Origin of the sequence: Leptospira borgpetersenii serovar Javanica, assembly GCF_003046425.1 — a bacterium.
Lineage (GTDB): Bacteria > Spirochaetota > Leptospiria > Leptospirales > Leptospiraceae > Leptospira > Leptospira borgpetersenii.
In genome coordinates, this window is record NZ_QAJG01000003.1 from 37,501 (window position 1) to 95,171 (window position 57,671).

The 57,671-nt window shown below is 40.0% G+C and carries 46 protein-coding genes (2 of these 46 only partly in view); 24 read left to right on the forward strand and 22 right to left on the reverse strand.

Going from position 1 to position 57,671, the window contains the following annotated elements; all coding sequences use genetic code 11:
* The 4 genes in view from mraY to CLV95_RS03005 are tightly spaced (at most 2 nt apart) and all read left to right on the forward strand, a layout consistent with a single transcriptional unit that may run on beyond the window.
* Window positions 1-299: the 3' end of a phospho-N-acetylmuramoyl-pentapeptide-transferase gene (gene mraY / locus CLV95_RS02990; RefSeq protein ID WP_002723034.1), read on the forward strand. Its footprint begins 814 nt before the window's first position; only the last 299 of its 1,113 coding nucleotides appear in the window; its start codon lies beyond the left edge, outside the window; the stop codon is at window positions 297-299.
* Window positions 296-1,450, forward strand: a complete 1,155-nt coding sequence (locus CLV95_RS02995; RefSeq protein WP_002723024.1) for an FtsW/RodA/SpoVE family cell cycle protein — start codon at window positions 296-298, stop codon at window positions 1,448-1,450. Before mraY ends, CLV95_RS02995 begins: the two co-directional genes overlap by 4 nt.
* On the forward strand, window positions 1,447-2,523 hold the full coding sequence (locus tag CLV95_RS03000) for a UDP-N-acetylglucosamine--N-acetylmuramyl-(pentapeptide) pyrophosphoryl-undecaprenol N-acetylglucosamine transferase (RefSeq protein WP_002735604.1): 1,077 nt from the start codon (window positions 1,447-1,449) through the stop codon (window positions 2,521-2,523). The genes CLV95_RS02995 and CLV95_RS03000 overlap by 4 nt, the downstream gene beginning before the upstream one ends.
* Window positions 2,524-2,525: 2 nt before the next feature.
* The gene (locus CLV95_RS03005; RefSeq protein ID WP_010706030.1) at window positions 2,526-4,109 is read left to right on the forward strand and encodes a UDP-N-acetylmuramate--L-alanine ligase; all 1,584 of its coding nucleotides are present in this window, start codon (window positions 2,526-2,528) and stop codon (window positions 4,107-4,109) included.
* A gap of 67 nt (window positions 4,110-4,176) precedes the next feature.
* Here the strand turns inward: CLV95_RS03005 and CLV95_RS03010 are convergent, their stop codons facing one another.
* Complete coding sequence (locus CLV95_RS03010; protein ID WP_002729683.1) at window positions 4,177-5,187, reverse strand: thioredoxin fold domain-containing protein; 1,011 nt, start codon at window positions 5,185-5,187, stop codon at window positions 4,177-4,179.
* Window positions 5,188-5,393: 206 nt separating this feature from the next.
* On the opposite strand from CLV95_RS03010, the gene hisE reads away from it, so the two are divergent.
* Both hisE and CLV95_RS03020 read left to right on the forward strand, forming a co-directional pair.
* The gene (gene hisE, locus CLV95_RS03015; protein ID WP_002723023.1) at window positions 5,394-5,672 is read left to right on the forward strand and encodes a phosphoribosyl-ATP diphosphatase; all 279 of its coding nucleotides are present in this window, start codon (window positions 5,394-5,396) and stop codon (window positions 5,670-5,672) included.
* 4 nt (window positions 5,673-5,676) lie between these two features.
* Entirely contained in the window at window positions 5,677-7,485 is a 1,809-nt protein-coding gene (locus CLV95_RS03020; RefSeq protein ID WP_002723012.1) for a hypothetical protein, read from the forward strand.
* Window positions 7,486-7,492: 7 nt separating this feature from the next.
* Here CLV95_RS03020 and CLV95_RS03025 read toward each other — a convergent pair whose 3' ends face one another.
* A complete protein-coding gene (locus tag CLV95_RS03025; protein ID WP_026053950.1) occupies window positions 7,493-7,975 on the reverse strand; it encodes an LIC_10730 family protein in 483 nt (160 codons plus the stop codon).
* Window positions 7,976-8,142: 167 nt separating this feature from the next.
* On the opposite strand from CLV95_RS03025, the gene CLV95_RS03030 reads away from it, so the two are divergent.
* On the forward strand, window positions 8,143-9,354 hold the full coding sequence (locus CLV95_RS03030; RefSeq protein WP_002735527.1) for a serine hydrolase domain-containing protein: 1,212 nt from the start codon (window positions 8,143-8,145) through the stop codon (window positions 9,352-9,354).
* A gap of 55 nt (window positions 9,355-9,409) precedes the next feature.
* Here the strand turns inward: CLV95_RS03030 and CLV95_RS03035 are convergent, their stop codons facing one another.
* Window positions 9,410-10,120, reverse strand: a complete 711-nt coding sequence (locus CLV95_RS03035) for a DJ-1/PfpI family protein (protein ID WP_016749464.1) — start codon at window positions 10,118-10,120, stop codon at window positions 9,410-9,412.
* Window positions 10,121-10,219: 99 nt separating this feature from the next.
* Here CLV95_RS03035 and CLV95_RS03040 point away from each other — a divergent pair, with 99 nt between their 5' ends.
* On the forward strand, window positions 10,220-10,909 hold the full coding sequence (locus CLV95_RS03040; protein WP_107694862.1) for an HAD-IA family hydrolase: 690 nt from the start codon (window positions 10,220-10,222) through the stop codon (window positions 10,907-10,909).
* 613 nt (window positions 10,910-11,522) lie between these two features.
* Window positions 11,523-12,527 (forward strand): hypothetical protein, encoded by a 1,005-nt coding sequence (locus CLV95_RS03045; protein ID WP_002724707.1) that lies wholly within the window; start codon window positions 11,523-11,525, stop codon window positions 12,525-12,527.
* Between the two features lie 103 nt (window positions 12,528-12,630).
* Here the strand turns inward: CLV95_RS03045 and CLV95_RS03050 are convergent, their stop codons facing one another.
* The gene (locus CLV95_RS03050; RefSeq protein ID WP_002735628.1) at window positions 12,631-14,157 is read right to left on the reverse strand and encodes an HDOD domain-containing protein; all 1,527 of its coding nucleotides are present in this window, start codon (window positions 14,155-14,157) and stop codon (window positions 12,631-12,633) included.
* 632 nt (window positions 14,158-14,789) lie between these two features.
* Between CLV95_RS03050 and CLV95_RS03055 the strand changes: the two genes are divergently transcribed.
* Entirely contained in the window at window positions 14,790-16,271 is a 1,482-nt protein-coding gene (locus CLV95_RS03055) for an aldehyde dehydrogenase family protein (protein ID WP_002724697.1), read from the forward strand.
* Between the two features lie 433 nt (window positions 16,272-16,704).
* On the opposite strand, the gene CLV95_RS03060 is transcribed toward CLV95_RS03055, so the two are convergent.
* From CLV95_RS03060 to lon, 3 genes are all read right to left on the reverse strand, one after another.
* Window positions 16,705-17,187: a Dps family protein gene (locus CLV95_RS03060; protein ID WP_002724705.1), complete on the reverse strand. Its 483-nt coding sequence runs from the start codon at window positions 17,185-17,187 to the stop codon at window positions 16,705-16,707.
* A 1,118-nt stretch (window positions 17,188-18,305) separates the two neighbouring features.
* Window positions 18,306-19,430, reverse strand: a complete 1,125-nt coding sequence (locus CLV95_RS03065) for a DegT/DnrJ/EryC1/StrS aminotransferase family protein (protein ID WP_002724694.1) — start codon at window positions 19,428-19,430, stop codon at window positions 18,306-18,308.
* A gap of 71 nt (window positions 19,431-19,501) precedes the next feature.
* Window positions 19,502-21,979: an endopeptidase La gene (gene lon / locus CLV95_RS03070; RefSeq protein WP_002724703.1), complete on the reverse strand. Its 2,478-nt coding sequence runs from the start codon at window positions 21,977-21,979 to the stop codon at window positions 19,502-19,504.
* A 400-nt stretch (window positions 21,980-22,379) separates the two neighbouring features.
* On the opposite strand from lon, the gene CLV95_RS03075 reads away from it, so the two are divergent.
* The 7 genes from CLV95_RS03075 (at window position 22,380) to CLV95_RS03105 (ending at window position 31,637) form a co-directional block, all read left to right on the forward strand.
* Window positions 22,380-23,798, forward strand: a complete 1,419-nt coding sequence (locus CLV95_RS03075) for an Lcl C-terminal domain-containing protein (RefSeq protein ID WP_002735590.1) — start codon at window positions 22,380-22,382, stop codon at window positions 23,796-23,798.
* 386 nt (window positions 23,799-24,184) lie between these two features.
* Window positions 24,185-24,289 (forward strand): hypothetical protein, encoded by a 105-nt coding sequence (locus CLV95_RS20010; protein WP_230456572.1) that lies wholly within the window; start codon window positions 24,185-24,187, stop codon window positions 24,287-24,289.
* A gap of 1,221 nt (window positions 24,290-25,510) precedes the next feature.
* A complete protein-coding gene (locus CLV95_RS03085) occupies window positions 25,511-26,704 on the forward strand; it encodes a M23 family metallopeptidase (protein ID WP_002735538.1) in 1,194 nt (397 codons plus the stop codon).
* 282 nt (window positions 26,705-26,986) lie between these two features.
* Window positions 26,987-27,163, forward strand: coding sequence for a hypothetical protein (locus CLV95_RS18720; RefSeq protein ID WP_002735518.1), 177 nt, complete (start codon window positions 26,987-26,989; stop codon window positions 27,161-27,163).
* A 493-nt stretch (window positions 27,164-27,656) separates the two neighbouring features.
* A complete protein-coding gene (locus CLV95_RS03095) occupies window positions 27,657-28,031 on the forward strand; it encodes an MAPEG family protein (RefSeq protein WP_308442737.1) in 375 nt (124 codons plus the stop codon).
* A 349-nt stretch (window positions 28,032-28,380) separates the two neighbouring features.
* Window positions 28,381-29,097, forward strand: coding sequence for a phosphate signaling complex PhoU family protein (locus CLV95_RS03100; RefSeq protein ID WP_002735526.1), 717 nt, complete (start codon window positions 28,381-28,383; stop codon window positions 29,095-29,097).
* A gap of 299 nt (window positions 29,098-29,396) precedes the next feature.
* A complete protein-coding gene (locus CLV95_RS03105; RefSeq protein ID WP_002735638.1) occupies window positions 29,397-31,637 on the forward strand; it encodes a WGR domain-containing protein in 2,241 nt (746 codons plus the stop codon).
* A gap of 286 nt (window positions 31,638-31,923) precedes the next feature.
* On the opposite strand, the gene CLV95_RS03110 is transcribed toward CLV95_RS03105, so the two are convergent.
* The 4 genes from CLV95_RS03110 to CLV95_RS03125 form a co-directional block, all read right to left on the reverse strand.
* Window positions 31,924-32,733 carry a prohibitin family protein gene (locus CLV95_RS03110; RefSeq protein ID WP_002735614.1) on the reverse strand — a complete coding sequence of 270 codons (810 nt, stop codon included), beginning with the start codon at window positions 32,731-32,733 and terminating at the stop codon, window positions 31,924-31,926.
* A gap of 362 nt (window positions 32,734-33,095) precedes the next feature.
* Window positions 33,096-33,521, reverse strand: coding sequence for an FxLYD domain-containing protein (locus CLV95_RS03115; RefSeq protein ID WP_002726639.1), 426 nt, complete (start codon window positions 33,519-33,521; stop codon window positions 33,096-33,098).
* Between the two features lie 339 nt (window positions 33,522-33,860).
* Window positions 33,861-34,535, reverse strand: a complete 675-nt coding sequence (locus CLV95_RS03120) for a hypothetical protein (protein WP_002726659.1) — start codon at window positions 34,533-34,535, stop codon at window positions 33,861-33,863.
* Entirely contained in the window at window positions 34,532-35,239 is a 708-nt protein-coding gene (locus CLV95_RS03125; RefSeq protein WP_002726593.1) for an alpha/beta hydrolase, read from the reverse strand. The genes CLV95_RS03120 and CLV95_RS03125 overlap by 4 nt, the downstream gene beginning before the upstream one ends.
* Before the next feature lie 161 nt (window positions 35,240-35,400).
* Between CLV95_RS03125 and CLV95_RS03130 the strand changes: the two genes are divergently transcribed.
* The 4 genes from CLV95_RS03130 (at window position 35,401) to CLV95_RS19210 (ending at window position 39,268) form a co-directional block, all read left to right on the forward strand.
* Complete coding sequence (locus CLV95_RS03130; RefSeq protein WP_002735533.1) at window positions 35,401-36,168, forward strand: beta-ketoacyl-ACP reductase; 768 nt, start codon at window positions 35,401-35,403, stop codon at window positions 36,166-36,168.
* Window positions 36,169-36,878: 710 nt separating this feature from the next.
* Window positions 36,879-37,094, forward strand: coding sequence for a hypothetical protein (locus tag CLV95_RS19715; RefSeq protein WP_002726623.1), 216 nt, complete (start codon window positions 36,879-36,881; stop codon window positions 37,092-37,094).
* Window positions 37,095-37,145: 51 nt separating this feature from the next.
* Window positions 37,146-38,303 (forward strand): WG repeat-containing protein, encoded by a 1,158-nt coding sequence (locus CLV95_RS19205; RefSeq protein ID WP_002735580.1) that lies wholly within the window; start codon window positions 37,146-37,148, stop codon window positions 38,301-38,303.
* A gap of 50 nt (window positions 38,304-38,353) precedes the next feature.
* Window positions 38,354-39,268 carry a hypothetical protein gene (locus CLV95_RS19210; RefSeq protein WP_002735617.1) on the forward strand — a complete coding sequence of 305 codons (915 nt, stop codon included), beginning with the start codon at window positions 38,354-38,356 and terminating at the stop codon, window positions 39,266-39,268.
* A gap of 66 nt (window positions 39,269-39,334) precedes the next feature.
* On the opposite strand, the gene CLV95_RS03145 is transcribed toward CLV95_RS19210, so the two are convergent.
* The 3 genes from CLV95_RS03145 to CLV95_RS03160 form a co-directional block, all read right to left on the reverse strand.
* Complete coding sequence (locus CLV95_RS03145) at window positions 39,335-40,036, reverse strand: class I SAM-dependent methyltransferase (protein WP_002726632.1); 702 nt, start codon at window positions 40,034-40,036, stop codon at window positions 39,335-39,337.
* Between the two features lie 26 nt (window positions 40,037-40,062).
* Complete coding sequence (locus tag CLV95_RS03150) at window positions 40,063-41,052, reverse strand: ABC transporter permease (RefSeq protein WP_002726617.1); 990 nt, start codon at window positions 41,050-41,052, stop codon at window positions 40,063-40,065.
* Window positions 41,053-41,912: 860 nt separating this feature from the next.
* The gene (locus CLV95_RS03160; RefSeq protein ID WP_016749454.1) at window positions 41,913-42,110 is read right to left on the reverse strand and encodes a hypothetical protein; all 198 of its coding nucleotides are present in this window, start codon (window positions 42,108-42,110) and stop codon (window positions 41,913-41,915) included.
* Window positions 42,111-42,400: 290 nt separating this feature from the next.
* On the opposite strand from CLV95_RS03160, the gene lpxD reads away from it, so the two are divergent.
* Both lpxD and CLV95_RS03170 read left to right on the forward strand, forming a co-directional pair.
* Complete coding sequence (gene lpxD / locus CLV95_RS03165; protein WP_002726605.1) at window positions 42,401-43,417, forward strand: UDP-3-O-(3-hydroxymyristoyl)glucosamine N-acyltransferase; 1,017 nt, start codon at window positions 42,401-42,403, stop codon at window positions 43,415-43,417.
* Window positions 43,418-43,799: 382 nt separating this feature from the next.
* Window positions 43,800-44,708 (forward strand): DMT family transporter, encoded by a 909-nt coding sequence (locus CLV95_RS03170; protein ID WP_016749453.1) that lies wholly within the window; start codon window positions 43,800-43,802, stop codon window positions 44,706-44,708.
* Window positions 44,709-45,693: 985 nt separating this feature from the next.
* Here CLV95_RS03170 and CLV95_RS03175 read toward each other — a convergent pair.
* Complete coding sequence (locus CLV95_RS03175; protein WP_016749451.1) at window positions 45,694-45,915, reverse strand: hypothetical protein; 222 nt, start codon at window positions 45,913-45,915, stop codon at window positions 45,694-45,696.
* Between the two features lie 745 nt (window positions 45,916-46,660).
* On the opposite strand from CLV95_RS03175, the gene CLV95_RS03185 reads away from it, so the two are divergent.
* On the forward strand, window positions 46,661-47,272 hold the full coding sequence (locus CLV95_RS03185; protein WP_002735625.1) for a hypothetical protein: 612 nt from the start codon (window positions 46,661-46,663) through the stop codon (window positions 47,270-47,272).
* 349 nt (window positions 47,273-47,621) lie between these two features.
* On the opposite strand, the gene CLV95_RS03190 is transcribed toward CLV95_RS03185, so the two are convergent.
* From CLV95_RS03190 to grpE, 7 genes are all read right to left on the reverse strand, one after another.
* Window positions 47,622-49,760, reverse strand: coding sequence for an adenylate/guanylate cyclase domain-containing protein (locus CLV95_RS03190; protein WP_002735536.1), 2,139 nt, complete (start codon window positions 49,758-49,760; stop codon window positions 47,622-47,624).
* Between the two features lie 1,869 nt (window positions 49,761-51,629).
* Complete coding sequence (locus tag CLV95_RS03205; protein WP_002723288.1) at window positions 51,630-51,917, reverse strand: hypothetical protein; 288 nt, start codon at window positions 51,915-51,917, stop codon at window positions 51,630-51,632.
* A gap of 66 nt (window positions 51,918-51,983) precedes the next feature.
* Complete coding sequence (locus CLV95_RS03210; RefSeq protein ID WP_002723273.1) at window positions 51,984-52,532, reverse strand: YqgE/AlgH family protein; 549 nt, start codon at window positions 52,530-52,532, stop codon at window positions 51,984-51,986.
* Between the two features lie 23 nt (window positions 52,533-52,555).
* Window positions 52,556-53,524: a Gfo/Idh/MocA family protein gene (locus CLV95_RS03215; RefSeq protein WP_002723284.1), complete on the reverse strand. Its 969-nt coding sequence runs from the start codon at window positions 53,522-53,524 to the stop codon at window positions 52,556-52,558.
* A gap of 300 nt (window positions 53,525-53,824) precedes the next feature.
* Window positions 53,825-54,940: a molecular chaperone DnaJ gene (gene dnaJ, locus CLV95_RS03220; RefSeq protein ID WP_002723290.1), complete on the reverse strand. Its 1,116-nt coding sequence runs from the start codon at window positions 54,938-54,940 to the stop codon at window positions 53,825-53,827.
* A 447-nt stretch (window positions 54,941-55,387) separates the two neighbouring features.
* The gene (gene dnaK / locus CLV95_RS03225; protein ID WP_002735597.1) at window positions 55,388-57,325 is read right to left on the reverse strand and encodes a molecular chaperone DnaK; all 1,938 of its coding nucleotides are present in this window, start codon (window positions 57,323-57,325) and stop codon (window positions 55,388-55,390) included.
* 34 nt (window positions 57,326-57,359) lie between these two features.
* Window positions 57,360-57,671 carry the final stretch of a nucleotide exchange factor GrpE gene (grpE, locus tag CLV95_RS03230; protein ID WP_002723296.1) on the reverse strand. It continues 342 nt past the right edge of the window, so the window shows 312 of its 654 coding nt (coding positions 343-654); the start codon falls outside the window, past its right edge; the stop codon is at window positions 57,360-57,362.

Genomic DNA, 57,671 nt, shown 5'->3' on the forward strand with positions numbered 1-57,671 from the left:
AGGTGTTTATGGGTGATACAGGTTCCTTATTTTTAGGCGCAACACTCGGGATGATCGTGATCCTTTTGAAAAAGGAAATTCTTCTTTTGATTTTGGGAGCGATTTTCGTCGGCGAGGCCCTTTCCGTGATCCTTCAAGTCGGTTCGTTTAAACTGACCGGAAAAAGAATTTTTAAGATGGCCCCCCTACATCATCACTTCGAGTTAGGAGGGGTCAAGGAAACCAAAATCGTGATCCGTTTCTGGATCATAGCTGTTATTCTCGCCATCATCTCGCTTTCGACTTTGAAAATTCAATGATCGGATTTATCGCAAAAAAATGGAGAGAAATCTGGCTTCCGGGAAAAAATTCTCTGGATGTTCTTCTGATCGTAACGATTTTTATCCTTCTTTTTTTCGGACTTTGCGTTATGTATTCTTCCTCGAGCATCTCCGCTTGGAGAGAGTTTAAAGATTCGGAATATTTTTTAAAAAAACAGGCTATCTGGATCTGCATCGGCTTGGTTTTCTTCTTTTTCTTTTCCGTGTTTCCTTATCACAAACTTGAAAAACTCGCCCTAGTAGGTATGATCGCCGCGATCGGTCTTTTGATTTTGGTGTTTATACCCGGAGTTGGAAAATCCGTTTCCACTTATTACGGAAGAAATTTCCATAGATGGATCGCGATCGGCCCGTATCAATTACAACCTTCGGAGGTCGCAAAAATCGCGGTTCTGATTTATCTCTCTTCCCTATTTCAAAAGTTGAAGTTGGAATCCGCTCCCGACTACAAAAAACTTCTGATCCCCGCCCTATTTCTTTTGACGGTAATCGTTTTGATCCTAATCGAACCTGCTTTTGGAACCACTCTCGAAATCCTATTTGTGATTTTGGGTTTTATCTTTTTATTCGGAGTTCCGTTTAGAAATCTGCTCGCCATGGGAATCGTTTCTCTTCCTCTGATCTATATTTTAATCGATCGTGTCGGCTATCGAAAGAAGAGAGTAGAGGTTTGGCTCGATCCGTATCGTTATCGTTTCGATGAGGGACACCAGCTCGTAACATCGTTCCGCGCTTTTTTAGACGGGGGTTGGTTTGGAAATAAATTAGCGTCCGGTTACGCACACAGATATCTAACATACAGTCATACCGACTTCGTACTCGCGACGTTCGTCGAAGATTTCGGTTTTTTTGGGTTTCTGACTTTTATTTTTCTGATCCTTCTTTTGTTATTCCGAAGTTTTTATCTCGTCCAAAAAGTCAAAGATCCGTTCGGATTTTACTTAGGAGCGGGAATTCTGATTATCTTAGGCACTCAGTTCATCATCAATATGTTCGTCGTTACGGGAATTTTTCCGATTACGGGGATCAGTTTGCCGTTCGTGAGTTACGGAGGATCGTCAATTCTCATCGTACTGATTTCTCTTGGAATTCTTGTCAATATTACGCGAAAGGAAAACCTGGGATTATGAGATCGATCGTAATCGCGGCCGGCGGAACCGGGGGACATATTTCCCCGGGGGTGGCTCTGGCGGAAGTATTAACCGACTTGAAAGAAAAGATAGGATACGAAAACTTATATTTATATTCCTTGATCCGCAATCAAAACAATCCGGATTTAGAACAAGCTCCTTGTCCGGTTCTGTGGCATAACCTTCCACCACTTTCGAGTAACATTTTTCTATTTCCTTTTCGTTATACAATTCAGATTTTAAAAACGTTTCTTTTATTCAAAAAATTGAATGTAGACGTAGTAATCGGAATGGGAGGTTATTCCACCGTATCTTCCATACTTTACGGGATCCTTTTTAAAAAGAAAATCTATCTTTGCGAACAAAACACCGTCCCCGGAAACGTGAGCCGATTGTTCTTTCGATTTGCGAACAAAGCCGCTTTTAGTTTTCCGCCGAAAAATTCCGCGATCCCCTGTAATTATCAAGTTCTCGGAAATCCGCTCAGAAAAAAAACGCTCCCTAAAATGTCTTTGAAGTTCTCCGAAAAATACGACACCAAAAAGAAAACACAATTCAACGTGCTTGTGATGGGCGGAAGTCAAGGAGCGAGACAGATCAACAATATCGTCATTGCATTGATGGGACACGAGGAAATCAACACTCAGTTTCGATTTCGAGTATTAACCGGTTCCGCGTTATACGAGGAAGTTTCCAAAAAAACGAAAAAAGATGCCGAACTTATTTCTTATTCCGACAACATGAAAGAACACTACGAATGGGCAAACTTCGTGATCGCCCGCGCGGGTTCGGGCGTCCTTTCCGAGTGTGCAGCGTTCGCATTACCTATGATTTTGATTCCTTATCCGTACGCAAAAGATGATCACCAAATGGCAAACGCAAGATATTTAGAACTCAACGGGGCCGCAATCGTAATCGATCAAAAGGACGAGGACGAATCCCATCTTTTCAAAGTTTTAGATCAAATTGCAAATAACGTAAATCTGTTAAACGACATGTCTATCAGTTCTCTTCAGTGCTCCCACGTGGATGCTTCCAAAGACACGGTGAAATATTTTTTCTCTCTCGATTGATGATGAGTTTAAACAGATTGTCCTTTCAAAAACCGTTCTTTCTAGGAATCGGCGGTTCCGGCATGTCCTCTCTCGCATTTTTACTTTTGAGTAAGGGGCTTAAAGTCGGAGGCTACGACGGAAAACATTCAGCGGTCGTGGAAAAACTGGTTTTAAACGGCGCAACCGTGCTACATAAATCCGACGTTTTAGAAGTGGAGAATTACGATCTCGCGGTTTATTCTTCCGCGATCCGGTTGGAGTCTCATCCTTTGGTGAAAAAATTCAAAGACAAGGGAATTCCTTTAGTGCATCGGTCGGAACTACTTCATCAGGTCATGTCGGAAAAAAAACAAATTTCCGTCGCGGGTTCCCACGGTAAAACGACGACGAGCGCTATGATCGCATTCCTGCTGGAAAAATGCGGGATGTCACCGTCTATCATGGTTGGAGGAGAAGTCGCGTTTTTGGACGGTAAAGGCGGTTCCTGGGGAAAAGGAGAATGGGGGATCTTCGAATCGGACGAATCGGACGGAACATTCAACAATCATAATGCGGAAATCCGGGTTCTTACCAATGTGGATGAAGATCATTTGGATCATTATCTGACTCGGGAGAATCTCCTGAGCGCTTTTGCACGTTACATGGAGCGTACCTCTTGGAAATTGATCCTGAATTTAGACGACATCGGAATCCGGGATTCTCTCGCGCTGATCCAAGACCATTCTAAAATATTAGGATTTTGTAAAGTTTTTGTTTCCGGCGAAATCGCAAAGAACCCTTCACACAATTCAAATGTTGAAGGAACTCGCACAACGGATTCAAGTTCTTCAGGAAACAGAGTAATTTCATCTAACTTAGAAAAAAAAACGTCACAGATCGGGGAAAAAAGCATTTCGCAATACTCAAAAGGGAAAGTTTCAAAAACTGAAACGTTCGATGCTCAAGACGATACGACAAACGACGTCTTACGGGATATCGATTCTTCTAAAATCATATATTACACGATCGAGTCCGGCAATCTTAGTTTTCGATTTCAAGAAAAGGAATATTCCTTTTTCCTTAAATATCCGGGCGAACACTATTTAAAAAACGCTTTGGCTGCAATTCTGGCCTGTTCCGAGGCGGGTGCGCCCGTTACGGAACTCGTTTCTCAAATTTCGGAATACTCCGGTGTCAGCAGAAGACTCGAATATTTAGGTAGCAAAAACGGTATCGAGGTCTATGACGATTACGGACACCATCCCACGGAAATCAAGGCGGTGATTCAGTCCATGGAAGGTCTGAAAAAAAACGGAAGGGCGATCATTCTTTTTCAACCCCATCGATATACTCGGACGCAAAATCTTTATAAGGAATTCGCCGAAAGTCTGGATACCGGAGAATCGGTGTATCTTTTACCGATCTACCCCGCAGGAGAAGATCCGATCGAGGGCGTGGGAACAGAACTCATTTTGGATTCTATGAAAGTTTCCGCAAAAATTCTCCCCAAAGAAATTTCTGAAGGAATTTTCATATTGAAAAATTCTCTGAAACCTGGAGACAAACTCATCACTTTAGGAGCCGGTAACGTAAGAGATTGGGGGCTCGCCTTCTTAAAAGATTAATTACATAAAGGAACTCGTATATAATCGACACGAGCTATGTACAATTAAAATAGAATATTAAAATATCTTAATTCAATGAATCGATCCTAAATTGAAGATCCCTTTTTTCTTCCGGGTCAACTGTTAGTTCTAGAACCTTTTTGTAATCGGCCTTTGCTTCTTCTTTTCGATTCAATTCTTCGTATGCGTTTGCTCGAAAGAAAAGGATCGAAGATAGATCCCCGTTCGGATATCTGGAAATATACGAATTGAAAGTGGCAATTGCGAACTTAAAATTTCCGACTTCTAAATAAGAAATTCCCAAATTAAACAATGCGTCGTGTTTTTTATCCGTATTCTTTGTATCGTTTGCATCGATTACTTTCCGAAAAAATTGAATGGCCTTTGTATATTCTTTCGCTTCGAAATAATAAACTCCCACTTGAAAGTTGGTCTTAATCCCGTTTGGATCTTTGGCTAATTTTTCAAGATATTCTTTCTCTAAGTTTCTATGAGCGTATGCGTTTTTCAAATATTTGAGAATCATTTTGGAATCCGGCATCCCGGTAATTTTATCGATGAGACTTCCATTCTGATCCAAAAAAAGAATCGAGGGATAGCCTTTGATTCCGTATTTACGTTTTAAATTCGGAAAGGTATCACCGTCTAAAGAAAGTGTAACGAACTTAGAAAGTTCTAGTTGAACTTCTTTTTTAGGATAGATCTCATTTTTCAAAATCTTGCAGTAACCACACCAATCCGCATAAACATCGATAAAAATCGGTTTTCCGTTGATTTTTGCTTTTTCAAAAGCGGTCTTGACGGATTTTTCCCATTGAATTTCAGCCGAAATCGGCAAACAGAAAATTACACAAAACAAAACGGAAGTTGAAAAAGATAAAAATCGAACATACCTAAGAGAAAATGTTGTGTTAAATTTAAAAAGCCGCAACTTCGACTTTACCCATAAATTATTTGAATCCGAAAATAGATCCTGTCGTAAATACGAAAGCTCCCTGTGATAATTCGGCCCTATCCTCACTTTGGATGAAGGGGAGGGAAAATTCGAGAGGTTTTTCTTTATCATAAAATCATACATTTACAAATAAAAGTCACTCCCTTGTGGGAACTCCACGTTTGAATGACTGATCGGAGATGTAAAGTTCTAGTAAGTTTTTCACCCCCGATCATAAGATTCTTTTGTAAATTCCTTAGCCAGCGTTTTCTTTCGGAAGAACTCAAAAAATACGGTTGTCGGAGAATCGGAGTCCGGGAAAATTAGAGGCAGATTTTGTAAAGGAAACTATGGAATTTTTATTACAGTTAGAAAACATTCTGAAAAAAAGAAAACAAGACCTTCCCGATAAATCTTATACCGCGGATTTGTTTCGAGGTGGAGTGGATCGAATTCTCAAAAAAGTAGGAGAAGAAGCCGGAGAGGTAATCATTGCCGCTAAAAATTCCGATAAAAAGGAACTCACTCACGAAGCGGCTGATCTGCTTTTTCATTTACAAGTGTTGCTCGTAGAACAAGAACTTTCTCTACAGGATGTCGTAGAAGAACTTCGCAAACGACACTCTTAAAACGATGGATCTTCCAGAAGCCGTCCTTCCCAAAAAAATTTCCAGCAGAATTATCCTCTTTTTTTTATTTCTTCTTTACACGGTTCTTTTTTATCATAGCGCCTGGTTGAGCGACGATTCATTCATCACATTTCGAGTTGTGGATAACTTTCTAAACGGATTCGGTCTTCGATGGAATCCTTGGGAAAGGGTTCAGGTCTATACTCATCCGCTTTGGCTTTTTTTGTTGGTTCCGACCCAATGGATCGTTCAAGACATTTCGGCTTCGGCTTATATTTTATCTTATGCCTGCGGGATCCTTTTTTTATCAGTTTATTGTCTCACTCTTTTGAAATTTCGATACGGTCTCGGATTGATCTTCATCTCTTTGTTAACGTTTTTCTCTTCTAGAATATTCATAGATTATAATACTTCAGGTTTGGAAAATCCTCTTTCATTTCTGCTCCTTCTCCTTTTCGAAATCAAGTTCTATTCGTTGTATTTAAACGGAAAACCAAACAACACAACTGCTGATTCTCTCGAAATCGGACTTTTAGCCGGACTCTTACTTTTAACCCGCTTAGACTTGATTCTTTTTTTAGTAGTGCCCTCGTTTATCCTTTTGGTAAAAATTTTCAGAGACCAAAGAATTCAATTTTTAAAATATTCCTTTTTAGGAATATTTATTTGGTTGCTTTATTTTGGTTTTTCACTCGTCTACTTTGGCTCACCGTTCCCGAATACGTTCTATGCCAAGACGAACGTATTACCGTCCTTTCCGGAACAAATCTCAGTCGGCTGGGACTATCTCAGAATCAGCTTAAAATGGGATCTGATCGCTCTTTTTATTTTCGGAATGCATATCTTTTGGATAATTTCAGGGCCGATTCTCCGACGATTTACAAAAACGAAATGGGCGCTATCCGAAAAAGACAAAGGAATTCTGTTCTTCGGTTTCGCTTCGATAGCCTTGGTGTTTTTGTATCTTCTCTGGATCGGAGGAGACTTTATGGCCGGGAGATTTTTAGGTACCTGTTTGATCGTTTCCGTTTTTTCCCAATCCCTTTTTTTAGCCCTTCATTTTGAAGGCTCAAAATTGAATATTCAAAAATTCTTATTCATTTCGAGTATAATCGTTTCGGTTTATTTTTTCGCGTATTCCGCCTCGCCTCTACGTTACATCTTTCAGAGATCCCCGATTCGAGTGGAAAAAGGCATCGTAGACGAAAGAGCTTCGTACCAAGATAATACCTCTTTAAAATATTGGTTTGAGGGAATCACTCCCGACACTCATCCTTGGGCACAATATGCAAAAAAAATCGCGCTGAACAACCCTAAGACGAACTTCCGACAGGTTCAGATTACAACTAATGTAGGATTGCCGGGATTTTACGGCGGACCCGGAATTCACTGGATCGATCTTTTGGGAATCACCGATCCATTTTTAGCGAGATTACCCGGCAAGGGTTTTCCCGGTCATTACATTCGTCTTTTGCCTCAAGGTTATAAGAAATATATCGAAGAAACCACCGTTTCGCTTTCAAATCCGGAACTGGATCGCTTTTTCTACGAAATCCGATTGTTAAGCGAAGAAGATATTTGGACGAAAGAGCGTTGGAAAGTTATCGTCGATTTTACGTTTTTCGGTGCAGGAAATTTCAAAACCAGATTCCCAAAGGGTTTTTTTTATCCATTTGATCTAGATACGTACCGTACCACTTTGTACGGACTTCCTTTTAAGAATTGGAAAGACGAAGATTTGAAATCGATGTTATCCCAGGAATATTTTGGGATCCGGCCGACAAAAACATTCAAGAACAGAAATATACTTTGACACTCTTTTAACGAAATTGCGACCCGGGATCTGTCGGAGCTGTACTCGTTTCACCGGAAAGAATGCGGCTGGGAAGTTTACAGAATTGATTACATCGATCCATACACTGTCGTTGTTTCGCGCTTCTATAGCCTATGATTGGCAAAAAGATAGACGTAAAAGGATACCATTCTTCCATACAATTTCCCTGACACTTGGCAAGAAGTTGAGTACAAGCATACTCGTAAGAAAATTTGGATTCTTGATTATGAACGAGTTCAAAACCTTCCGGAGAAAATCCGGCCCGTTTTCCTTCCTTGATAAGCCGCGCTCGTTCCGCTTGTGTAAGATTGGCATCCTCGGCTCGGGGAAAGGCATCGGGAGACGGAACTTTTTTCACGTTTTTTTGATTCGGTTGATCCCAATCAACTCGAACCAAACAACCCATGGTTAAAATCAAAATGCAAAATAAGCATATTAGAAAAAAACGTAAAATGAGTTTTGAATTCATCATAAAAACACTAAGTAAATTTTCACAAAAAGCTACTCAAATCCGATTAAAAAATACTTTTAGAACCAGTTCAACTTGTAAAAATTATAGGAAATAAATTTCAAAAATCGGAAACTCAAAAGAAAAAGGATCGATTTGAATCTCTTACGAAAAAGAGTAAGGTTCGTATGAGAATTTTCCTTTTTCTAATTTGGGTCGGATGGATCCTTTCCTGTGCCTCCACCGGACGCGAGGGAGAAGTAATATTAGGAAACCCCTCTCGTTTTTTAGCGCCGAAACAACTCAATAGAACTCCTTTCGAGGGATTTTCGATCGCCCTTCCGGAAGATGTAGGTTTGGATTCAATTCCCCTACTTCGTTTATCAAAATCCATCCGTGAAGAAGGACTCGAAGTCCGTTCTCTTCTGATCGTAAAAGACGGAAAATTGATTATGGAACGTTATGCGAGAGATATTACCCGCAATCATAATCACAGTGTTTATTCGGTTACAAAAACCGTTACATCCACTCTACTTGGAATTTTAAATTTCGAAGGAATTCTAAAAACAGTGAACGAGCCGGTGATGAATTCCCTTCTTTCCCTCGGAAACCTACCTTTTCCTTTACTCGAAGGCAAAGAGTCTCTTCGACTCAGAGACGTTCTTCATATGTCGTCCGGAATGCGCTGGTCCGAGTTTCCGGAACGAGAGGATATTCGAACCGCGGAAGATCCCCTCATAATCGCATTATTACCCGAAGTGAAAGATAAACCGGGAACAAAATTCGACTACAGCAACGGAGATTCTCAACTTGCCGCAGCGGTTTTGGAAAACAAAGCAGGTATGACACTGCTTCATTTTGCGGAAAATACTTTATTCTCTTGGCTTGATTTTAAAGGTTATGAATGGTACACATCCCCTTCGGGAAGACAGACCGCCGGTTTCGGTCTGAGACTAAGACCGATTGATATGGTGAAGTTCGGAATCCTCTACTTGAACAACGGAAATTATCAACGTAAGAAAATCCTCAAACTCGATTGGATCAAACAAGCAATCAAACCGGGAATCTCACAAAATTACGGTTATCAATTGTGGATGCACCAATTCGAAGGGAAAAAAACGTTTATGGCAAACGGAAAAGGAAGTCAATTCGTGTACGTAATCCCTCATAGAAGAATGGTGATCGTGACCACCGCCGCAATTTGGGACAAGCCGATTCATTTTCTTTTGGACAAAATCCTTGCAAGTGTAAAGGAATCCTTGGATTCGAAGCAAAAGAAAAAAAGTCCGGAAAAAGAAGCCGAGTTCTTAAAGGAAATTCACGAAGCATCGCTCACGGCCGGAAATCCGGCGCTTTGGAAGGATCTGGACGAGCCTCATCTAATTCATCATAAAAAATGAATATTCCAAAACTCTGTTTCTCTAAGATGAAAGGTAGGATCATAGTTTTCTAAAACTACAAACCGGATTTCGACGTTTTTTTGTTGAATGCTAAAACCCGAATAGCCGCCGCCTTTCTACGATTTTGAGCGGTTTCCCGACTGAGTTTCACTTTCTCCACCAAATGAGAAGTGGCGGTCGTCGGATGCCCCGAAGTAAAAGGAGGAGCCGGATTGTATTCGATCATAAGTTGAATTTCTTCAGCAAGTTCGGTCCCGAAAAGTTCGGCGGTTAAAAAAAGGGCAAAGTCGATTCCCGCAGTAACCCCGCCACCGGTGATCCGATTACGATCTTTGACAAAACGTTCGCCGGAAATTTGAACCGGAAACAACTTTAAAACATCTAAGGAAAGCCAATGAGTCGTCGCCTTATATCCGTCGAGAAGGCCGGCTGCAGCAAGTATCAAAGAACCTGTACAAACCGAAGTGATAAATTTAGAATTTTCCGTTTTTGTTTTGAGAAAATTTAAAACTTCAAATTCCTCCATAAGAAGAGTAGTTCCGGCGCCTCCTGGTACAAGTAGAATGTCGAAATCGGGACAATTCGAAAAATCATAGTCGGAAATCCATGTCATTCCCGATTCCGCCACAATCGGTTCCTTCGATCGAGCGAATAGGAATATTCTTACGTTTGGAATTCTTGAAAAAACTTCATAAGGTCCCGTAAAATCAAGTTGTGTGACACCCGAAAAGATAAAAATCCCGATGGAAAGATTAGAACCTGACATAAATTTTGAGCGTAAATATTTTAATGCGACTTTCAAGACATTTTTGATTTTAGAATTCCTTGATGCAAAAACTTCGGGGGGGGGGAAAAAAGTAAGCACGTGGGTTATGATAAATATTTATTCTTGGACGTAGGAGATACGATCCTTCATCCGAAAAAGTCGGCCGGCGAAACCTATCTTGACATCCTCGTAGAAGCGGGGTTTAAAAGGGAAAAAAACGCACAAGAAATCTACAGGAAGGCATTCTCCGAATCATGGCATAAGATGCACGAGAATTCTCCGCCTGAACATAAAGATAAATATCAATTTCATCCGGGAAAAACTCAAGGTTGGTGGAAGGAATTACTCTCAGATTTTTTAGAAAGAATTCCGGACCGCGTTCCACTTGAAAAAGCGTTTCCGATCATCTATAATAAATTTGCGGACCCGGAACTTTGGATCGTAGACCCGGGGTTTTGGAAACTCAAGGATTATTGTAAAAATGAAAATTGGGGACTCGGAGTAATTTCAAATTGGGATCACAGACTTAGAGCACTTTTGGAAGCAAAAGAAATATTAGAATATTTTAATCCTCTAATAGTTAGCGCCGAATTCGGATATGAAAAACCCTCTCCAAAGATTTTCAAAGAGGCAATGCGTTTGGTGGGACTTTCCGGAGATTGTCTGGTTTATTGCGGAGACAAATACGAATTGGATATCGTAGTTCCGAGATCTTTAGATTGGAGATCCTATTTAAAAAACAAAAAAGGAGATTTGGAATCCCTTTCGGAATTGATTCGACTTTTATAGAAGCGGAGCGAATTCTTTCCCATCTTTAGATCTTGTCCTTAAGCCCTTTCAACAAACAACAGAGAGTCGTGAAGGGCTCACAACGTAGTTGTGAAATCAACGCGATCTTTATAAAGAACCCGTACAAGTTGAGTCGTAATAAGGAAGATTAAAAACGCAGGTTTTTCAATTGTACGGACAAGAGTAAGGCTTTTTACTTGCAAAAAGTATGATTTCCCGATAGAGAAAAACTATCGGAATTTTCCTGTCAAACACGGGTGAAAACCGCGCTTGTTTCATGGAGGATTTGTCGGAATTCCGACGGATCTATCCTCGTATCCAAGTAGTTGCTGGGTTCGACTATGATAGAAAGCGTTTGCTTCGAGCTCAGAGAACAAGGCACCTTAAATTCCATCAAACGCCAAAAAGTGAGACGTTCGAATTTCACAAAACGGAAGGATTCCCCACGGATTCCGTTTATAATATACATCTATTGAAATTTGAAATCGAATCAACTCAATCTTCAAAAAATATAAAAACTCGATAGAAAATAAGATTCAAAAATGAGAATTATACTTGAGAAAGAGAGACAATCCCGTAAAAGAGTCGGAATTCTTTTGATTCAAGGAAAACTATGGGCGGAATCTCATCCAATTTCAATCACCCGCGATTCAAAGCGGACGATCCGACAGGACACTATGAAAGTTGGTTTGTCAGAGCGAATCATCCTAACACGTGTCAGGCGGTATGGATTCGTTATACGATTTTTTCACCGAAAAATCATCCCGAAAAAGCAATCGGAGAACTTTGGGCCATTTATTTCGACGGAAAAAAAAATACTCATTTCATATCCAAGTCGGAATTCCCGATCGAAAAATGTAAGTTTCAGTCCATACCATTCTCCGTTAAGATCGGAGATTCTGAACTTTCGGATTCGTATCTTTTAGGAAAAGCGGGAAATAACAAAGACTCTGAAAAATTTTTCTGGGATCTAAAAATTTCAGGCGGCAGTCCTACACTTTTTCTTTTTCCCGAAAATTTGTATGAAAGAAATTTTCCAAAAGCGAAGGTGTTGGTTGGAAATCCTAGAGTGAAAGTTTCCGGAAGTTTAAAACTCGGTTCTCAAGAGATTCAAGTTCAAGATTGGATCGGAAGCCACAATCATAACTGGGGATCCAAACATACCGACCAATATGCTTGGGGACAAGTTGTCGGTTTCGAAGAAGAGGCGGATTCTTTCTTGGAACTTGCCACCGCAAAGTTAAAGATCGGCCCCATATGGACTCCGTCAATTACCCCGATCGTATTTCGGTTTAAAGGTAAGGATTATAAACTCAATCATCCGTTCTTAAGTTTCGGTAGGGCGAAATATCACTACTTCGATTGGAATTTTGCGGCGAACTCAAGTGAGATCCAAATTAGAGGAAGAATCCATGCGGAACCTCGAGACTTTGCCTGTCTTCAATATCGGAATCCGCCCGGTGGCTGGAAATATTGTCTGAACAGCAAGATCGCCAACGCAGAACTTTTTGTGAAACGAAAGAAAGACCTTGTATATGCGAAACTGACTTCGAACCGTAAAACGGCTTTTGAAATTCTCACTGACGATTTTTCCCATGGAATGCAACCAGAAGTTTAAAAATGAAACCCAAAACTTTTTGGGTTTATCTTCCATTTCGGTAGGATGTGAGAAAGACTCTATAAAGATTTTCTTAAAATTCAAATTTTATAATTCACTAATATTATCCGGTTCTTGATAAGAAACTTTCCAAAGCCCTGGTTCTAAAGGAGTGAAAATCTCCTGCACTTTCGAATTTACAAAACTGAAGAACCTTTTCGGGGATCTCGCCGTACTTAGCCTCTTCGTTGTTGATCTTAACCATCATATCCGCAAGATAGATCGGATAAATATAAGGAATGTATTCCTCTTCGACGGTCAGAGGTCTATGATGAAATTCCATCGCTTTTGTATATAAATCCGGAAAATTCCATTTTTCAGAGATCAGCGCACCGACTTTCGTATGAGTAATTCCTAATGTGGCCTCTTCCATCGATACGGCGGACGCAATCTCTTTAGATGCGGATATTTTACCGATATTCTTCATCGTTCTTTCTTCCAAGGAAATAAGAATAATTTCTCCTATGTCGTGCAACAAAGCGGCGGACATAAGATTACTGACAGCATCCTTGGGAAGTTCGGTCTTTGATGCGATCAACTTACAGTAGAAAGCGCATTGATTGGATTTTTCCCAGATCGAAAGAAACGCAGGAAACTTGTCTTCGAGAATCTGTTTGGTTCCGAGAGAAAACAGAAGTTGGTTGAGTTCTTTGAGGCCGATCAGTTGAATCGCCCTGTCCAAAGTTTCCACTTTGTTCGTACGAATAAAAGCGGCTGAATTTGCAAGTTTGAGAATATTCGCGGAGAGAGCTACGTCCTTTTTGATGATTTCCGCAATCTGAGCGATGGAAGAATTAGGCTTTTCTATCATCGTTTGGATGTCTTGGATTAATCTTGGAAATGTCGGAAGTCCGTCGATGTTCTTAAGGATATCCCGTGTTTGCTGAAGTTGAAGATTTTCTTTCGTGACGTTCAAAGGGATATCAATAATTACGCTCGTGTTATCCCCTTGACTTTCGATCTTGTAAGACGTCTCGGAAAGACCGTCGTTCTTCAACATCATCAAGGACATCACAAGTCCAAGTCCCGCCCCTTCGGTTTCGTCTCCGGCTTCCAGGAAGGCTTCGGCGAGATCGTTATAGAGTTTCGCCTTTCCGATTCTTTGATTGATTCTCTCCACCTCAGTCGGACTGAGTTTCACGTTATTCATCACTCGGATCCGAATCATATCATTGTTATAAACGAAAGATACCAAAACTACGAAGTTGTTTTTAAAAAGAAGTTCCTCGTATTTTTCCTTGTTGTCCAAATAGTCCTTTTTAAATCCTAAAATTTTTTGTTTGTAAATTTCAGGATTATGAATATCCGCTTTTAATTCCCGGAAATAAATCCGTTTGACGTTTGCTTTGATCGAGTTGGCGATCGTTTCCTTAAGAGTCGTAAAAACGGAGTCTCTTACGTAAATGATGTCGAGTTGAAGCAGATAACGGTCCAAGGTTCTACTGATGATAGAGTCCACGTCTTCGGTGAGATTATGAAATCGATAATGAACAGGAGAGTTTTCTAGAACAGGATGATCCAAATCTTTAAGGTTGCTATAAAGTCCTAAATCGCTATGATGATGAAGTTCTAAAGTTTCGTTTTGACTCATATTCGATGATTCTTCCGTTTACGTTCCGTTGCTGTCAAGTGATCTGAGCTTTCAAGAAAAAATTCCGATCCGTTCCATTTTAAAAGCTCATTCCAAAAACCCATATCCATTCCGATAAACGTCCGCTATTATGATAATCTTTTCGGTATTGAATTTCCGACGATTTCAAAGAAAAGAAACGACAAAAAATTCTTCCTTCATGAATTTCGGCTATCGGCAAAATTGATTTATGTTCCTTATCTCTAAAAGTAGGTCGAAACTTTCATCTGTTCGTTTCATTTTCCCCGTAAAATAAAAACGTTAACCATTCTTTTACAGTTCTTGTCGCATTATAAAATTCGTATATAATGTCCCAATTTTCCCTTTTATATGATCCAAAAACCAACGGCGATTTTTTCAAAGATTCGGAAGCCTCAGAAAATTGCGTCGAATTATCTTTTTTTGAAGAAAATCCAACATTCCAACTTTTGAAATAAACTTACAACTCGTCCCAAAATCTGCTCAAGAACGAGATTCGGGGCTTTATAAAAAGAATTGCTTTCCGACTCCACAATGGTAGAATAAGCCCGCCTGACTTTGACCGGGTCCATCCCCGAAAATGAATTTCTGAACCATATGAGGAGCTTATTTCGATGCCAACTATACAAGAATCTCCGGTAAAATCACCGTATTCTAATCTTACTCCCACTCTTCCGACCGTAGACAAGACGGAGATCGAACGAGTGTTTCATCTCCAAAAAAAACATTTCCATAAAGTAATGAAATTGACCACGGCGAGTCAGCGCATTCAGAGATTGAAAAAACTGAAAGAAGCGATTTTTAAATATACTCCCGAAATCGAAAAAGCGGTAAACGCCGATTTCCGTAAGAATGAAAGAGAGGTGGACATCACGGAAATTATGCCTTCGATTTCGGAAATCAATGATGCGATCAAACACGTTCGTAGATGGATGAAACCGGTAAAAGCCAAAACTCCGGTGACCCTTTTCGGTGCCAAAAGCCAGATCCTTTACGAACCTCGCGGAGTCGTTTTAATTATCGGACCTTGGAATTATCCGTTTTATCTTACCTTTGCTCCCCTCGCAGCTGCAATCGCCGCGGGCAATACGGTCCTAATCAAACCTTCCGAATTTACTCCGGTTACCTCCAATTTAATTCAAAAGATTATAACCGAAGTGTTCCCAAAAGAGGAAGTCGCCGTTTTCGAAGGAGATTATCAAGTTTCCGGTGCGCTTATGGAACTTCCTTTGGATCATATCTTTTTTACGGGAAGCACTCAAGTAGGGAAAATCGTGATGACCGCGGCAGCCAAACATCTTACTAGCGTTACACTCGAGTTAGGTGGAAAATCTCCTGCGATCATCGACAAAAGCGCGGATATTAAAAAGGCCGCTAAAAAAATCGTTTGGGGAAAAGTATTGAATGCGGGACAAACCTGTGTCGCTCCCGACTATCTGCTCATTCCCGACGACCTCATCAAACCTTTCGTGGAAGAGGCAAAATCGGTTATAAAAGAATTTTACGGTAAAGACGGAAAAGCCCTTAAGGAGAATCCGGACTTCTGTAGAATCGTAAACGATCGTAACTTCAATAGAGTTTCCGGCTATATACACGAAGCCGTAGAAAAAGGTGCTAAGATCGAAATGGGAGGCGAAACGGACGCTTCTCAAAATTATATCGAACCCACTCTCCTCAGTAATGTACCAGAAAATTCGAATATTATGGAAGATGAAATCTTCGGGCCCGTTCTTCCTATGATCCCTTATACGAACCTGGACGAGGCGATTAAAAAGATTAACTCCAAACCGAAACCACTGGCTCTATATATTTTCGGTAAAAAGGAACGTCCAATCAAAAAGATTCTGAAAGAGACTTCTTCCGGAGGAGTCGCGGTCAACGACGTGATTCTTCACCTCGTAAATCCGCATCTTCCTTTTGGAGGAGTCAATCATTCCGGCCACGGAAGTTACCACGGTTATTTCGGATTCAAGGCGTTTTCTCACGAACGTTCTGTTCTACGTCAAGCCGCTTTGAGTTCGATCGGGTTGATGTATCCGCCTTATACGAATTTTGTGAAACGGCTTGTTACCCTAACGAAGAAATTCCTCGTTTGACATCGCGAGGCAATATTGATATTCGTAGAAGTGTTTAGAAATCAGGGCTTTCAGTATTCGTGAATAACATTGAGCCCTTTTGATTCCTCATTTCATTCATCAAGCAGTTTGATTTTCGTGAACCTAATTTTAGGACTTTACAACACATACATCAACCCCATGTATATGGGGAATAGTTCATAACTAACTAGAAAGAATTGGTCGAACGGTTTCAACACCACGTGTGAGAAAAAAGGCAAGGTTAGGACCTATCCCAAAGTCCTAACGCCTAAAACGTGGAAACAACTACATTTTGTTACAAAGATTGTAACCGATTCTTTTAAGGATCTAGGACAGGCTTTCTAAAGTCCTTTAAGCTCAAAAATCCGTAAGTCTTTTTTAAGCGGAACGGCCACCTTACGCCCGTTCCGCTTAAAAAATTAGGCCTCAAATTTCATGTGTTCTCGACGATCAGCAAACTACGAAGCATCCAGGCGGTTTTTTCATGAACCTCCAATCGTTGAGTAAGAAGATCCAGGGTCACTTCGTCCCCTCCTTCGTCTGCGGCAGGAAGAAGGGAACGTGCCGTTCTAATCACGGTCTCGTGTCCGCTTACCAAATGGCGAATCATATCTTCCGCGTGAGGAACTCCTCCTTCTTCATGAATCGAAGTCAATTTACCTAATTGGTGGGACGAACTCGGGGCGTAAAAACCCAACGAACGGATCCTTTCCGCGATTAGATCGATGGAAAGCCAAAGTTCGTTGTATTGAGTTTGAAACATCAGATGAAGAGTATTAAATTGCGGGCCGGTTACGTTCCAGTGATAACTATGCGTTTTAAAGTATAAAATGTAAGTATCGGCCAGAAGTTTTTGCAGTCCTGCATTGATGGTTTCTCTATTTTTTTCGGATATTCCGATATCTATGTCTTTCATATTTAGACCCCCCGTTTTATAATAGACTGAAAACATAAAAGAACAAGAAAAAACTTACAGCTTGTTCCAAAACCTCGCACCCATTTTGAAAAGGATTTATTCTGAGTCGTTTTCCGAAGAACTTATGCTATCAAAAAAACTCGAAGTCCATCCAAAATAAAATAGGCAAGCTAATTACAGAATAGTAATAGAATCAATACAGGAGTTACTGCATTTTTAATGGTAGTATAATCGGCGGGATTCTCACCGGATCCGAAAAAGGTTGGTATTTTGTTAACCTTAAAAAATGTGCGAAATTTTAATTCTTAAAAGAACGTTGGGCGCATGGTCGGACAGGTATTTTTTCGACAAACAAGAAAATTACTTTGAAGTCGTCCGACCACCAGGCTCTCAGCTTCGGTCCATTCGAATTTACCGATCATCGACCATCAATACTTAAGTGGAATGGGCCCCGCTTCGATCCTTTGCGCGGGGATTTTTCCGAAAAAATAGAAACCGAATTCGTAATTTCCAAATGGCGTCCATAAAAAATTAAAGGACAGCAAAAGTATTACAACCGCCTACTGATCTCTATAAAATTAAGTACCGTTAATTTTATCACAAAACACTGATTCCATGCAAAATATTAGGTACTTTATTATATAGTTATGAGTAATAACCAACAGACCTTCCGTAAATTAAAAGAATCAGGTAAACTATGTTCAATGAAAAAAAACAAAAATAGATGACCTAAAGAATTAAAAAGATTTTCCAAAAGGGATGACCTCGATCAGAGTATTACAGGAAACGGGAAATCAAAAATACTACGTTTCGATATCATTGGGAAAGACGGAACAATACATCGAAAACAGAATTTAGAACTCTTGAATGTTGTAAAACTGTGAAAAGACGATTTAAAAATCTATAAATTCTCCATAATCTGTGGGCACAACTATACTTAGAACTTGTCTCAAAACCTTAGGAATGTAAAAGCTACTACAATTTTAAACGACGGGAGAAAACCGCCAATGCGACGGTTTCTGTGGGAACTCCCACGTTTTTTAAAAACTTGCCAGATCGTTTAAAGATATTTTTCTTCAGACTCAAAATGCAAAAGAACAATGGATCACCGCTCAAATTTACTTCTTTTTAGAATTATACACACGAATCGCAGAGAAAATTTCTTCCAACTCCTCTTCTTTCATATAGGGGAACAAAGGATAGTTGAGAACCGAAGCGCAAATTTTTCCAGTCGTGTGTCTATCTCCGAATTTTTCTTTGATATAAGGTTTTGCTCCCGGTTGATCACTCATAGCGCCGGGATAAATATTGCCGAAACCGATCTCTTTTTCTTTTAGAACTTCTTGAATCACAGAACGTTCTTCCGGAGCGGCAAGAGTCACATTACAATATCCGTTCTCTTCGTAATCTTTAGGCGGATGAATTACTTGGACCCCAAGGTTCGGGAGTATTTCATAATATTTTTGTGCTATTTTTCTACGCGAAACAATTCTGGCTTCAAGATGTTTCAAGTTAATATTAAGAAAGGCGGCTTGTAAAGTATCCAATCTAGAATTCCAACCCACGTCTCCGTATGCGTAATGAGAAATCCTTCCATGATTGGCAAGCATTCTCACCTTGTTCGCGAGTTTTTCGTCGTTCGTAAAGACCGCACCTCCATCACCGGCGCCGCCTAAAACTTTAGCCGGATAAAAGGAAGTAGTTGCAATCAACGCGCCTTTGTAGATAGACGTCCCTTTGTATTTAACACCGTAACACTGAGCGCCGTCTTCCAATAAGGGAATTTCTTTCGATCTACAAAGCTTACGAAAATCCTCAAGACGGGCGGAACCCCAACCGTAAAGGTGAACGATTATCGCCGCCTTAGGTTTGACCTTTTCCAACGCTTTCTCAAACACGGTAAAGTCCATCTGAAGATCATTCGGATCGGTATCGACAGTGTAAGGATCGGCTCCTACGTTTACGACCGATTCAAATGTCGCCCAAAAGGTGGAATCAGGAAGTAAAACAGCGTCTCCTTTTCCGACTCCTAACGCACGAAGCGCCAATTGAAGAGCATCCGTTCCGTTCGCGCAAGCCACGGAATACTTAGTTTCCGCTTGAGACGCGAGATTTCTTTCTAAAAGAGAAACTTCTTCTCCACCGATAAAACTTGCATTCTTACTGAGAATTTTGACCTTTTCTTCCCATTCTTCCAACAACCCCGACTCAAACCTTTTGATATCGATAAATGGAACGCCCATTCGGCTCTCCTGAATTCTAAATTTGTATATAATAACATTCTAAAATATGTCACTCTTTTCGAGTCGACCCTCTACTTCGAAGAAGTCGTTCTTTTTTTGGATACCGTCTTTTTTTTCGGAGCCGTTTTTCCTGCCGAAGTTGTGATTAACTTTAAGTTCTCCTTAAAAGAAGGATTTACTTTCAGAAGAATCTTTTCGTCGAACACCATCGCGGCAACTTCCTCATAGCGACTGACCGGAAAAAAAGACATTCCTTTTTTTACATAGTCCGGAATTTCCTCCAGATGCTGGAGATTGTCTTTTGGATAAATGATTTTATAAATTCCGACTCTTTTTGCCGCTACGATCTTTTCACGTAAGCCCCCAATTGCAAGAACTTCCCCCGTAAGAGTGAGTTCCCCGGTCATCCCGTAGCCCGCCTTCACTTTTGTATTCAAGGCAAGGGAAAGGATCGCGGTCGCCATTGTGATTCCCGCAGAAGGACCGTCTTTCGGAGTCGCCCCATCCGGAACGTGCAAATGTATCATCCGATCTTTGAACAATTCGTCCTTACTTAAAAAATTCTTAATATAACTCAAAGCGATGTTCGAGGATTCCTCCATCGTTTTTCCGATCATCCCGGTAAGAAGAATTCCTCCCTTTCCTTTTACAAAAAGAGCTTCTATAAGAAGTGTCGCTCCTCCGACAGAAGTCCACGCAAGACCGAGCGCGGTACCAGGAACCGAGGTACGAATCATTCTTTCGTTTGTAAACTTTGGCACTCCTAAAAACGTTTCAAGATCTTTTTCTAGAATAACTTTCGGGAAGGGCTCCTTCTTTACGATTTTCATCGCAATCTTACGAACGAGCTTATCAGTAACCTTTTCCAAACCGCGAACTCCGGATTCTCTCGAATAAGAATCGATCAAAGAAACCACCGCTTTTTTATCGAACTCAATTCCGTAAGAAGTTACCCCGTTTTTCGCAAGAACCTTTTTCCAAAGGTATCTCTGAAAGATTTGCACTTTTTCGTCCGTAATATAACCCGAAAGATTAATAATTTCCATCCGATCCAAAAGAATCCTGGAGATGGAATCCAACGTATTGGCGGTCGCTATAAAAAACACATTCGAAATATCGAATGGAAGATCCAGATAATGATCCCTAAAATTCTTATTTTGTTCCGGATCCAAAACTTCCAAAAAAGCGGAAGCCGGATCCCCTTGAATGCCTGTTGCAAGTTTATCGATCTCGTCAAGCAAGATAACACAATCTTTTTCCTTTGTGATCCTAAGAGCGGAAATAATTTTACCGGGCATAGAACCGATGTAGGTTCTTCGATGACCCTTAATTTCGGCCTCGTCCCTCATTCCTCCGACGGAGAATCGAAAAAATTTTCTTCCCATAGCTTCGGCAATGGACCTCGCAATCGAAGTTTTCCCTACACCCGGAGGGCCGACTAATAAAAGAATCGTTCCTTTTTCATCGCTTTTCAATTTTTTGACAGCGAGGAACTCCAAGATCCTATCCTTCACGTCCTCAAGTTTATAATGATCTCTGTCCAAGGTTTTTTTAGCCTTGTCCAAATCGATTTCTCTTGCAGGTGCAGGCTCCCAAGGAAGGGATTCTAGAATATCCAAGTAATTTCGGATAACGTTATAATCTCCGGTATTCGGATCCGCATAAGAGAACTTATCCAATTCTCTGCTTACCTCCTCGATGACCTCGGTATCCGCACCGATGGATTTCAGTCGTTCCAGAAATTTTTCGTATTTTTTTTCGAACTTATCATCCTTGATACCGAGTTCGTTCTGTATCGCCTTGAGTTGTTCTCGTAAAAAGAATTGTCTTTGTTGTTTGTCGATTTTGTCTTGGATTTGATCGGAAATTTCCCTTTGAATGGATACGAGTTCGATCTCTTTCTTTAAAAAGAGAAGAACCTTTTCGATTCTCTCCTTAAGAATATTAGATTCGATGACGGATTGATATTCTTCTTTTTCCAGGTTAAGAATAGAACAGACAAAGTCCGCCATCTTCCCAGGCTCATTTACGTTCAACATGGTAAGTTTCATTTCTTCCGTAAATAGCGGATTGTTTTGTGCAAGTTCTCTCGTCATGACAAGTAAGGTTCTCATCATTGCTTTGATCGTGTTTTTCGGCGCTCCAGGTTCCTCCTCCGGATAGGAGACCTTGGCAATCAACGGATCTTTACTGTTATAGGAATCGATTTTAAAACGACAAATCGTATTGATGAGAATATTGACCGCATCATCAGGTAAATGTACTTTTTTTAAAATTTTAGCGACGACGCCGAACTGATAGATGTTTTCGGAAGTTTCCTTTTCGTTTTCCTCGTCCTTCAAAAGAACGAGCCCCAAAAAAGAATTTCCCTTGAGAGATTGCTCCACGGCCTTTGCGAACTTACCGTTAGGAACAATTAAAGGTGTGATGATACCCGGGAATACCGGTCGAGATTTAATCGGAACTAAAAAAAGTTCCGACGGTAAAATCAAGTCCAATGGAACAATTGAATTCTCTTCAATACCCGATAAATCCTCTAAAGGCTCCAAAAGACCTCCTTAAATCTGAAAACATTCCGGAGAACCGGATTTTGTCCAGGTTCTTATACCGGAAGAGATTCTCAAATCAAATCCGATCCATTTTGTGCCTAAAAAATCTCGAAAGCCCGAAGAACTTCCCTTCGAATCGATCTTTCAACAAGTATTGGAAACAAAATTTTTCTTCAAGTACGCGTCTTTTCATCCCTCTCATTTTTTAAATGGATCGAAAAATATTATTTGTATTTTTGAATGATGACTCTGAATATCAAATTCATTAAAACTGCCATCGATTTCTTCTCGTATACAAAAAAATAGCTCATTTTCTATCATCGTTTAGCTTATAACTTGATAAGACTTATTTTATTAAACCAATTATAGTTTTTATAGCGAAGGAAAAACGACCTTTTTTATGAATCAAACTTTTGGTTTACTTTGGATGTTCGCGTCAATTTTGTTTTTTGCATCTTGTTCCCAAGCCGAAAGGATCAGTATCGATGCTTCTTCAACAACAGGGCTTCTTTTCCAAGGAGGAATCGCCTTGGGACCGAATAACCAGAGTCAGGGTAATCTCGAAAGTTCCGAACCGAAAGAAATTAGTTCCTTTCATTTTCAAGCCTCCAATCATTTTTTTACGACCGACTTTGTCGGGGAAATTTCCGGGACTTTAATTACGGTCCAAGTTCCGTTCGGAGCAATTCATCGTCTAAAGGCGACTTTTATAAGTACCGGAGCGAATGTCGAAGTGAATGGCCTTCCCCAAATAAGCAGTCAAACTGTGAACGATTTTTCGTCTCCGGTGATATATAGAGTGATTGCAACCGACAAAAGCATTAAAGATTATACTGTTCAGGTTATTCCTGTATTTCGTCTAACGGATGCGGGGCAAACTAATTGTTATTTTACCTTCTGTAATGATGATCCCGGCCAGGACGCGGACTATTCAACCGGAGTTCCCAGAGCCTTTCAGTCTAACGTCGTTTTGTCTGATTATACCGCTCAACCGGTAACGATCGATGGACAAACGGGGCTTACCTGGAAATACTGCGCCGTCGGTCAAAATAACGCCGTTTGTTCGGCGCATAACTATAGTTACACACAATCGGATGCGATAACCTATTGTAATAATCTGAATCAGATAAACGCAGGACTTGGATATGCCGGAATTCGCGATTGGAGACTGCCGGAAATCGAAGAACTGATGACTCTCAGCACACATAAAACCCCAAGTACGGCGTACATTGATCTTACGGAGTTTCCGCTTGGGGACGGAGAATTCTGGTCGAACACAACCAATATGTCATATACTACCGAAGCCTGGGGATTTGATTTCACTTACGGATCGAACAACTCCGCAAATAAGTCGTCGAGAAATATGTTTGTTCGTTGTGTATCCGGTGGTACGATACCTATCCGCAATTTTTCCGATTTCAATAATGGAACCGTAAAAGATAATCTTACGGGCTTGGTTTGGCAAAAATGTTCCGCAGGACAAATCTGGTCGCCCACATCCCCCTTATGTAATGCAGGAAATATAACCTCCCATAATTTCGTTTCGGCTTTAACTACATGCAAAAACTTGAATTTATCCGGTCGCACCTGGAGGCTTCCCAATGTGCACGAGCTGAGAAGTTTATTGGATTTTTCTTCGACAACGAGCACAAAAATCAATTCGACCTTTTTTCCGAATACTCCCGCAGTATCACAATACGCTACGAGCAATTCCATCCCGGCTTCACAGATTTTTAGAGTGAATTTTACGGATGCGGTGATTAACACCGCCAACTTAAGTGCTTCCAACTACGTACGTTGCGTCAGTGATGGTCTCTGATTCCATTTTACTCCAAACAAATTGTAGGCCGAATTTGTATTTGATCCCCTTGAATTTATTCTTAGAGTCTGTCTCAAAACTTTAAAAGAAATCAGTATAGTCTTTCGGCAAGTCGGTAATAAAATAGCAAAAGTCCTACAGATTACGTCCCTCACCCTTTGGAGTTTTACGAACCCTACATCTTGAAGTCTTTTTGCGTTTTTATAGAAAGAAATTTTCCTGCACTTTTGTTTTGACGGTTTTCCTCAAACCAATTCCAGCTTCCGTTTTTATACGTTATATTCCTTTTTACAGCAAATCGCACAACCAGAATCGTTTCAAGAGGAGGATCGATTCAGGCAAAATGACCTATTGCCGATGCACACGATAAGGTTTGGTTCGGGGAATTGGAAATCTGGGGAAAATCAACCCGACGGATCTGGAAAGAAAACATCCAAGTTATGATCGAAGTCCTTGGACATGTTTCAATACATCCATCAAGGAAAACATAGATCTAAGGAACCTGATTCAGAAATGGAGATTGTCCCCCATAAGTTTAAAATTTATAGATCGAAGGATAAATCTATTCCGTTTTTTTAGGACATTCAATTCATCTAATTCCGATATACATAATATTATGTTAAACAATTTCTCTCTTTCTGAACAAGATCGTTCCCAATCCTTTCAAAATATTCGGTCCTCTTTCTTTGGTTCCGAAATTCGTTTTCACGACGATCTGTTTCGCGAGATACTAGATTTTGAAGGTTCCTTCGATTTTTCTCTTACAAACCGAATCGTTTTTGTGAACAAAAATACAAAACCAGATCATATCTTTAAAAATAACTCTAAGCTGACATAATATGTAAAATTACTATATAAATTTTTAGCCTTTTCCCCACATGCGTGGGGTTGAACCGTTGGGGATTTCTTTTTCATCACCGAAGCGTTCCTTTTCCCCACATGCGTGGGGTTGAACCGAGTAGAATCAAAAACCATCCTTTCATCGTTTACTTTTCCCCACATGCATAACCTTACCCACAAGTTGAAGAGGACTTTAGAATCAGAAGGATCCAAACGCACATTTTTGAAGTGTTCCGACAAGAATGAGGTTTTTTACTTGCAAAAAGTATGATTTTCCGATAGTGCGAAGTCCTCCAAGCCTTTCCTCCTCCCAAAATTAGGGAAAACTCATGCAACGCTCTCTATAAATCACTTGCAGGTGTAAGTTTTACGGTGGATTTGTCGGAATTCCGACAGATTTATATTAGAGTTGTTGAAAAATTAATTCTCTGTCCGTTTCTGCTTCGTTGAAATGGATGTTTGAAGCGGTTTTGTTAATCCGAATCATGGAATTTTTCAACAACTCTATTGAGATCCAAATACTTGTGGGTAAGGTTATGCAAAATCGGCGTGGGGTTGAACCGAAGTTACAGAGAATAAAACCATTTTCGTTCAATTGAGAATTTTTACAACGTAGAATCAATGAATGCAACTTTAAGTTTTTAATATTCCTGTTTTGGAAAAATTTCATTTTTTCAAAGGTGAATGATAAACTAAGAAATTACGATCGGAGTATAAAGAATATAACTTAAAGGTCCGTTGTTTCATCTCAAAACGAAGTTTCAAAACGGAATAAACTTTTCAACAGTCAAAAAGTTCGAAAAAGAGAACAGGTGCACCGAAGATAATGATGATTTACTAATTTATAGCGCATCGAAAATAATGAAATTGATATGCGAAATCTTATTGTCGTTTTAATTTTTACCGTATTTACTTCTTACGGTTTATTTGCGGAAACCTTCGATTTAAAAGGCGAATGTAAACCCAAAGAATGGATCTGTATTTTTACCCGCGGCGAAGAGAACAAAGTAGAATTTTACGTTCAAAACCGAACACCTTCGGGAGAATATCCTTTTATCATCCATTTTAATTTCACGACTTTGAATAACTTCGAGTCCGACGTTCTTCTACCATATCGTTTTATTTCCAAAGGCAGTTCGGAACCGAAAAAAATTCTCACAATCAGTCCGATCGACGTTCACAAAGAACGCTCTTACAACTCAAACGTCTATGTAAGAGCGGGGGATGACGGTTCCAAAGCGAGAAACCTTCCGTATCGTTTACCTTTTGAATCCTCTGCTAGGGTCGGGCAAGGATACAACGGGAAGTTCACACATACGGGAATATTCACTTATGCGCTTGATTTTACACTTTCAGAAGGAAGCCCCGTTCTCGCCGCAAGAGAAGGACTTGTGATCGCAATACAAGACAAATATCAATCTGGAGGAACGACCCCCTTCTACAAAGACAAAGCAAACTTCATCCAGATTCTACATAAAGATGGAAGCATAGCGGAATACGCTCATTTAAAACACAAAGGAGTTTCAGTTCAAATCGGACAAATCGTCCAAACGGGAGAAAGAATCGGCTTTTCCGGAAATACAGGCTTTAGTAGCGCTCCACATTTACATTTTCACGTTTTAAGACACAAGAAAGATCTTCAAACCTTAGAATCGGTTTCCATTTCTTTCGAAACCGACGAAGGAGTGTTAGACGAACTTAAAGAAGGTGTGGTTTATTGGAATCCTTCGAACGCCTTGCCCGCAGGCAAAATTTTCTTTGAAGAAGATTTTAAAATTTGCTCTGAATTTATTCAAAAAAAACTTTCCGAATGCGAAGAAAAATTCAATCCACAAAAACGACCGATTCTCGCACTCGAAGTGAGAAAGCCGGGAAAATATGATCTGAAAGTCGAAGTATGCAATCCGGATTCGATCTGCAAAAGAATCGATTGGATTCTTCAACCCGAGTGGAAATCTTCCGTTTCCTACTTCGATTGGAGTTTGTTTCCCGGACAACCCGGCAAATATAAAATTCAAGTCATCAACGACATCGAAATCATCAAAACCTGGGTCGTTGAACGTTAGTCAACGTGAATTCGTGAAGTCAGCCTTTACAAACAAAGACCGGGTCCCAGTCAATAAATTGCAAAAAAACGTAATGAGATGTTTCGTATTGAGACAAAATGACGCCCCCGCCGGGCTTGAAAAACGAGGATTAGATGCGAGCATTAATCACAAGACAAGAAAACCAACAGAAGGATCTAAGAGCGTTCTCCTTCAGTCGTCTGTTTTCTGAACTGACGAACTTCGCTTCGCTCGTTCTAGACAGAGTACAGAAACGGGGAGATAATATATCACGAATTTAGAATGCAGTTTGCGGAAACAAAAAAGAGAACTGCATTAGCAAAACGAACTGCTTTTCGAAGAAAAGCCTTCTATCCTCTGAACGTAGGAGTTCCTACATCCGAGGGTTTGGGACAAGTTTTTAGTTACAATTTATCAGAGAACGCGATCTATCGAGCGACCATAGAAGCGAGATGCTGAGTTTCTTCGAGCGACCTGCAGAGCGACCCGTAGGAAGCGATGCATTGAGTTTTTCAGAGCGCTTGATTTTAATTCTCCTACGCTTCAATCGTTTTCGCATTGGTTATGCCGAACTCACGTTAGTTAGGATACATTAATCTGCGGTTAAAAAATTCCATGAACCGGCAAACTATGAGAAACACAATCTTGAACATCTCTATATTACCGACTACAATTGTGTTATATTAAAAAAATAGAATAGGAACCTTCAAAATCAACGACTATCCCGACTCAAATCGATCCATATTTAAGGGTAACTTTGAAAAATCGAAGGTATGATTGAAATTCTGAAACAATCTCGCAAAGATAACATTCGAAATAAATGTAAAAAGGATTCTTAAATCCGACTTGCTTTTCAATGCCGAGTCGATTCTATTCTCCGAAATAACAATTCGTGGAGAATGGAATGCATCCGGCAATCATCGCATTATTAGGTTTTGTATCTTGGACACTCGTGCTCGGACTTTGGTTAGTGAGCATACGATCATTCAAAGTATTGATGGGAACAAACAAATCGGATGAATTTCCCGCAGGAATCAAACATGGAAGCGAATTCTATTGGAGGCTCAACCGAGCTCATCTCAATTGTATAGAAAATCTACCTCTTTTCGGAGTCTTAGTTTTAGTTGGCGCTTTCACCGGAGTTTTAGACGAAACATTCGGACTTGTATCGCAGATCGTTTTAGGTGCGAGAATTTTTCAGACTCTCGCTCATCTCAGTTCAGGCTCAGTGTTTGCAATCAATACCCAGTTCACCGGTTTTATCGTACAATACGGAAGTTTTACATACCTTCTTTGGCACATTCTTCACAACACTGGAATCGCTTGATCGGCTTAAACTCCCATATGAATGAGTTTCCAAAATTTTATGTCTAATAAACAAGAAAGAGCGCCTCAAAATTCGTGTTTACCCAATTGTGCAAGGATCAAGTTGTATTAAACCGACACGAAAAAAATCGGATTTTAAACTCTGTTTCTTTTTTTGGAACCGGCAATCATATTTAACGTGAATTCGATATAAAAAAGTTTGGGCGAATCTGGCCTTTGCAAGGAACAAAATTCCGGTTATCAAACCTCAAAGAGGCAAGATTTTCTAAAAAGAAAATTTACTTGACCAAACATATTTTTTAAGAAGGATTCTTTTTACTCAAAGCTTTGTCCGTCTGATTCTTAATCTTATGTTTTCTAAATTTGACTTTCTTCGTAAAAATCTCTACAGTATGGCGGAACTATGCCTCGAGCAAGTGCTCCTTTTAGACGACGCTTTAGAAAAAGACGACAGCGAACTTGCAAAAAAGCTAATTGATCGAGACGATTTAATCGACAATCTTGAAAAACAAAACGACAATCTTTCTCAGAATGCAATTTTGGAAGCTGTAGCCAACCGTAATTCTATGGGAATGGATCAGGTGGATGGAGAAGTCGTTTTAAAACGTGACCCTCTTCGATTCGCGCTCTCGGCGATTCGGATCACTAGAAATTTGGAAAGAATGGGAGATCAAATCGTAAACTGTGCCAAATGTTTTCGAAGAGGTCTAATCCCAAAACGATTTTTCTGCGAGGAAGAAATTCTCAACAGACTTTTATCCAGAGTCATTACGATCGTCGGAATGGCCGTTGAATCCTTAGTCGAAGAAAAAAATCGATTCTATGGAAGCGTTCACACTGTGGAAGAAGAGATCAATAACCTCTGTCAATCCGCCTTTTTAAAGTTCGTTATGGATCCAAGATTAGATAAAAATCAATTTGCTGACGTATACAGACTTATCCTTTGTTTGGAAAGAACCGGAGACTATGCAGTCAATATGGCGGAAGAATTGGTTCGTTTAAACACGGGAATGGATATCAGACACGTTTCCGATCCGGTTCAGGCAATTGCAGAGACCATAAATTGACCGTTCTTCTTACCGACAATCGTTTTGAATATTCTATAAGACCCCGTCGAGCGCCAATAGAAGCGAGACGTTGAGTTGCCCGAGCGCCAATAGAAGCGAAACACTTTAGTTACTTTCTGATAAAGCAGAAAACTAAAGTGCGCTCACTCCTATGTATCTTGTATCAAGCCCTTCCGCAGGTTTTGGGACCCGTTGTAAATATAATTCACTGTTTTTTAATATATAAACTGATATGAAAATTTCAGTAAAATCCGTTATAGTGTCCGGACTATTCTTATCAAAACACGTTTGGTTCAAGTATGAAAAAACATTTCATTCATTCGGAGAATGGCTCTGAAATCTTTTGGCAAATCGAAATCTCCGGTCTTTCTTTGATTCTTTCTTTCGGAAAAATCGGCAACACAATCGGAAAACGTTCGATTCGTAATTTCAAAACGGGAGAAGAATGTTTTAAAGAATTTCAAAAACTCATCGATCAAAAATCCATACTTGGATTCAAAGAATCCGATCGTGTTCCTTCTTTCAAAGCCCTAAGCGGTAACGCCGATTATCTCACAACCTGGAACGCAGTCCTGGAAGCGCCCGATCGAAAAAAGGCGCTTCGTTCTCATTTCGAAATTCTTACCGAAACCGAAGAATGCGCCGCAGTCCTGGATCAAATCGTTTCCAAAATCGAAGAGATTTACATCGAAAACGACCAATTCGTTTTTACGCTTCCTTGGCACTATGACGAGGAAACCAAGGTGCATATTCGCTGGAACGCTCCTTACATCGGTAGAATCCATTCTTCCGTTCCGCACTCGATGGCGAAGTTCGTTACAAACTTCAACGGGGTTTCTTTCCATCACGACAACGACGACTTGGCCATCACATGGGTGTTAGGCGTTGAGCCCAAAGATAAGGAAAAGTCCGCTCTTGTCGTGGGAGACGGAGGTTGGGAAAAAGAAATTCTGGAAAAAGGAGACGATTGGTGGATCGTTCCCGCTCCTCTCGAAATTTTGGAACAGTGTTTCGGCGACATTCAGTGTTTCGGCGGAGCCTTTGATAATGGCCAACAGATCTGGTATGTATTTCATCCATTCATAAAAAACAAATTCGGAGAACTTGCCGTCACGACGATCGATCACGAATCCTGTGAACTGGAACCGACGCTCGTCGGTTTCGGGATAGGAGGTTTTATTCTCCGCGAAATCGCCAATTGGATTTTAGGCGCCCGCAAATACGACTCCGGACAAGAGTTGACGCTTTCCGGCTCCCCGGTTGTTACGCAAGCGTTTCAGGAATTTTTGGCTCATAAAGCCGTTGCAATTTCGAAGAATCATCCCGAGATCGCCAAACGTCTGTTAGAGTTCGATTGGCATTCGTTGTCCTCGTCAATCCACGGAACAATTTCAAATTGGGTCGGTTCCTTGGCGAAAAAAGAATGGGACGATGAAAAAATTCTCGTGATCGATTCCTATTGGGACGACGCGGGAGAAGTGATTTTTCTCGGGTTGGATTGGCATTCCGGAGTCGACTACGAGGACGCGATTTCGGAAGGCGCCAACGAAATCGAATACATTCTCGATTTTACTTCGTTTTACAAGTCTGTGTTGGGAAAAAATCGGAACGAAGAGTTAGACGGTAGCGAAGTTGTGAAAATCTTAGAAGACGACTACTCAATCACTCGGGACATTCTCGCTTATCTTTCGATTCAAAACTTAGTCTCGGTTGCAAACGGAGAGGACTTTCAAAAACTTCCTTTGGACGAAAAAGGAATTTATATCGCGTATTCTCATTATCACGACGAGGAAGCCGAAGTCGCTTATCATCCCGCCGAAGGAATCAAAAAAGAATTTTTTAAAAGTTTATTCTCTACGGAAGGTAAGAATAAAAAGGAAAGAGAGGTTCCCGAAGAAGAACAGGAACTGATCGACGATATCGTCGGCGACGTCATGGAGAATTATCCTTGGATCTGGAAAGATACGATAGAAAAAAGTATGAATCGTCTTGCGGAGAATTTTCAAGAAAACAAAGAACGTTATCAAAGAGAATTCAACAAAATCCTGGAATACAAAGAGAAAGTAGACGAGGAAGAAAAAACGGCCTTGAGTGATCTTGGAATGCAAATGAGTTCCGCAGCTCTCAATCGATTCTTAAGGGAAAATAAACCTGATGCCGCCAAATGGGTGCTTCAGTGTTATAGCAATATCTACCGCTCTTTGGAAATTAATGGGAATTCCACCCTCACAGGAAATGAAACGGGGAATTCGTATAACACAGCCGAATACTTTGCGGGCGACATCATCGTATTCATCACCAAATACGGCGACGGCAAATATCTTTCTTTGCTCGAAGATCTTTTACCTTCGGACATTCAGGATGCAAGACTCGCGTTCAATCTTGCCTGTTTGAATTCTTTGGAAAAAAACAAGGAGAACGTTCTGCGTTATACGAAATTGGCACTGAGTTTGGGGAAACCGAAAAAGGATTTTGAAGACAGCGACTTCGACAATTTTAAAGATGATCCCGAATTTCACTCTTTGGTTGTGTTACATTAAAATTTAGAAGTTTTTGAGGCGAGTTTTTGTTTTATAGATAAAACTGATAAAGAGAATCCCGTCCAGCCCCAGTTTTTTCTTACATAGAATTCATATAATTGATGTATAAACCATTGGAGTTGTTGAAAATTAATTCTTTATCTGTTTTTATTTTCCGGAAACGATCGATTGAAGCAGTTTTGTGAATCGTCATTATGAGATTTTTCAACAATTCTATCGGATTGTGCACTTTATTATGTAGTTCCGAGTATATCCTGTCGGACAAATCCGCATAACCCTGATACTATTATTCTTTCGGATTCACGACGATTGGAAGATTATCCTTACCCTGTGGCACAAAGATCAGCTTGGAATTCGGACTTTCGAACGATTTGTATTGAAGATATCTCGTGGTTAACTTATCGTTGATAATCACTTGCGACTTCGCTTGCGCCTCAGCTCGAATCAACTGCGCTTCCGCATCGGCTCGCGCCCTTTTTTTAGCGATCTCAATATTCTTTTCGGCGATTTCCAGTTCGTATTTTTGCTGCTCAAGTTCCTGTTGTTTGGTCAACTTAGTTTCGATTGCATGTAGCATATTGGAAGAATATTCTATATCGTCCAAGATCACGTCGAATACTTCGATATGTTTTCCTTTCGTTCTTTCGATCACTGCGGTTTTTATATCTCTGGCTAGAACGGCGCTGTTTTTAGAAATCTGAATCATCTGATGATGAGAAACCACATTTCGGATCGAAGCCCTAAACTCCGGTTGTACAATACTTCTGTAATATTCAGGACCGACCTCTATATGAAGTTGATATACTTCCTCCCGAATCGGTCTCATGATGATAATCGCTTGTACGTCTATCTTCAAATCATCATTGGTCAGAACGTCGACTTTTTCCTTATAAGCGTTCCATTGCGTAGAATAAGTATAAATATCGTTCCAAGGAAGCAACCAATAGAATCCGTTCAACACGGGCTCTTTATGCAATCCTACGTCCGAAAATCCGAAAGGTTTCCAAAAAAGTCCGATTTCTCCGGCTCGAACCGTCGAACCGCAATATAAAGTCGGTAACAATGTTAAAACAAACCAAAATCTCTTTCCATTCATAGTCTTTGTCTTCCTTAGCCGTTCGGACTGAGCACGAATTTGTCGTATCGTTTTAAGTCTACAGTTTTCACCGACGAATACCAAAAATCGTATTTTACCAGATCAAAAATCCGATTTTTTTATTTTAGAGTTTTTCTCATACCATATCATTAAAAATCCTTTTAAAAGTTCTCCATTTTGTTTTAAAATTATACCGAAAAGTTTAAAACCTCGTATTATAAAACTCTAAACGATTCCCGGTAAAATTCGCATCGGGGTTCCTTTTTAGATTTCGGATAATATCAGAAACTATCTCAAAAACATTTTATCTTTATTGAAAATACTAATCCCGATCCTTCTAGGACGTTTTTAGATGATTTCCACTAATTTTCTCCTTCGAACTCAATCGTAAAACGTTTGATCCGTTTCGGATCCACGTATTTCACACTCGCATAAAAATCTCTCTTGTGTCCCGACGGAAAACCTTGTACCGCGAACTGACAAGTTTCCAGCAGAATATCATCTTTATCATAAAAGTTCATCGTAAAAAAAGCTTCGGCATGATCTTTTCCGGATAGATTTTCGATCTGTCCATTGATTTCAAGATAGGTGAATTGATCCTGCAATCCTACGTTGTAATATTTGTATTTTCCGTCAATGGTCGGTTCTCCGTTGGATCTGCCCCAAATCAAAACGGGAATCGAAAAAAAGAAAAAGAATACATAAGGCGCTACTTCGATTATGATTCTTGTTGAATCTTGAAGAAGCTCTTTGCCGAGAAAAACGGCGATACGAAATTGAACGCTCATAGAATACTCGGTTAGAAAGCATATCACTCAATTCAAAAAACGGAAACAATTTTCCTATATTTTTAAAACTTACGGGCACACGCAAAACTTGCCAGGCATCGTAGCCGTCTCTATGCAAAACGAAAATCGGGATAAACTCTGATCTTCAGATCCAAGGACTTGTAGATAAGGTTATGTTGTAAATCGATCGACAAAAAGAATGCCCGAACGGGAATCGTACATAACAAACACAATGAAAATCGAAGTTAGGCGACACTTGCCATTATTATAAAATTTAAATTAGGCTTTCGCAGGAATTCGTTTTTGTTAAGTTCCATTTTCCAGAATTATATTACGGATTCAACCGTTCTCCGGAACCTCGTCGAGATAACTTTTTAATTCTTCTTTAAGTCCGGGCGGTAATTGAAGCCCGGAACTTTCGATTCTTTCGTTGTATTTGCTGAACGAAAATCTATGTCTGGATGTCCTTAGATAATCTTCCAATGCCTCGGAGCCCCAGTCGAGTATATCCCGAATGAATTCCTCGTTCTCTTCGAGTTTCTCGCAGTAAGGAATGAACAAAGGACGATTGACCGGTCTTCCGATCGTTCTATAAAACATCAGTCGTTTGAGAAGATCGCTGTCTTTTAGATTCTCCTTTTGCTCTATCGCCTTTTCTACCATTCTCAGATTGATACAATCCAAGAACTCGACTTTTAAATTCTCGTCGTTTAGACGCTTGCGCAGAGAAGTTTTGATTTCTTCGGTTTCGTATAGAAAATTAGGGCAATATTCGGGGCATTCGACTTCCTTATGAAGATCGCAAAAATGAAGAAGAATACAATCTATATCGGACGCGGTTTCCACGATTCCGAAATTGATCGAACCCAAAATTTCGACTCCGGTATGAAAACCTTTTTCCCCCAGATCTTTCAGAACAATTCGGAAAGCCTGCATTCTTTTCAGAGCTTCCTTCGTATCGTAATTTCGATATTTATTCTTTAAAGCGATGTATTTCTCTATGAGTTTCGTCATCCGGTAATGTTCCTGAGATACAGGTTCATTCCTCTAAGTACGATTTCTGGAATTTCATGTCCACCCTGAAAAGCGATCATCTCCCCTTTCCATTTGGCTTCGATCAACAGCCGCTCCAATTTTTTTGCGGCGGGATATCCGAGAACTGGATCCATTCTTCCATGGCTCTGAAAGAATTTGTATTCCTTCTTTTTTTCGGCGAGTCTTTTCCAATCCGTTTCACTAATGAGAGTTCCCGATAAAATCACAAGTCCCGCAGGAGCGACTTCGGAATGAAGAGTGATATCGGTCGCAAGCATCGCACCTTGACTAAAACCTCCTAAGATGATCTTATTCATAGGAATTCCGAGACTTTGGATCATATCCATTGCTTTCTCTCGAGCGCTTTCTAATCCCGCCGGATAACGATCGGAAAAATCACGATACCCCCCTGTCATCATCGCTTTTTGCAAAGCCTCCATATCAATCGGAAACCAAGCCCTTCCATTATAACCAGGCATTACAGGAACCTCCAAAACTCCATTTGGAAACAACCAATTTGTTCCGTCCGGAAGATCCAAATACGCGCTGAGAGGAGAAAGATCGTATGCGTTTGCCCCGTAACCGTGAAAAAGAACTACCGTATATGCTTCGGGATTTCCAGGTAAATGGACGGCTTCGATCGGACCGATCATTTCTAAAGGACGATTATAAGAAGATTGCATGTTTCAATTCTCCAAAAACGAAATAAAAGAATATTCATTGAAACGAATCTATATTCCCGATTCTAAAAGGCAAAGGAAATTCGAAAGAAAGTTTTTACTTGGCAATTCTATTTCTCTTACGGAAATGGAAAGCCAATTAGAAACTCGACACGAGGGAAATCATGTCTAAACAATTCGAAGGGAAAGTAGCGCTCGTCACCGGAGCTGCGTCTCCGCGCGGTCTCGGAAGAGCAATCGCAAATACAATCGCAAAAGAAGGAGGCGACATAGTTGTAGTCGACTTAAACAAAGAACATATCGAACAAGCTGCCGCCGACATCACCAAAGAATTCGGAGTAAAAACTTTAGGACTTTCCTGTAACGTAACCAAACCGGACGATTGCGACTCCGTCATTTCGGGTGTTAAAGAGAAATTCGGCAAACTTGATTTCCTCGTAAACAACGCGGGAGTTCTCAAGGATAACCTTTTTATGAGAATGTCCGAACAAGAATTCGATTTTGTTTTAGACGTAAACTTGAAAGGGGTTTTTCTAATGACTAAGTACGCTTCCAAACTTCTTCTCAAAGCGGAGTCGGGAAGAATCGTTAATATCTCTTCCGTTTCCGGACTTACCGGACAACCGGGACAAGCAAATTATTCCTCCTCCAAAGCCGGAGTGATCGCTCTTACAAAAGTTGCTGCGAGAGAATTTGCAGGAAGAAACGTTCTCGTAAACGCCGTTTGCCCCGGTTACGTTCAAACCGATATGACGGCTTCTTTGCCTGAAGAGGTTCAAAAAAAATTAACCGACCCTATGTTTATTCCTCTTCGAAGGCCGGGCACTCAACAAGAGATTGCAAACGCCGTGAAATTCTTTTTAAGCGATCAATCCAATTATATTACAGGTACATATTTGAGGGTGGACGGAGGTGCCGCGATCGGAATGTAATCGATCGTAGTTTTGTAAAGAATGGACGACGCACAATCGTCGTCCTCGAAAACATATCGTTCGTCTTTTAAATTTTATATCCTCTTTTTCTAGTTTATCTTCCGATTTCGTAAAACATTCGATCGTTTGCTCTTCCTATTAATGGATCTGTTGAATCATTCTACGATTGTAAGAGATTTTTTTCGTTCCTATTCGATAAAATTCTTCGTTTTCCGTCTTACTCGTCTCTGCAAATCCGTATATTGCCTTTCAGCGAGGTACAACGATGAGATCTGAAAAAAATCAAAAATGAACGTTAGCTGTCATTTAGGCGAAAATCGTCCTCATCTCTTTCCTAATTACAAGTTGTAAAAATAAAGGCGGAAACGACAACGCTTGAAATCCACTGCTGTTAGGGCTTATAACCGCCGGAACGGTGCAAATCAAATTGGAGTTCAGACTTTCCGACCAGAATACGTCAGTCGGCGAATTTTCAAACAGTTCTCAAAGTATGATCGCTATCAGTGTTTTGGCGACTCCGCCTGGATTGATTTCACTTCCAGAAATTTTTTGCTGACTTCAAACTCTGTAAATTTTGCCACAGATCCGAATTATACAAACAGAAATCGTCCGATCAACGCACTTGTAAACGGTCCGACAGGAGTTAAGGACTGAAGTTTAAAACTCTTCACGAAATCGACCTGTTATCGGCTAACGATCCTTATATTCTCATGGTCGATTTTAAATTTTCCGGAAACCCAAAAAAGGAAAACGTCCTTAGGATTGATCTGGTTTACTTTATCAAAAAGGTGAAACTGCAAGATTCTATCCCGGTTTCGGGACAAGTTCTAAGTCTATCAAAGAACCGTAAGTTGAGATTAAGGAATCTTTTGCAACCATGTCCGGCTTTTCGGGAAATCTTCCCTATCCTGAATTCTTTCTTGTAAGATAAATCTCTTGTGGAATGATATAAATTTAAATTTCGATAGAAAATAATTATGAAAGACCGAGCACCTCTATTTTGCGTCCGTAAGTGGTCCAAAGATAAAAAAAACTTTAAACTGGGATATATCGACGCTCAAGGACAATGGGTGATCGAACCAGAATATGATCGGGCCGAGGGCTTTCAAGAAGGTGTTGCGATAGTTGTAAAAGATGGAAAAAAGTTTTTAATCAACGCGCGGAACGAAAAGATCTTCGATGTTTCGGATAACGTAAACTTGTTCTCCTTTAGCAAGGGATTGGCGGTCGCGTATAGCGAAGTAAAGCCGCGTCGATTTCAATACGGATATATGAATTTATCGGGAGAATTAATCATACCTTTAGAATATGAAAGGGCCGAACCTTTCCGCGAAGGACGCGGTGTAGTACAATCCAGCGAAACTAAAAAATGGGGGGCCGTAGATTCATCCGGAAAACTTGCGATCCCACATAAATTTTTAAATGGAATTTACTTTCGGGACGGGATGGCGGTGACCGCGGAAGATTCCAGCGGAATGGGAGTGATCGATAGAAACGGTGCGTATATGGTTTCGCCTAAGTTCGAATCGATCGGTAGATTTAGTGAAGGTCTTGCTCGAGCAGTCGATAAGAAAACTCGAAAGTACGGATTCATCAACTCAAAGGGTGAATATGAGATCGAACCTACGATCTCTTATGCGAATGAATTTTCGAACGGATTTGCGGCAATGCACGATAAACAATCGAAGTGGGGTTATATCGATAAATCCGGAAACATAACGATTCCAACAAAATTTAATTCGACTGGAGATTTTTCCGAAGAGATAGCCGACGTGTTGACTCATAAATGGGGCTATATAAACAAATTGGGAGATTGGATCATTCAACCCGCTTTTACAAGGGCTTATCCCTTTTTAAACGGTATCGCAGATGTTGAAATCAAAAAGAAACACGGACTGATCAATCCTAAGGGTGAATTTATACTCGAGCCGATTTACAATCATATAGACAACACTCTTCCTACGCTGCTAAGAGTTACCTTATCTACCAATCCAAAGTCACCGAGTTTCGAGCAGTATTTCACAAGAAACGGAAAACTCGTCTGGAGTGAATTTGAATCCGTTCCGATGACTTCCCCATCGCCAAAGCGAAAAAAAATGACATCGTTATTCCGAAGGATCTTCTCGCCGACATAAAAGAAAGGACGCATAAAATCGTTTCGGATTTTTCTCAAAGCGACGAAACGGTGCGCAAATCGATTTCCCAGCTAACACAAATTTCATGGGAAGAAGTTTTTATTAAAACCGTGGATCAGTTGGATACAAATTGGAAAGAGTTAGGGACGGACCTCTCCGGAGAACTGAGCGGAGCGCTTTTCTTCTGGGATGATACGCAAGGAAATGTCGGTCTCTCTGTGTGCTTTGCGATCGATAACAACGATCCGGACGATTTACTCAACGAATTCGACGGAGGCGAAAGTGCGGTCGATTTCGATTTCGTTTTTTCCAAGGTTGTTCCCGCGTGCAAAGAATCGGAACGGATTCAATCATCGCTTAAAAATGAACTGCTCGACGTTCTTTTTGAAAAAGCAGTCGCATATTCTCTAACACGAACGGATTTTTTAAAGATCAAAAAAATGGATCCACTTTATATCTATCGAGCCTATGCGCACAACGAACCGCCAACGATCCTGTTCAAAGTCGGGAAAAACAAACCCGAAATTCTCGACGCGAAAGGATTCATTCAGCGGAGAATATTGAAAGATCATCCGTACTTTTCTCAAATCTTCGGCAAAGAAGAATGGGCCGAACAGTATCAAGACAAGTTCAATGAAATATCACAGGACGATCTGGCGGAAACATTAAATCATTTTTTATTCACTTATTGGAAAGAAGAATCAAAACCGGAATATATCAAAGCGATCGCCGAACTTCTACCGATTGCATCGAAGACGGTTCGATCCAATCGTTTGAGGCTTGTGCTTGCCGGATATTTTTCGATTGATAAAAAGCCCGAACTCGCACTACAACATTTGCGGGAACTCAAAGAGGAAGAACATTTAAGCACTCATTTTTTATGGGCGAGAGAATATTTTTCCTCACTTGAAGAAAATCCGGAATTCAAAGAAATCGTACAACGGGTTAAGGCAATGGGACGTTAGAAAAGACGATGTTCATATTGCTCTCCCTTGAATTGACAAAATCACAATCTCTCAAAATCGAAACGGTCATGGCGTCTCCATTTTTTCTCCCAAAACTCCGGTCACAATTCCTCCATACCAACGAAAGAATTTTAACTTCGAAAAAACCTTACGATAAAATTCTTCTTCGGAAAAAATACTTCCGAAATCGGAAATCGAATCCATTAAATATTTTTTCCGTACAAACGGATACGAAAACAATCTAGCCATCCAAGGCAGAAAAAACAGAAAATAAAATTTCCAGAAGACGGAAACAAATCCGACCGGTTTGGATAACTCCATAAAAACGAAAGTACCGGATGGTTTTAAAATTCGATACACCTCGTCTATCAGAAGAATTCGTTGCTCGGGTCTTAGCGTTTTGAGTCCGAAACTACAAGTCACAAAATCGCAATGACTGGATGGAATCGAAGAAGCAAGCGCGTTTTCGGTAACGTAAAAGATATGTTCTTCCCCGAAACGATCGCGCGCGACTTGAATCATTCCCCCGGAAACGTCGACACCTATGATCCTTTTACAACGAAAATTCTTTCTTAAAATTCCGATATTGTTTCCGTTTCCGCACATCAGATCGCAAACGATTCCGTCGTTTGTGGGATCCAAAATTTTCAGGAAACGTTTTCTCGCACGATTTGCGAATCCGAACGTGAGAATTTCCATAAAACCGTAACTTTTTGAAAATAGATCGAAGAACTTTCTCTGATTTTCGAAGTTTCCGGATAATATCATATTTTTAATATATTCTTAAATTAAGATTAATCGTTTTCAAAATGCGAATGAGTTCGTTCGGATTCTACTTTTTTCTTGACGTTGTTCAGAACGTGGCGATGCATTTCATCCATCAGATAATTTTCCCATAATTCCCAATAAAATTTAGGCCCCAGGTTATTTACATATTTCGTAGTCGCTACAAGTTTGGTTTTGTTTTCGGAAATCTCAATCAAACGAAACTCGCCGGACCGGGCCCAGATCTTTCCTCGAATGTGTTTCGGCTCGACCTCTCCGTAGAAGGAAGTTTCTTTCATGGTGACCTGGGGCTCCGGAAAGGAAAACGCGATCCGATTCCGATCCTCGAAAAAATCCACTCGAGCAGAAGTTTCCCCGTTCGTATAAACACAATGCAATATTCTATTTTTATCATATTTTAGAATTTCCATAAAAATCGGATAGGAAACTCCGTTGTGTAGAAAAAAATTCTCCGCTTCCCCGAACTTGAAGGGGGAACTGATCTTGTCCCAAATTTCTTTTTTGGAAGCGTCGATTTCCACCCAAGTTTCCACATTATGCAAATCCAATTCCCGATCGTTTTGATCGTAGACATATGCGGATATGTTAAAGAATAAAATCGTAAGTATCAGCAGATATTTGGACCAAACTCTTAGACAAATCACTGAGCCGAACGCAGTCCCTAAGAATAGAAAAAAGTAAACAACAGGAAGAGCCATAAGCACACAGATCAATCCTTCCTTTGCGTAGAATAAAAAAACTAAAATGGAGATAACCGTTAGTATGAGCGTGGTTTTAAATATATAAGAGAAAGTTCGAGTGACCTCTTTTGTGAAAAAAGAAACTAAAAATCCGCTCAATATCCCCAATGAAAACGGATACGCCACAAAAAGAACGAATCCGTATTGCTCATTCAAGGCCCAAAACGGAGCGGAAATTAAAAAGAATAGAAGTGCGGCCGTGATCAGACAAGTTATAATGATTTTTTTCGTTTTAGAAATTTGATTTTCCGATTCCATACATTTTCCTCGATTGATCCCGGTCTTTGAAAAATACGAAGTTTTCCAAAACTAAAAATGAATTTAAACGGACGTCATTTTCCATCAATAGTATTTCCGAACGTGTTCAAAAATATTATTTTTTTTCGATGGAGTGATAATTTTCAATTTCTAATCCGTTCAAACCCCTTGAAAAGCAATTCTAAACGATATAAGATCGAGGAAGGATAACCGAAGAATAGAATTCTTTTCGGATTTGTTTCGAGAGCCGACAGAACCCGTCTCAAAATTTCGCAAGCGATCCGTGAGCTTATTCGGCGCAAATGCTCCGTCGATTTTGGTTTTAAATTCCACTTCAACTGGAAGCGCAACTTCTACCCTACGCCTCCGTGAAACGGAAGTCATAACTTGCAAAAAATAGAATATACAAAAATTAAACCAAGTCGAGCTCGCTTAATTCGATACACACTCGTATCCTCCCTCCTAGATTCCGATTCCCTTATCGACCCATCTCCCTATCATTATGGTTTTCTCGCATAAAATGCAAATTTGCAAAAAGACGTTTACTACGGTTTTTGTTAAGAACTATCTCAGAAATACTTTATCTTTGCTTAAAACGCCAATTCGATCATCTAAAATATTCTTGAGTAGTTTCTAATAACTCCGGGAATTCCACACCGCATTTGCGACAAAATCTTCGAAATTGCGGAAACTTCCCTGCATTTCATTTACAAAAAAATTTTAAACTGTATAAGTTCCCACATTCTTTTTTTCCCTAAAAAAGAAATACATTTCACGAAGACGATTCGATTTTCCTTTTATAGTTCCGACTGGAATCGATCCATGATTCATAATCTCCGGAGGTTTAAACACACTTGAAGTTATATCATAAATTTTGAATGTAATAATGTAATTTTTGCGGAAACGATTTTTCCGAGAACCGAAACCTTGCTTTGATTTAAACTTGCACTTAGAGCGGATCTCAGAATGTAAGAACTACGAAGATTTTCAATCGCAGAAGACAATTGAAAGGACAACGGAATGCTCGGAGCAAGAGCTCGGCATTGACTCCGTTTCATCTTTCGTTTTATTTTTATGGAAAAACAAACAATTTTTCACTATATAGCCATCCACAAGCATATTCTTTCTAAATTTTGAATATACGGACTATACTCTGAATATTTTAAATTCTTTTCCTTACAAAAATTGAAACAGGTTTCAAGAAAAATTTTCGGTTTTATAGAATCAATCTTTTATAAAGAACCACCACAATTAAAATAACGAACCGTGTCCGTTTTTCATCGTTTAACAAATCTTAAATATAAAAAACGAGTTGAGTCCTTTTTTTATATGAGAAAAATTTGATCTTATGAAAGCCAAAGATTTAGCAAAAACGCTCGGAGTAGTACTTAAGGGCAACGGAGAACTGGACGTCAACGGAGTCGGAGACATTGAAAACCGTTCGAACGTTTTACCGGATCGAATTTATTACTTCGAAGCAAAAAAATATTTTAGTTCTAATCCGAAAGCGAAGCAGGTTCAATTGGCGCTGACCATTCCTTCTTTGGCCGATGAGTTTACCTCGGCATTGATCGTACCGGAACATGAAGCAAGACTGAAATTTATCAAGTTACTTTCTCTCTTTGAAAAGAAACCAAGACTCCCCACTACTTTGATCTCAGACAAAGCGAGTATTCATGAAAGTGCTCGATTAGGAAAAAATGTTACGATCATGGACTTTGTCGTAATCCAGGAAAATGTGGAAATTGGAGACAATTGCCAAATTTATCCGAACGTCATCGTGGAAAGCGGGGCTAAGATCGGAGAAAACACGGTATTGAAATCGGGAGTTGTGATTGGTTACAATTGTATTCTTGGAAAACATAACCTCATTCATTCGAATACCGTAATCGGAGCGGACGGTTTCGGTTTTTATGATCAGGGAGGAGTACGTTATAAAATTCCTCAAATCGGAAATTCCGTGATCGGAGACTATGTGGAAATGGGCGCTTGTTGTACTGTGGACCGTGCGACGATCGAAACTACAACTGTCGGAAATCATACGAAATTCGACGATCATGTTCATATCGCTCATAATTGTAGAGTCGGAAACTATGTCTATATTGCCGGTGGCGCAGGTCTTGCCGGTTCTGTTACTCTGGAAGATGGAGTTATCATAGGAGGTCGTGCGGCGATCATGGGAGGAATCACGATGAAAAAAGGATCGATTCTGATGGGAATGTCCGGTCTTGGTGAAGATACTGCCGAGAAAGCCGCTTACTTCGGTTTTCCCGCAAAGCCCGCCTTGGAAATGCATAGAATTCACTTCTCCCTGTCTAAACTTCCCGAACTTGTGAGAGAACATAGGAATCGTTCTAAGAACTAAGAGCCATCAAACGACCCATGGAAATGAAGATAATCAAGTTTACAACACCGCTTTTGCGGTGTTGTTTTTGGTTTTTACACCGTAGCTATTTTAGAGACTAAAAACACGACAAAAGTTTCCGAAACAAGTAGTCGCAGCAGACTTGCATTTTAGAGAATTACAATTCAAATGATTAATATTTCTCTAAAATATTATTTTGCAATTCTGTCATCCGAACGTAGCAGCTTCTACAGATTATGCCGTATTGACAATTTTTCCCATCGTTCCAAATCGTAGTAGTTCCTACATTTTGAGATTAGAAACGGGCTCTCTATTACTTTAATCGGAGTAAAGGTTGAATCCGTTTTTCAATTTCTGAAATTGGTAAAAGAGAGCTATTACTATGTTATCGGATACTAGTGCAAAATTTTACGTCCTCCTTGTAATTGCCATGATTTCCTGGGGTTTTGCCTGGCCTTCCGCAAAGCTCATCGTGGGAACTCAACATCCGAACGTGATTATCTTCTGGAGATTTTTAGCGACCGCACTCTCTCTTCTCCCAGTCGTTTTCTGGAGAAAAGGATTTTTCCGTTTACCGAATTATAAAGTTTTATTTCAGATCACAATTGGTGGAATTCTCTATACCATCTACAATCAGTTCTTTCTTCTAGGTTTGAAAAATGGACTTGCAGGAGCAGTCGGAGTTCTCGTAACCACAATGAACCCGATTTTTACGTACGTGTTCGTACATTCCTTCCAAAAGAAGTTGCCTTCCGCTCGGGAAGGAATCGGACTTTTATTAGGTCTAGTCGGAGGTTGTATTCTACTTAGGCTTTGGGAATTCGATTTGAATTCTTTATTCCGATCCGGGAATATTTTTTTTCTTCTTTGTGCGGTTAGTTGGGCCTTCTTAAGCATGAATAGTCACAGTACGGGACAGACAATTTCCCCGCTTGTGTATAGCTTTTATGTTTTTGCAATCGGAACAATCCTAGATTTATTTCTCGCGTTTCCTTACGGAGTGGAAAATGCTTTGAGTTCCGGGCCTTATTTTTGGTTTCATATTTTTTATCTCTCCGTGATCTCTACAACTTTCGGAACCACGGTTTACTTTTTTGCCTCCACCAAATTAGGTTCGAAAGTTGCGAGTTCGTTTATCTTTTTAGTTCCAGTCACAGCTCTTTTGGGAAGTTGGATTTTTCTAGATGAATCTCCGAATCTTACAACTATGATCGGAGGCACTTTTGCCGTACTTGCAGTTTTTCTTTTGAATCGAAATCAAAATGATGAAAATAAAAAGAGTGGAATTTGAAATTCCAATCAGAAATTAGGATCTTTGTAAAAAAACAGTTTTCAAAAATAAACTTTCAGACCTCTTTCCATTCGAGTAAATCGTAGTCACAAAGTAAAAAATGATTATCGAAAAATACGTCATTCCAATTTAAATTCCCGAAAAAACGCTGGCTTAACGTTAGTTCAATGCAAATAACGTGAATTCGATATAAGGTTCAACTGGGACAGAACCTTGCAGCTTGATCTTTCTGACAAAGTAGAAAACTAAAACGCGTTCGCTTCCTAAGTGGCGCTCGGGTAACTAAAGCATTTCGCTTCTATTGGCGCTCGACGGAATTTAGGGACGCGCTGTAAGAAAGTTCGGGCAAATCGCTCATAAATTTCATAATTGAAACACTTTCGTAGAAAGCGTTTCAATTGGATTTTTCAAACTCAATGCCGCACTCTACCATAACGTTACCCACAAATTAAGAAGGCTTTTGGGATCATAAGGATCAAAAACTGATATTTTTCAAGTGTTCCGACAAGAATGAGGCTTTTTACTTGCAAGAAGTATGATTTTGTGGTAAAGAAAACCTCCCGAGTCTTCCCACCGCCTCTCCCCTCCACCCAAAATCAGGGTGGGGCGTAAATTTCACAGAGGATTTGTAGTAATTCCGACAGATTTATCTTCAGATCCAAGTATTTGTGGGTAAGGTTATGGCACTCTACGGGTCGCAGCATAGTAATCGTTTTCGTATTGGTTATACCGAATTCACGTTATTTACAGCTTATCCTGAATTCGAATTCTTTAATGCCAGCCCCTCTTCTTGCAAATATATCGTGGAATAACTGACAGATATTTACGACGGAACCTTTTCCCAATTTTCTTTTCGTCGGGAAAAGATTCGAGACGATTTTACAATCGATAGAGCATAGTTCGTATCCTTGAGAATGAATTCCGTAATGAATACCAAGAATGCTTTGAGATTTATAATTGTTCAAGAGGAGCTACTTGCTTATTTTTAACCCCAACGGCTTTTGTAATAATAAACTCCAGACGGAGCAATTCCAAAACCTTCCGGATGTTCGACCACGAACCTGGACTCTTTCAAATCCTCCAGATGGGGTCTGAGTTGATGTGCAGGTTTGGCAGTATTGATTTCCAAAGTCTCCATAGTCATCATCTTTCCCGATTGAGAAGCGTGATAGATATCTTGAAAGATTTGAATTGAAAGAGAATTCATATGGGCCCGCTTTTTATCCTTCAAGAAGTACTTCTTTGTGTCAAAAAGATTTTACTATCCGGACATATGAAAATAGTATCAAAAATTAGCGGACAATTTTTGCAAAAATATAGAAGTTCTCAAAACTTAAGTCGAGTTCGGAATTGTCGGCTCTTTTGAAGAAGATCCAACACTCTAACTTTTGAAATAAACTCATCATAGTATTGTTCTCATACGTCCGAGTAGTAATTTCCTTTTCAAATATTCCTATATAGAACTTGAAAAACTTACGAGCCATTTTTCCTCAAACACCGCCTTTGATAATTGCATTCATTACAAACTTAGAATTTCTATCACTACAATGTATCATGGATACTTAGAACCGGTCTTAAAACTTCTACAGAAATATTCATTTTGAATTTTTCATAAAATGAAAAGTTCTCTCCCCTTTGACGATCATCGGCCTTCGAATAGGTTTTATTATTGTCAAGCTTTCGTGGGAGTTCCCACATTTTGGAGGTTTTGAGACCGGCTCTAAGTCTGAATATGGATTTGCTTCAAGATACCTAACTATGTAATAAATCCGAATTTTTTGCTTTCGGTTTCTTATGACTTTCATTAAGATTAAGGCTCAAGGGAAAATTCCAGGACCAGGTTTCATTTTTTACGTTAGTGTTCACTCTAAAGATTTACAAAATGATTTATTTCATTTCTTTCCAAAGAAAAAGAATGGAAAATGATTTTGCTTTATACGATAATCATGTTTATGATCCCCGAAAATCAAATACCTGAAACAAAAAATCCAATTGAACTGGTGGAATTTCTCTCGAAAGAAATAGAAAATCCCTCTTTTGATGAATGGCTTTCCGAACTTGCAAACAAGGCAATCGAAAACGACAAGTTCGTGTGGAGTTTTTTATACCAAGTAATGCGTAACGCAGATTCAGGTAGACTTTCTTGGGGTTATCATAAAAGACTTCTTTCAGGCGTATTTCAAATTCTTTCCAGGATCGGGGACAATCGTGCATATCGTATCATGATCAATTATGTCAAATCTCTAGATCGCCAGATTCCGATCGGGGCTTTGGAATTGATCGCGGACTTATTACCTTCTTTTTCCGAAGTGGATTTAGATGAGATTTTGAAAATTGCCACCAACCAAGATCCTCTCAAATCGGCTTTTGGAATTTTAGCTCTTTTCCAACTGATCGTTCAAGGGAAGATTCCTTTCGAAAAAACGGAAATGACAAAAGAATTTCTCAAAAATTATAAAAACTATGTCTATTATTTGGATTCGGTGGTCGAACAATCTTTGGACTATCTCAAAGCTCAGGAAGAGCCGAATCTCCTTACCTTCTTCAACGAGATCGCCGTATAACGTTATAGAGACATTTCATTTTTCCGATCTTTCAAAAATGAGAATTGGAAATAATCGTTTTTTTCTTAACCCCACATTGTGGGGAAAAAAGAGTAAAGTCAGAACTATTCCACTGACATCTAAAACATAGAAACTTCAACCGAAATGTAACAACAATAAAATCTATTCGAAAACGAATAAAAGCCCGCCCAAAACCTGAACAAACCAGTTCTAATCATTCGTAATAAAACGTAGGAATTCCCACAAATTACATTTCTTTGAAAAAATCCATGGCTTTCGAACAAATTTTATTGTTGTTCGAGTCTCTGTAGGAATTCCCGAATCTGAGATTTTGAAATAGAACCTTCATTCAATCTCCTAATAGTGTGACCCCCTGCCAGTTTTCAGGAACTCCAAACCTACAATTGTGCACGGACTTTTCCAAATATACTCTTGCCGCTTGATCAGCCCGGTTTTTTTCCAGGATTCGATTAAAAACGACACATGCCTCCTCGAAATGTTTCTCTCTAAACAAAAGGATCCCGCGCTCGAATTCCTCCCTTGTATTCATATAACAATCGATTAAATTTTCCGGGAGTCCATTGAACACCTCCAAAACAGTATAAACACTTCTTTGATCCCGAATCTGAATCCGGTCCACAACCCGATAGAAATACTCGGATGAATTTGTTAAGCGAAATAGAGTAGAATCAGTAATCAACAGGGAAGATTCGTACATTCTCGAAAGTTGCCCTATTTTTGAAGCAACGTTCACAGAAGATGAAATGACGGTACTTTCCATTCTTTCCGCTTCTCCGATGGTTCCCAGTAAAATCGGTCCGGTATGGATCCCACTTCCGGAACGGATCGGATCCTTGCCGTTGGCGATTCTTTCTCGATTAAATTCCCTTAAAATTCGTTGAATTTCGACCGCACTTTCCAAAGCCTTTTCAGGTTCGGGAGGGAATAACGCTAAAAAAGCTTCTCCAAAATATTTATCAATAAATCCATCTCTTTCACGAATCACCGGACCGACTCTACCTAAAAAAGAATTGATGAATTTAAAATTCTCCTTTCCTGTCATCTTTTCGGAAGAATCGGAAAAAGTTCGGACTTCGTTATAGAGGAGACTCATTTCTTCTTCCGCAATATCCCCGAGTTTAATGTCCAGAACATCATGTTTATTTAATATTCTTAACAACTCCTTCGGAACGAAAAGTCTGTAAGAAGAATTCACCTTTTTTAAACTTTCAGACACGTCCTCCACGGCATTGAAAGCCATAGAATACCTCTTAGCTAGAAGATAAGCTTCAGAAAATATGAGAGCGATCAATCCGAAAGGAGCAAGAATAAATGTAGGTATAATTCTTTTATTATAAAAGATATCCTGACTATATGCAAGAAAGACCGCGAAAATTCCGATCAGGATCGCGATCGCACCGGTTTTTTTCCGGATTAATGCGAGTGCCAACACGTAAAACCCGACCGCAAAACATAAAAACGTAAACACGTAATAGTATTCGATGGTCCCAGTAAAGAAAACAGAATCCTGAGAAACGACGATCAAAGAGAAAATCGCAGCGATAAAAACGACAATATAATGAATTTCTTTTTTAAGCTCCTCCGGAAATAAAGCTCTCAAAAACGCCGACGTAATCGGAGGAATCAGATAGAAACTTAGGTAAACGATCCTCATATGAACAAGATACGGAACACCGGGGAAAATCACTTGAATGAGATTTTGTTCGGTACTGATTTCTCTGAAACAAAACACAAAACAGAGGACCCCGAAATACAAAAGAGCCGCGTCCTTCTTTCTTAAAAAATAAAGAGTGAAATGATACAACGCCATCGCGATTAAAAACCCGAGAAGAAAAACGTCTACAGTCATCCTTTTTTCTCTGAGTCGAATGATTTGATCCTCATTTCCAAGTATCAAACGCGCAGTCAATCCGCCTCTGGCGTGATAAAAATTAGAAATGGGAATTCGAATTTGAAATTCCTTTTTTTGAATTTGAAAAGGTAAAATTTTTACGTTCCATTCGGGCGTGGATGTGTCCAAAGTTTTTCCGGGAATACCTTGAGCCCCGATTTTAACCCCATCGACCCAAACCTCGTATGCTGTTTCGGAGGTTTCCGCTAAAATCGCAAGATTCGTCGAACTTAGATCTTTAGGGAGAATCACTTTCAAAAAATATGTTGCAATTTCAATTCCGGGATAATTTTCTCCATGCGGCTCTTGGATTCGAGTCCAAGCTTTGGGAACGGGCATGAGTCTATTTTTTTCTGGGTTTATTTCCGGATCTTCAACAAATTCTTTCCAACGAAAAATCCAATCTCCTTGCAACGCGACTGGACCGTATTTTTCAAAATTCCAAGAAGAAAGATCGATAACTCCCGAAACAACGGAAACTTGAGGACGTTCCAATTCTAACGTACATTGATTTAAAACAAAAAAGAGTCCGAAAAAAAGTAAAATTTGTCTTTGGAAAAAACTAAATCGTATCATGAAACTTTTCTTAATTTTCCTCTCCAATATTGAAGTCGGTCAAGTTGAATATTCCACTTCCACACATCAGAAGCGTATTTCCATTCGATTACCTAAAGAAACGGTCTACAAGTATGAACGTCTTCGAGATACTACCATAGTTTATCGTTTTCCGCAACCCCGTAAAGACAATACGAAGTTTACTTGAAATTTCTCTGTTCGTAATTGGAAATTTTATTTTCAAATTCTTTTTCGTATCCATGGACATAACGGATAAAAGTTAGAATATTCATTAAAAACAATTAAACAATCATATCTTTTGACTGAATTCGATCCAAAACCTCACAACCCATCCTTTTTCTCGATCGAACGCATCCAATCCATCACAGATCCGGACAATCCACCACCCATAATTGATTACCCGAATCGATAAAAGTATCATATCAAAAAATACAAGGAAACATCACGTAGTTTAATATACTTCCTTGGAAGCCTTCAAAGCAAATCCATCAACAAATTTCGAAGCAATGGCCAACGAGTAAATATAATTCATTCTCAGATAGATAAAAAAGCATTTTTGAAAATTATTTCCAGAACAATACGGAAGATGCTCCGAGCTTACGATAGGCGGATCCAAAGAAAAGCGAATAAAATACATTAAATAATCATAATTCTATATCTGAAATCGATATTTTCAGAATGTCTCTGCATCAAACTCATGGAGGAATTCGCAGGGAAAAATTTTTAAAATTGTTCAAGGATTTCTACAAACAAATAATGTGGGTTACTACTCGGACGCATGAAAATAGTACCAAAAATTAAGATGGGATTTTTATAAAAATGCGGCAAGTCCTCGTAAAATCGCGTCTAATCCGGAATTGCGAGCTTTTTTTGAAAAAGATCGAATATTCTAACTTTTGAAATAAGCTCATCATAGTATTTTTTTCATGTGTTCGAGTAGAACTACTCATAATTATATAATAAAGTACCTAATATTTTGCATGGAATCAGTGTTTTGCGATAAAATTAACGGTACTCAATTTTATAGAGATGAGTAATGCGAACGCTATTTCAAACTCAAGCCGCAGAGTTTTCCTGAACTCAATGGATCGTTTCCTACGGGTCCGCTCCGAAGAACTAAAGCGACTCACTCCCTGAATGCGGATCCTTAGAAAGGCATTCGCTGAGTTTCCTGGATCGTTCGACAAATCGCACTCTATAATAAATTGTAACTAGAGACGAAATATTACATTACGTTTTTTTCATGCAACTTATTGACTGGAGCCGGCCTTTGTTTGCTAAGACTGGATTCGCCCAAACTTTTTATAAAAGCCTTTTTCAAAAAACCGATGTGAAACTTCTACATTTTGTTACGCACTGTTTGAATAGTCGTGCCTAAAAAATAGTCGAAATGATCAATATCATGAGTTCGTGGAGAAAGTTAAGAAAACCTTTCTAAAGGTAGAAATTCCTATATTTGCCAAGATAGAACTTTGGTTATCTTCGGTTTCTAAAGACTAAAAATATGGAAGTTCTCACATTTAATTTTGAGTCTGTCCGAAACCTCGAAATCTACGAAATTTAACGACAATAAAATCCGTTCGAAAACCCATAGAACCACTTAAGGGAACGCAATTTGTGGAAACTCATACACTTTTATTACAAACTGATTCAATGATTTGTAATTGATTTCTTTTTAAGGCTTTGAAACGGGCTTTAAGTCCAAAGAGAACAATTTTCCTACAGTTCTTGTCTATTTTGAAAAGTGCTTCATTGCCGTTCAATTTTTGAGGCCATTATCTTAAAAAGCAAATTTAACCTCGCAAACGACTTTCCAAAGAAAAATAAAACACACATACCCGAAAGATACCTAGATCATATGAGAATTTACTAATGGTTGGAAGCAAAAAATTCCGAAGTAGAAACACTCGCCTTAGCGGAACAAACTTTATAGTTGGAAGCGGTCGGGCAAGAAGCGGTACCGCCTACTTTACAACCTTTGTCCTGACATTTCTTTCTGTTATCAAATGTATCGGAACCAATATATCTGCAATAGTCCCTACAATGATCCGCGGACCCGGAAGTGCAAATATAACAACCATCTGCAAAAAGATTTTCGATCAGGGATAAAGAAATTAGAATCATAAAAATAAAAAACAAACTTTGAAACTTTTTCATACCTTAACCTCTTTGTTTTTTGATCATAATAATCCAAATTTCTCTGTAAAGATTAAAAAAACGGTTTCAGTTCAACATAGGATCTTTTGTGTGTTCGACAAAATACTTATAAATCCCGCCCTTGCTTTTGAGAGCTTCCTGCCATGTTGTTTCAGGATCTTGATTTAAGACAAAATCTTTTGTGGCTTCATGCACTACCCAAGACTTACGATTCATCTCAGTTTCCAACTGTCCGGCACTCCAACCGGAATATCCTTGGTATACGTGAAACTTAGAAGTGGATTTCAATAATTCCAGGAGAGTATCGTAACTTCTCGCAAGATATAAACCAGGAATCACTTCAATTCCGGGCTGAGAAATTTTATTGTCTTCGTGCAACACTGATATAAAAGTAGGATCCACAGGACCGCCGGAATAAATCGGAAGAGTATGACTAACGTGATCCGGAATTCCTTGGATTACGTCTCCGATGAACGCCTTCTGTTTTTTATTCAGTACCAACCCGAAAGCGCCTTGATTGTCATGCTCCACCATTAAGATAACCGTTTGGTTGAAATAGTCCATAACGATCGAAGAGTTGGAGATTAGAATTTTTCCGTTATAAGTTTCTTCCATATTTTAACCAGTTTTAGACCGGATTACTTTTTAGAAGTTCCGTGGATTTCAGAAAGAATTTGATAAGTGATTTCTAAAGTGGAAACGTCGGAATTTCTATTCACAATCGGATCCGTTTCTTTTCTGATACAACGGATAAAATGTTCCTGTTCTTGTTTGAGCGGATTATCCTTATGAACAAAAATCTTTTCCACAATCGATTCTTGCCGATACTTAATCTCTTCGGATAAAAGAAGAATATCGGAAGTAGCTTGTCTATGCAGTTCGATTTCCTGATCCGTAAAATCGAGCATAATATATACGTCTTTCTGAGTGATATTCAAGGTTCTAATTTTCGCTTGAGTCGTTCTGGACGCGGTAATACTTGCGAGACATCCGTTCTCAAATTCAAGTACGACGTTTGCGACATCCTCGTGAGCGGACAATACTTTGGTCCCCGAAGCGGAAAGCTTTTTAACGGGAGAATTGACCAGATTTAACACGATATCAATATCGTGAATCATCATATCAAGAACGACGCCCACGTCTTTGATTCTCGGATTAAAAGGTGCAAGCCTTCTCGACTCGATAAGTAAGGGATCTTTTACAATTTTACCTAATTCTAATACTGCACCGTTGAAACGCTCCACATGACCCACAAGAAGAATTAAATTTTTGTCTGCGGCAATTTTTACGAGTTCTTTGGCCTGCTCGGTAGTTTCCGCAATTGGCTTTTCAACTAATACGTGTTTGTTGGCTTGCAAAGCTTTCTTTGCAATTTCGTGATGTAAAAAAGTGGGAACAGCGATAACTACCGCATCCGTTTTTGAGATCAAATCGTCGATCGTAGAGAACGACAAAGTTTTGTGTTTTTCCGCGATTTGTTTTGCTCTTTCTAAGTCCGAGTCATAAATTCCAACCAGGGTTGCGTCGTTAAGGGTTTTGGCAACATTTACGTGATACTGCCCCATATGACCGGTTCCGATCACGCCGAGTTTAACTCTTTCTGTCATTGTATTTCCTTTTAGTTTTGCGATCAGGTTGTGTTATTCGAAAAATGTCTTCTCGACTTTTTACAAAGGTTTGTCCTAAAAATTTTACGGTTTGGTAATTTCTCATCATTAAGAAATAGATAAGATTAGGATTCACCTTTAAATAACCTCTAAAAAATCCGAAGACAGTGATCGTCTAATTAAATTCCTAAATGAAGTTATCATTTTGTGATCATCAAATTCATTTTATAGAGATACTTTAGTAAAAACCGATCTTTTTTATATTCTCAAATTAAAGAATGAAAAAAGACCGAATTCTTTTTACTTTGTAAAGATTTTTCCTTTGGATCCGGGAATGTTTTCTCCGGACTCCCTTGCAAACTCTTCTATCAATTCTCTTTGTCTTCTCGTGATCTTTTTCGGAATTTCGATCTTCACAACTACGTGCTGATCTCCTTTTCCATAAGCACCGAGATACGGCATTCCGTGGCCTTTCAACCGGAACACTTGACCGGATTCTGTTCCTTCCGGAATTTTCATTTTAGCCTTTTTACCGTCGATTGTCGGCACTTCGATTTCCGCTCCAAGAATCGCTTGAGCCAAAGTAATTTTCCGAACGAGAATCAGATCGTTTCCTTGGCGCTCGAAAAGTTCATGTCTCTTTATATGAGTGACCACATATAAATCTCCGTGAGATCCGCCGTTCGGTCCTGCCTCCCCTTCTCCGGATACTTTGAGTCTGGAACCGGTTTCGACTCCCGGAGGAATTTTGATATTGATCGTTCTACGTTTTTCTTGAAGACCTTGGCCGCCGCAAGTTTTACAAGGATTAGAAATCGTCGTCCCTTTTCCTCTACAAGTAGGGCAAGTAGTTGCCACGGAAAAAAATCCCTGCGTTCTTCTAATCTGACCGGAACCGCCGCAATCCGGACAAGTAGTTGGCGAACTTCCTTTCGCCGCTCCGGAACCGTTGCAGTCCCCACAAGATTCCAATCGAGGAATTTCGATCTTATATTCCCTGCCGAGTGCGGCGTCTTCTAAGGAAACTTCTAAATTATAACGTAGATCAGAACCTCTTTGCGAACCGGATCTTCTTCCACCGCCGAAACCGCCCCTACCGCCACCGAAGAAATCACCAAAGATATCCCCAAAGTCTCCAAAAATATCAGAGAAATCAGTGTACGCGCCTTGACCAAATCCACCCGCCCCGGCTCCGACACCGGCCTTTCCGAATTGATCGTAAGCCTGACGTTTTTTTGGATCCCGTAAGATCTCGTAGGCTTCAGTGGCTTCTTTAAATTTTTCTTCGGATTCCTTATTACCCTTGTTCTTATCGGGATGATATTTGATAGCCAACTTACGATAAGCGGATTTGATTTCCTCGTCGTTAGCGCTCTTGGAAACCCCAAGAATATCATAGTAACTTCTTTCACTCATTGTTTAATTCCAAACTTGCGTTGAATGTTTCGTTCTTACTTTCCGACTCTGTTTTCAACACTTTCGATGATTCCAAAAAACCGAGTAAAAAGTTTTTAGTTTTATACGCGGTTTGTATTCAAAGTTTTTCGATGTTCCAAAACTTAAATTCTACTCCGTAAAATAAATTTCCAAAATCAAGAACCACAGTCATCAAAGCCAGGATTTTGCAACCTACGATCGTTATGTGGGTACGTTACACATACGTTTAAGTTTGATTATAGAATTTTAGTTCACCATCGTGAGAATTCTCACAACGGTGAAGCCTAAATCGACTCGCAAAACGATAACTATTGGATCTGATGATTCTCCTTCATTTACGAACTGGACTTCAAAGAACTTGCACGTGCTCTTTACGAATCGTTTCGAAAAACTCACGTGTCATGTTCTTTACGAATTGTTCCACGTTTACTTTTTCTCATCGTCCACCACGGTGTAATCCGCGTCGACGACCTTTTCTCCGTTGTTCCCAGAGTTGCCTTGATCGTTCTGTCCTTGATCGGGACCGGTTGATCCTGCGGCCTGTTCCGCACCGGGTGCGCCTTGTGAATAAACCTTAGTAGCGATATCGGAGGCAATTTTAGAAATAGAAGCTTTCGCGGATTCCATTCTTGCTTTATCGTTACTTTCGATCGCTTCGCGCGCGCGCTTGACTTCGTCCGTTGCAAGTTGTTTTTCACTTGCTCCGATTTTATCCCCGGCTTCGTTCACAGTCTTTTCAAGAGAATAAGCAAGCGTATCCAACTCGTTTTTCGCTTCAATCACTTCTCTTTGGGCTTTGTCCGCTGCTGCGTGAGCTTCGGCGTCCTTGACCATCTTTTGAATTTCGTCTTCGGACAATCCAGAAGAAGATTCGATTCTGATTTTTTGCTCCTTACCGGTCCCAAGATCTTTTGCCGACACGTGTACGATTCCGTTAGCGTCTATGTCGAAAGTAACTTCGATTTGAGGAACCCCTCTCGGTGCAGGCGGAATTCCGATCAGATCAAAACGGCCAAGAGTTCTGTTCGCTGAAGCCATCTCTCTCTCGCCTTGAAGAACATGAATCGATACTGCAGATTGGTTATCCGCCGCAGTAGAAAATACCTGGGATTTCTTCGTAGGAATCGTAGTGTTTCTTTCAATCAGTTTGGTCATCACCCCGCCGAGGGTTTCGATTCCGAGAGAAAGAGGAGTCACGTCGAGAAGAAGAACGTCCGAAACCTCTCCCGCTAATACTCCACCTTGAATCGCAGCTCCAACCGCAACTACTTCATCCGGGTTTACGGATTTATTCGGTTCTTTTCCGAAGATCTGTTTAACAAGTTCTTGAACCGCAGGAATCCGAATCGAACCACCCACTAAGATCACTTCATTGATATCGGAAGCCTTTAAGCCCGCATCACGAAGGGCATTCTCACAAGGAATCCGAGTACGATCGACAAGGGACTTGGTCAGTTGATCGAACTTAGCTCTGGAAAGAGTCATATCCAAGTGTTTCGGACCGGATGCATCTGCAGTGATAAACGGAAGATTGATCTGGGTAGACATCGTCCCAGAAAGCTCGATCTTCGCCTTTTCAGCGGCTTCTTTCAATCTTTGAACTGTATTCTTATCCGCAGAAATATCGATTCCGGTTTGATTCTTAAATTCGGAGATCATCCATTCCATGATCGCCATGTCGAAGTCATCTCCTCCGAGGTGAGTATCTCCATTTGTGGATTTTACTTCGAAAACTCCATCGGCAAGCTCCAAAATGGAAATGTCGAACGTTCCACCACCAAGGTCGTAAACCGCGATTTTAGAATTTACGTTTTTCTTATCGAAACCGTAAGCAAGAGCGGCCGCGGTAGGTTCGTTGATGATCCGTTCCACTTCAAGACCCGCGATTCTTCCCGCATCCTTAGTCGCTTGACGTTGTTCGTCATTGAAGTAAGCAGGAACGGTAATCACAGCCTTGGTTACTTTTTGGCCGAGATAGTCTTCCGCGGTCTGTTTCATTTTCATGAGCACACGGGCTGAAATTTCTTGAGGAGTGAATTCTCCCGCGGAAGTTTCGAATTTCACCCCCTCGTTACCGGAACGAATGACCTTATAGGAGACATGTTTCATTTCGGATTCACATTCGCTGATTCTACGTCCGATAAAACGTTTCGCGGACCGGATCGTATTTACCGCGTTAGTGATCGCCTGGTTCTTTGCAAATTGGCCGACCAAATTCTCTCCTTTTGCGGTAAATGCTACGATGGAAGGAGTTGTTCTCGCTCCTTCTGAGTTTTGAATAACGACCGGGTCACCACCTTCCATAACGGAAACGACCGAGTTAGTAGTTCCTAAATCGATACCTATAATCTTTTCTTTGGACATTGTTTTTCTCCTTTATATTTCCCTGAGATTCTAATCATGATTTCGGTTTACCGATTCGAACCCTTGCAGGCCGAAGCGTAAACTTGTCTTCGTTTTCCTTGTAGTAATAGCCGGCTTGATACACGTCTATGACGGTTTCTTCCGAGTATTGGTCCCCCTCTTCCGAAGAAAGAGCTTCCATCGACATCGGATCGAAGGATTCCCCCTTCGGATCGAAACGAATTACATTCGATTTTTCTAATACGGCGTAAAACTCCTTGAGAATCATCGCAACACCTTCCACAAAAGGTTTTAATTCCTCCGATGGACTTTGAGTCGCGCCGACCCTTTCCAAGTTATCGATCGG

Bases quoted from the DNA above. Each gene is read 5' to 3' on its own strand.
- CLV95_RS03205 (WP_002723288.1), bottom strand. From the start codon at position 51,917: ATGAAAAAGTTTCAAAGTTTGTTTTTTATTTTTATGATTCTAATTTCT.
- CLV95_RS03115 (WP_002726639.1), bottom strand. From the start codon at position 33,521: ATGAGCGTTCAATTTCGTATCGCCGTTTTTCTCGGCAAAGAGCTTCTT.
- CLV95_RS18720 (WP_002735518.1), top strand. From the start codon at position 26,987: ATGCAGTTTGCGGAAACAAAAAAGAGAACTGCATTAGCAAAACGAACT.
- CLV95_RS03010 (WP_002729683.1), bottom strand. From the start codon at position 5,187: ATGTATGATTTTATGATAAAGAAAAACCTCTCGAATTTTCCCTCCCCT.
- CLV95_RS03075 (WP_002735590.1), top strand. From the start codon at position 22,380: ATGAATCAAACTTTTGGTTTACTTTGGATGTTCGCGTCAATTTTGTTT.
- CLV95_RS03085 (WP_002735538.1), top strand. From the start codon at position 25,511: ATGCGAAATCTTATTGTCGTTTTAATTTTTACCGTATTTACTTCTTAC.
- CLV95_RS03055 (WP_002724697.1), top strand. From the start codon at position 14,790: ATGCCAACTATACAAGAATCTCCGGTAAAATCACCGTATTCTAATCTT.
- CLV95_RS19715 (WP_002726623.1), top strand. From the start codon at position 36,879: ATGGTCGATTTTAAATTTTCCGGAAACCCAAAAAAGGAAAACGTCCTT.
- CLV95_RS03210 (WP_002723273.1), bottom strand. From the start codon at position 52,532: ATGGAAGAAACTTATAACGGAAAAATTCTAATCTCCAACTCTTCGATC.
- CLV95_RS03170 (WP_016749453.1), top strand. From the start codon at position 43,800: ATGTTATCGGATACTAGTGCAAAATTTTACGTCCTCCTTGTAATTGCC.
- CLV95_RS03060 (WP_002724705.1), bottom strand. From the start codon at position 17,187: ATGAAAGACATAGATATCGGAATATCCGAAAAAAATAGAGAAACCATC.
- CLV95_RS03130 (WP_002735533.1), top strand. From the start codon at position 35,401: ATGTCTAAACAATTCGAAGGGAAAGTAGCGCTCGTCACCGGAGCTGCG.
- hisE (WP_002723023.1), top strand. From the start codon at position 5,394: ATGGAATTTTTATTACAGTTAGAAAACATTCTGAAAAAAAGAAAACAA.
- CLV95_RS03105 (WP_002735638.1), top strand. From the start codon at position 29,397: ATGAAAAAACATTTCATTCATTCGGAGAATGGCTCTGAAATCTTTTGG.
- CLV95_RS03025 (WP_026053950.1), bottom strand. From the start codon at position 7,975: ATGAATTCAAAACTCATTTTACGTTTTTTTCTAATATGCTTATTTTGC.
- CLV95_RS03125 (WP_002726593.1), bottom strand. From the start codon at position 35,239: ATGCAATCTTCTTATAATCGTCCTTTAGAAATGATCGGTCCGATCGAA.
- CLV95_RS03160 (WP_016749454.1), bottom strand. From the start codon at position 42,110: ATGAAACGGAGTCAATGCCGAGCTCTTGCTCCGAGCATTCCGTTGTCC.
- CLV95_RS03150 (WP_002726617.1), bottom strand. From the start codon at position 41,052: ATGGAATCGGAAAATCAAATTTCTAAAACGAAAAAAATCATTATAACT.
- CLV95_RS03000 (WP_002735604.1), top strand. From the start codon at position 1,447: ATGAGATCGATCGTAATCGCGGCCGGCGGAACCGGGGGACATATTTCC.
- CLV95_RS03190 (WP_002735536.1), bottom strand. From the start codon at position 49,760: ATGATACGATTTAGTTTTTTCCAAAGACAAATTTTACTTTTTTTCGGA.
- CLV95_RS03050 (WP_002735628.1), bottom strand. From the start codon at position 14,157: ATGAGTCAAAACGAAACTTTAGAACTTCATCATCATAGCGATTTAGGA.
- CLV95_RS03005 (WP_010706030.1), top strand. From the start codon at position 2,526: ATGAGTTTAAACAGATTGTCCTTTCAAAAACCGTTCTTTCTAGGAATC.
- CLV95_RS03030 (WP_002735527.1), top strand. From the start codon at position 8,143: ATGAGAATTTTCCTTTTTCTAATTTGGGTCGGATGGATCCTTTCCTGT.
- lpxD (WP_002726605.1), top strand. From the start codon at position 42,401: ATGAAAGCCAAAGATTTAGCAAAAACGCTCGGAGTAGTACTTAAGGGC.
- CLV95_RS03045 (WP_002724707.1), top strand. From the start codon at position 11,523: ATGGGCGGAATCTCATCCAATTTCAATCACCCGCGATTCAAAGCGGAC.
- CLV95_RS03065 (WP_002724694.1), bottom strand. From the start codon at position 19,430: ATGGGCGTTCCATTTATCGATATCAAAAGGTTTGAGTCGGGGTTGTTG.
- CLV95_RS03020 (WP_002723012.1), top strand. From the start codon at position 5,677: ATGGATCTTCCAGAAGCCGTCCTTCCCAAAAAAATTTCCAGCAGAATT.
- dnaJ (WP_002723290.1), bottom strand. From the start codon at position 54,940: ATGAGTGAAAGAAGTTACTATGATATTCTTGGGGTTTCCAAGAGCGCT.
- CLV95_RS03185 (WP_002735625.1), top strand. From the start codon at position 46,661: ATGATCCCCGAAAATCAAATACCTGAAACAAAAAATCCAATTGAACTG.
- CLV95_RS03215 (WP_002723284.1), bottom strand. From the start codon at position 53,524: ATGACAGAAAGAGTTAAACTCGGCGTGATCGGAACCGGTCATATGGGG.
- CLV95_RS03035 (WP_016749464.1), bottom strand. From the start codon at position 10,120: ATGTCAGGTTCTAATCTTTCCATCGGGATTTTTATCTTTTCGGGTGTC.
- dnaK (WP_002735597.1), bottom strand. From the start codon at position 57,325: ATGTCCAAAGAAAAGATTATAGGTATCGATTTAGGAACTACTAACTCG.
- CLV95_RS03110 (WP_002735614.1), bottom strand. From the start codon at position 32,733: ATGAATGGAAAGAGATTTTGGTTTGTTTTAACATTGTTACCGACTTTA.
- CLV95_RS03100 (WP_002735526.1), top strand. From the start codon at position 28,381: ATGTTTTCTAAATTTGACTTTCTTCGTAAAAATCTCTACAGTATGGCG.
- CLV95_RS03175 (WP_016749451.1), bottom strand. From the start codon at position 45,915: ATGAATTCTCTTTCAATTCAAATCTTTCAAGATATCTATCACGCTTCT.
- CLV95_RS03145 (WP_002726632.1), bottom strand. From the start codon at position 40,036: ATGATATTATCCGGAAACTTCGAAAATCAGAGAAAGTTCTTCGATCTA.
- CLV95_RS02995 (WP_002723024.1), top strand. From the start codon at position 296: ATGATCGGATTTATCGCAAAAAAATGGAGAGAAATCTGGCTTCCGGGA.
- CLV95_RS19205 (WP_002735580.1), top strand. From the start codon at position 37,146: ATGAAAGACCGAGCACCTCTATTTTGCGTCCGTAAGTGGTCCAAAGAT.
- CLV95_RS03120 (WP_002726659.1), bottom strand. From the start codon at position 34,535: ATGACGAAACTCATAGAGAAATACATCGCTTTAAAGAATAAATATCGA.